At 67.7% G+C, this 55,539-nt stretch carries 59 protein-coding genes, 1 tRNA gene and 1 pseudogene (1 of these 61 only partly in view); 43 read left to right on the forward strand and 18 right to left on the reverse strand.

Going from position 1 to position 55,539, the window contains the following annotated elements; all coding sequences use genetic code 11:
* Positions 1-202: transposase (locus BM162_RS11865; RefSeq protein ID WP_143096146.1), on the reverse strand; the 202-nt coding region annotated here is incomplete at its 3' end.
* A gap of 77 nt (positions 203-279) precedes the next feature.
* Between BM162_RS11865 and BM162_RS22795 the strand changes: the two genes are divergently transcribed.
* The 3 genes from BM162_RS22795 (at position 280) to lipA (ending at position 2,609) form a co-directional block, all read left to right on the forward strand.
* Complete coding sequence (locus BM162_RS22795; protein WP_093422105.1) at positions 280-594, forward strand: hypothetical protein; 315 nt, start codon at positions 280-282, stop codon at positions 592-594.
* Positions 595-788: 194 nt separating this feature from the next.
* Positions 789-1,574 carry a CAP domain-containing protein gene (locus BM162_RS11875; protein WP_093422108.1) on the forward strand — a complete coding sequence of 262 codons (786 nt, stop codon included), beginning with the start codon at positions 789-791 and terminating at the stop codon, positions 1,572-1,574.
* 84 nt (positions 1,575-1,658) lie between these two features.
* Positions 1,659-2,609 (forward strand): lipoyl synthase, encoded by a 951-nt coding sequence (lipA, locus tag BM162_RS11880; protein ID WP_093422110.1) that lies wholly within the window; start codon positions 1,659-1,661, stop codon positions 2,607-2,609.
* A 55-nt stretch (positions 2,610-2,664) separates the two neighbouring features.
* On the opposite strand, the gene BM162_RS11885 is transcribed toward lipA, so the two are convergent.
* The 4 genes from BM162_RS11885 to hpt form a co-directional block, all read right to left on the reverse strand.
* Positions 2,665-3,561 (reverse strand): cytochrome c, encoded by an 897-nt coding sequence (locus tag BM162_RS11885; protein ID WP_093422113.1) that lies wholly within the window; start codon positions 3,559-3,561, stop codon positions 2,665-2,667.
* A gap of 19 nt (positions 3,562-3,580) precedes the next feature.
* Entirely contained in the window at positions 3,581-4,063 is a 483-nt protein-coding gene (locus tag BM162_RS11890; RefSeq protein ID WP_093422115.1) for a c-type cytochrome, read from the reverse strand.
* A gap of 123 nt (positions 4,064-4,186) precedes the next feature.
* Complete coding sequence (locus BM162_RS11895; RefSeq protein ID WP_093422117.1) at positions 4,187-4,372, reverse strand: hypothetical protein; 186 nt, start codon at positions 4,370-4,372, stop codon at positions 4,187-4,189.
* Positions 4,373-4,382: 10 nt separating this feature from the next.
* The gene (hpt, locus tag BM162_RS11900) at positions 4,383-4,919 is read right to left on the reverse strand and encodes a hypoxanthine phosphoribosyltransferase (RefSeq protein ID WP_093422119.1); all 537 of its coding nucleotides are present in this window, start codon (positions 4,917-4,919) and stop codon (positions 4,383-4,385) included.
* Between the two features lie 67 nt (positions 4,920-4,986).
* Between hpt and BM162_RS11905 the strand changes: the two genes are divergently transcribed.
* Positions 4,987-5,433 (forward strand): type II toxin-antitoxin system RatA family toxin, encoded by a 447-nt coding sequence (locus BM162_RS11905; RefSeq protein ID WP_093422122.1) that lies wholly within the window; start codon positions 4,987-4,989, stop codon positions 5,431-5,433.
* A gap of 203 nt (positions 5,434-5,636) precedes the next feature.
* On the opposite strand, the gene BM162_RS11910 is transcribed toward BM162_RS11905, so the two are convergent.
* Genes BM162_RS11910 through BM162_RS11920 form a run of 3 tightly spaced genes read right to left on the reverse strand, consistent with a single transcriptional unit; the run spans position 5,637 to position 7,725 of the window.
* The gene (locus BM162_RS11910; protein ID WP_093422124.1) at positions 5,637-6,104 is read right to left on the reverse strand and encodes a CinA family protein; all 468 of its coding nucleotides are present in this window, start codon (positions 6,102-6,104) and stop codon (positions 5,637-5,639) included.
* The gene (locus tag BM162_RS11915; RefSeq protein ID WP_093422127.1) at positions 6,101-6,595 is read right to left on the reverse strand and encodes a phosphatidylglycerophosphatase A family protein; all 495 of its coding nucleotides are present in this window, start codon (positions 6,593-6,595) and stop codon (positions 6,101-6,103) included. The genes BM162_RS11910 and BM162_RS11915 overlap by 4 nt, the downstream gene beginning before the upstream one ends.
* Positions 6,592-7,725 carry a bifunctional 2-C-methyl-D-erythritol 4-phosphate cytidylyltransferase/2-C-methyl-D-erythritol 2,4-cyclodiphosphate synthase gene (locus BM162_RS11920; RefSeq protein ID WP_093422129.1) on the reverse strand — a complete coding sequence of 378 codons (1,134 nt, stop codon included), beginning with the start codon at positions 7,723-7,725 and terminating at the stop codon, positions 6,592-6,594. Before BM162_RS11920 ends, BM162_RS11915 begins: the two co-directional genes overlap by 4 nt.
* Before the next feature lie 192 nt (positions 7,726-7,917).
* Between BM162_RS11920 and dusB the strand changes: the two genes are divergently transcribed.
* The 5 genes from dusB (at position 7,918) to ntrX (ending at position 15,112) form a co-directional block, all read left to right on the forward strand.
* Positions 7,918-8,898, forward strand: coding sequence for a tRNA dihydrouridine synthase DusB (gene dusB, locus BM162_RS11925; protein WP_093422132.1), 981 nt, complete (start codon positions 7,918-7,920; stop codon positions 8,896-8,898).
* Positions 8,895-9,968 (forward strand): two-component system sensor histidine kinase NtrB, encoded by a 1,074-nt coding sequence (locus tag BM162_RS11930; protein ID WP_093422134.1) that lies wholly within the window; start codon positions 8,895-8,897, stop codon positions 9,966-9,968. The genes dusB and BM162_RS11930 overlap by 4 nt, the downstream gene beginning before the upstream one ends.
* 28 nt (positions 9,969-9,996) lie before the next feature.
* Positions 9,997-11,364, forward strand: a complete 1,368-nt coding sequence (locus tag BM162_RS11935) for a response regulator (protein ID WP_093422137.1) — start codon at positions 9,997-9,999, stop codon at positions 11,362-11,364.
* Between the two features lie 98 nt (positions 11,365-11,462).
* On the forward strand, positions 11,463-13,697 hold the full coding sequence (locus tag BM162_RS11940) for a sensor histidine kinase NtrY-like (protein ID WP_245759248.1): 2,235 nt from the start codon (positions 11,463-11,465) through the stop codon (positions 13,695-13,697).
* 17 nt (positions 13,698-13,714) lie between these two features.
* Complete coding sequence (gene ntrX, locus BM162_RS11945; RefSeq protein WP_093422140.1) at positions 13,715-15,112, forward strand: nitrogen assimilation response regulator NtrX; 1,398 nt, start codon at positions 13,715-13,717, stop codon at positions 15,110-15,112.
* A 7-nt stretch (positions 15,113-15,119) separates the two neighbouring features.
* Here ntrX and BM162_RS11950 read toward each other — a convergent pair whose 3' ends face one another.
* Entirely contained in the window at positions 15,120-15,578 is a 459-nt protein-coding gene (locus BM162_RS11950; RefSeq protein WP_093422142.1) for a hypothetical protein, read from the reverse strand.
* A gap of 119 nt (positions 15,579-15,697) precedes the next feature.
* Between BM162_RS11950 and trkA the strand changes: the two genes are divergently transcribed.
* From trkA to hflX, 4 genes are all read left to right on the forward strand, one after another.
* Positions 15,698-17,074, forward strand: a complete 1,377-nt coding sequence (trkA, locus tag BM162_RS11955; protein WP_093422145.1) for a Trk system potassium transporter TrkA — start codon at positions 15,698-15,700, stop codon at positions 17,072-17,074.
* Positions 17,074-18,582 carry a TrkH family potassium uptake protein gene (locus tag BM162_RS11960; protein ID WP_093422148.1) on the forward strand — a complete coding sequence of 503 codons (1,509 nt, stop codon included), beginning with the start codon at positions 17,074-17,076 and terminating at the stop codon, positions 18,580-18,582. The genes trkA and BM162_RS11960 overlap by 1 nt, the downstream gene beginning before the upstream one ends.
* 120 nt (positions 18,583-18,702) lie before the next feature.
* Entirely contained in the window at positions 18,703-18,936 is a 234-nt protein-coding gene (hfq, locus tag BM162_RS11965) for an RNA chaperone Hfq (protein ID WP_093422150.1), read from the forward strand.
* Entirely contained in the window at positions 18,933-20,216 is a 1,284-nt protein-coding gene (hflX, locus tag BM162_RS11970) for a GTPase HflX (RefSeq protein ID WP_177215150.1), read from the forward strand. Before hfq ends, hflX begins: the two co-directional genes overlap by 4 nt.
* Positions 20,217-20,285: 69 nt before the next feature.
* Here hflX and BM162_RS11975 read toward each other — a convergent pair whose 3' ends face one another.
* Positions 20,286-21,041, reverse strand: a complete 756-nt coding sequence (locus tag BM162_RS11975; protein ID WP_093422474.1) for a DsbA family protein — start codon at positions 21,039-21,041, stop codon at positions 20,286-20,288.
* A gap of 144 nt (positions 21,042-21,185) precedes the next feature.
* Between BM162_RS11975 and BM162_RS11980 the strand changes: the two genes are divergently transcribed.
* A complete protein-coding gene (locus BM162_RS11980) occupies positions 21,186-22,325 on the forward strand; it encodes a pyridoxal phosphate-dependent aminotransferase (RefSeq protein ID WP_093422155.1) in 1,140 nt (379 codons plus the stop codon).
* Between the two features lie 112 nt (positions 22,326-22,437).
* Positions 22,438-23,667, forward strand: coding sequence for an N-acetylmuramoyl-L-alanine amidase (locus BM162_RS11985; RefSeq protein ID WP_093422157.1), 1,230 nt, complete (start codon positions 22,438-22,440; stop codon positions 23,665-23,667).
* Here BM162_RS11985 and BM162_RS11990 read toward each other — a convergent pair whose 3' ends face one another.
* Positions 23,668-24,264, reverse strand: a complete 597-nt coding sequence (locus tag BM162_RS11990) for a class I SAM-dependent methyltransferase (protein ID WP_093422159.1) — start codon at positions 24,262-24,264, stop codon at positions 23,668-23,670. It abuts the gene before it with no gap.
* Positions 24,265-24,406: 142 nt separating this feature from the next.
* On the opposite strand from BM162_RS11990, the gene BM162_RS11995 reads away from it, so the two are divergent.
* Together BM162_RS11995 and prfB are read left to right on the forward strand one after the other, a co-directional pair.
* A complete protein-coding gene (locus BM162_RS11995; protein ID WP_093422162.1) occupies positions 24,407-26,929 on the forward strand; it encodes a penicillin-binding protein 1A in 2,523 nt (840 codons plus the stop codon).
* Between the two features lie 73 nt (positions 26,930-27,002).
* Complete coding sequence (prfB, locus tag BM162_RS12000) at positions 27,003-28,127, forward strand: peptide chain release factor 2 (RefSeq protein ID WP_093422165.1); 1,125 nt, start codon at positions 27,003-27,005, stop codon at positions 28,125-28,127.
* A gap of 90 nt (positions 28,128-28,217) precedes the next feature.
* On the opposite strand, the gene BM162_RS12005 is transcribed toward prfB, so the two are convergent.
* The 4 genes from BM162_RS12005 to BM162_RS12020 all read right to left on the reverse strand — a co-directional run bounded on the left by BM162_RS12005 (position 28,218) and on the right by BM162_RS12020 (position 31,356).
* Positions 28,218-28,550: a DMT family transporter gene (locus BM162_RS12005; RefSeq protein WP_093422167.1), complete on the reverse strand. Its 333-nt coding sequence runs from the start codon at positions 28,548-28,550 to the stop codon at positions 28,218-28,220.
* Positions 28,551-28,606: 56 nt separating this feature from the next.
* On the reverse strand, positions 28,607-29,218 hold the full coding sequence (locus BM162_RS12010; protein ID WP_093422169.1) for a YitT family protein: 612 nt from the start codon (positions 29,216-29,218) through the stop codon (positions 28,607-28,609).
* A 106-nt stretch (positions 29,219-29,324) separates the two neighbouring features.
* Positions 29,325-30,536 carry an NADP-dependent isocitrate dehydrogenase gene (locus BM162_RS12015; protein WP_093422171.1) on the reverse strand — a complete coding sequence of 404 codons (1,212 nt, stop codon included), beginning with the start codon at positions 30,534-30,536 and terminating at the stop codon, positions 29,325-29,327.
* Positions 30,537-30,702: 166 nt separating this feature from the next.
* On the reverse strand, positions 30,703-31,356 hold the full coding sequence (locus BM162_RS12020; RefSeq protein ID WP_093422174.1) for an alpha/beta hydrolase: 654 nt from the start codon (positions 31,354-31,356) through the stop codon (positions 30,703-30,705).
* A gap of 171 nt (positions 31,357-31,527) precedes the next feature.
* Here BM162_RS12020 and iscR point away from each other — a divergent pair, with 171 nt between their 5' ends.
* The 10 genes from iscR (at position 31,528) to BM162_RS12070 (ending at position 39,716) form a co-directional block, all read left to right on the forward strand.
* Positions 31,528-31,989 (forward strand): Fe-S cluster assembly transcriptional regulator IscR, encoded by a 462-nt coding sequence (iscR, locus tag BM162_RS12025; protein WP_093422176.1) that lies wholly within the window; start codon positions 31,528-31,530, stop codon positions 31,987-31,989.
* 97 nt (positions 31,990-32,086) lie between these two features.
* Positions 32,087-33,133 carry a cysteine desulfurase family protein gene (locus BM162_RS12030; RefSeq protein ID WP_093422179.1) on the forward strand — a complete coding sequence of 349 codons (1,047 nt, stop codon included), beginning with the start codon at positions 32,087-32,089 and terminating at the stop codon, positions 33,131-33,133.
* A gap of 17 nt (positions 33,134-33,150) precedes the next feature.
* Entirely contained in the window at positions 33,151-34,677 is a 1,527-nt protein-coding gene (gene sufB, locus BM162_RS12035; RefSeq protein ID WP_093422182.1) for a Fe-S cluster assembly protein SufB, read from the forward strand.
* 48 nt (positions 34,678-34,725) lie between these two features.
* Positions 34,726-35,040 (forward strand): heavy metal-binding domain-containing protein, encoded by a 315-nt coding sequence (locus BM162_RS12040; RefSeq protein ID WP_093422477.1) that lies wholly within the window; start codon positions 34,726-34,728, stop codon positions 35,038-35,040.
* 86 nt (positions 35,041-35,126) lie between these two features.
* Positions 35,127-35,882, forward strand: coding sequence for a Fe-S cluster assembly ATPase SufC (sufC, locus tag BM162_RS12045; protein ID WP_093422184.1), 756 nt, complete (start codon positions 35,127-35,129; stop codon positions 35,880-35,882).
* A complete protein-coding gene (gene sufD / locus BM162_RS12050) occupies positions 35,882-37,168 on the forward strand; it encodes a Fe-S cluster assembly protein SufD (RefSeq protein WP_093422188.1) in 1,287 nt (428 codons plus the stop codon). The genes sufC and sufD overlap by 1 nt, the downstream gene beginning before the upstream one ends.
* 5 nt (positions 37,169-37,173) lie before the next feature.
* Positions 37,174-37,671 (forward strand): YIP1 family protein, encoded by a 498-nt coding sequence (locus BM162_RS12055; RefSeq protein WP_093422190.1) that lies wholly within the window; start codon positions 37,174-37,176, stop codon positions 37,669-37,671.
* Complete coding sequence (locus tag BM162_RS12060) at positions 37,668-38,270, forward strand: YIP1 family protein (protein WP_177215144.1); 603 nt, start codon at positions 37,668-37,670, stop codon at positions 38,268-38,270. Before BM162_RS12055 ends, BM162_RS12060 begins: the two co-directional genes overlap by 4 nt.
* Positions 38,263-39,483 carry a cysteine desulfurase gene (locus BM162_RS12065; protein WP_093422195.1) on the forward strand — a complete coding sequence of 407 codons (1,221 nt, stop codon included), beginning with the start codon at positions 38,263-38,265 and terminating at the stop codon, positions 39,481-39,483. Before BM162_RS12060 ends, BM162_RS12065 begins: the two co-directional genes overlap by 8 nt.
* A 156-nt stretch (positions 39,484-39,639) precedes the next feature.
* Positions 39,640-39,716, forward strand: a tRNA-Arg gene (locus tag BM162_RS12070).
* Positions 39,717-39,847: 131 nt separating this feature from the next.
* Here the strand turns inward: BM162_RS12070 and BM162_RS22800 are convergent.
* Both BM162_RS22800 and BM162_RS12075 read right to left on the reverse strand, forming a co-directional pair.
* Complete coding sequence (locus BM162_RS22800; RefSeq protein ID WP_177215145.1) at positions 39,848-40,024, reverse strand: hypothetical protein; 177 nt, start codon at positions 40,022-40,024, stop codon at positions 39,848-39,850.
* 252 nt (positions 40,025-40,276) lie between these two features.
* Complete coding sequence (locus BM162_RS12075) at positions 40,277-41,299, reverse strand: substrate-binding domain-containing protein (RefSeq protein ID WP_245759249.1); 1,023 nt, start codon at positions 41,297-41,299, stop codon at positions 40,277-40,279.
* A 135-nt stretch (positions 41,300-41,434) separates the two neighbouring features.
* On the opposite strand from BM162_RS12075, the gene BM162_RS12080 reads away from it, so the two are divergent.
* From BM162_RS12080 to BM162_RS12100, 5 genes are all read left to right on the forward strand, one after another.
* Positions 41,435-42,484 carry an ABC transporter substrate-binding protein gene (locus BM162_RS12080; RefSeq protein WP_093422200.1) on the forward strand — a complete coding sequence of 350 codons (1,050 nt, stop codon included), beginning with the start codon at positions 41,435-41,437 and terminating at the stop codon, positions 42,482-42,484.
* Between the two features lie 83 nt (positions 42,485-42,567).
* On the forward strand, positions 42,568-43,377 hold the full coding sequence (locus tag BM162_RS12085) for an ATP-binding cassette domain-containing protein (protein ID WP_245759250.1): 810 nt from the start codon (positions 42,568-42,570) through the stop codon (positions 43,375-43,377).
* Positions 43,374-44,609 carry a sugar ABC transporter permease gene (locus BM162_RS12090; RefSeq protein WP_093422206.1) on the forward strand — a complete coding sequence of 412 codons (1,236 nt, stop codon included), beginning with the start codon at positions 43,374-43,376 and terminating at the stop codon, positions 44,607-44,609. Before BM162_RS12085 ends, BM162_RS12090 begins: the two co-directional genes overlap by 4 nt.
* A gap of 20 nt (positions 44,610-44,629) precedes the next feature.
* Complete coding sequence (locus tag BM162_RS12095) at positions 44,630-45,352, forward strand: SDR family oxidoreductase (protein WP_093422208.1); 723 nt, start codon at positions 44,630-44,632, stop codon at positions 45,350-45,352.
* Position 45,353: 1 nt separating this feature from the next.
* On the forward strand, positions 45,354-46,991 hold the full coding sequence (locus tag BM162_RS12100) for an FGGY-family carbohydrate kinase (protein ID WP_093422211.1): 1,638 nt from the start codon (positions 45,354-45,356) through the stop codon (positions 46,989-46,991).
* Positions 46,992-47,255: 264 nt separating this feature from the next.
* Here the strand turns inward: BM162_RS12100 and BM162_RS12105 are convergent, their stop codons facing one another.
* Positions 47,256-47,513, reverse strand: a complete 258-nt coding sequence (locus tag BM162_RS12105) for a hypothetical protein (protein ID WP_093422213.1) — start codon at positions 47,511-47,513, stop codon at positions 47,256-47,258.
* 59 nt (positions 47,514-47,572) lie between these two features.
* On the opposite strand from BM162_RS12105, the gene BM162_RS12110 reads away from it, so the two are divergent.
* From BM162_RS12110 to BM162_RS23110, 11 genes and pseudogenes are all read left to right on the forward strand, one after another.
* Positions 47,573-47,842, forward strand: a complete 270-nt coding sequence (locus tag BM162_RS12110; protein WP_093422216.1) for a type 2 periplasmic-binding domain-containing protein — start codon at positions 47,573-47,575, stop codon at positions 47,840-47,842.
* Positions 47,843-47,882: 40 nt separating this feature from the next.
* Complete coding sequence (locus BM162_RS12115; RefSeq protein ID WP_093422218.1) at positions 47,883-48,605, forward strand: c-type cytochrome; 723 nt, start codon at positions 47,883-47,885, stop codon at positions 48,603-48,605.
* Positions 48,606-48,609: 4 nt separating this feature from the next.
* Entirely contained in the window at positions 48,610-49,656 is a 1,047-nt protein-coding gene (coxB, locus tag BM162_RS12120; RefSeq protein WP_218153089.1) for a cytochrome c oxidase subunit II, read from the forward strand.
* Between the two features lie 131 nt (positions 49,657-49,787).
* Positions 49,788-50,996, forward strand: a pseudogene (locus tag BM162_RS12125) (cytochrome c oxidase subunit I); the annotation flags it as partial.
* Positions 50,989-51,627 carry a cytochrome c oxidase subunit 3 gene (locus tag BM162_RS12130; protein WP_093422223.1) on the forward strand — a complete coding sequence of 213 codons (639 nt, stop codon included), beginning with the start codon at positions 50,989-50,991 and terminating at the stop codon, positions 51,625-51,627. The pseudogene BM162_RS12125 and the gene BM162_RS12130, both read left to right, overlap by 8 nt.
* Positions 51,624-52,067 carry a hypothetical protein gene (locus BM162_RS12135; RefSeq protein ID WP_093422226.1) on the forward strand — a complete coding sequence of 148 codons (444 nt, stop codon included), beginning with the start codon at positions 51,624-51,626 and terminating at the stop codon, positions 52,065-52,067. Before BM162_RS12130 ends, BM162_RS12135 begins: the two co-directional genes overlap by 4 nt.
* Entirely contained in the window at positions 52,055-52,444 is a 390-nt protein-coding gene (locus BM162_RS12140; protein ID WP_218153090.1) for a c-type cytochrome, read from the forward strand. The genes BM162_RS12135 and BM162_RS12140 overlap by 13 nt, the downstream gene beginning before the upstream one ends.
* Positions 52,410-53,075 carry a cytochrome c oxidase assembly protein gene (locus BM162_RS12145; protein ID WP_245759252.1) on the forward strand — a complete coding sequence of 222 codons (666 nt, stop codon included), beginning with the start codon at positions 52,410-52,412 and terminating at the stop codon, positions 53,073-53,075. The genes BM162_RS12140 and BM162_RS12145 overlap by 35 nt, the downstream gene beginning before the upstream one ends.
* Positions 53,076-53,109: 34 nt before the next feature.
* The gene (locus BM162_RS12150) at positions 53,110-54,369 is read left to right on the forward strand and encodes an SMP-30/gluconolactonase/LRE family protein (protein WP_093422231.1); all 1,260 of its coding nucleotides are present in this window, start codon (positions 53,110-53,112) and stop codon (positions 54,367-54,369) included.
* 383 nt (positions 54,370-54,752) lie between these two features.
* Positions 54,753-55,283 (forward strand): c-type cytochrome, encoded by a 531-nt coding sequence (locus BM162_RS12155; protein WP_143096147.1) that lies wholly within the window; start codon positions 54,753-54,755, stop codon positions 55,281-55,283.
* A protein-coding gene (locus tag BM162_RS23110) for a hypothetical protein (protein ID WP_218153091.1) crosses the window boundary here: on the forward strand, positions 55,280-55,539 show its 5' portion. Its footprint extends 40 nt past the window's final position; only the first 260 of its 300 coding nucleotides appear in the window; it begins with the start codon at positions 55,280-55,282; its stop codon lies beyond the right edge, outside the window. The genes BM162_RS12155 and BM162_RS23110 overlap by 4 nt, the downstream gene beginning before the upstream one ends.

The raw sequence follows: 55,539 nt of genomic DNA on the forward strand, positions 1-55,539 counted from the left end.
CCTTCTCGGCGGCCTTCACCTCGGCCTTTCCCGAGAAAATCCCCGACATGCCCTCGAGCGCCTGCCGCTTCCAAGAGTTGATCAGGGTCTGGTGCACCCCGTGTTTCGCCACCAGTTCGGCGACCGTCATCTCACCTCGGATGGCCTCGAGCGCCACCTTCGCCTTGAACTCGGCACCGTAGTTCTTCCGTTTGCCAGCCACGCTGTTCGTCCTTGTCATCGTTGGCGGCAAGCTTAGCCGAGCGTCCGGTTTTTGGGGACCACCTCACCGACGAGGCGGTGCAGGCGATCGACGCGGGCGAGGCCCCCGCGATCGCCGCGCAGGACGAGGCCGGGGAGGCTGCCGAGATCACCGGATCGGTCGGTGCCGCCTCGCCGGACTTGAACGACGAGGCCATGCTGACTGTCCTGTCGCCCGAGGGCTACGACCCCGAGCGCGTGCGCCTGCTGGTCGAGCAGCGGGCCGAGATCGAGGATGTCGAGCGGGCGCTGATCCTTCAGGAGCTGGCCGAGGCGCAGGACGATCCCGCCGAACTGGCCGCCATCCTCGAACGCATCCGCGTCATCCTCGGCGTGAACGACGCGGGGGAGTGACGTGAGCCCGGCGGCTTTTCGCCGTCGCCGGGCGGGACGTCGATGCGAAGTCTGATCAGGCGGCGTCCCGCCAATCCTGACGCAGGGGCGATGGCAGCGCGGCGCCGATCCGGCCGCATCTCGGCCAGCCGTCTTCAATGCAGTGCCGCGGCGCGGCACCTCCGGCTCTGCAAAGGTCAGAGACGGAGACGACCATGGCAATCGCCAACGACTTCGAGCGCCAGATGCTCGACCTCATGAACGAAGAGCGGCGCGAGGCAGGTGTCGCGCCGCTGCAACTGGAAACGCGGCTGAACGCTTCGGCCGAGACCCACAGCGACTGGATGCTCGACGCGGACGTGTTCTCGCACACTGGTGAAGGGGGCTCATCCGCCGGGGACCGTATGGGTGCGGCGGGCTTCGAGTTCGACGGAAGCTGGGGCTGGGGCGAAAACGTCGCGTGGCAGAGCGAACGGGGCGATCCCGGCATCTCGGACGATGTGGCCGACCTGCATGAGAGCCTGATGAACAGCCCGGGCCACCGCGCCAACATCCTGAACCCCGACTTCGACTACGTGGGGATCGGCGTCGCCGAAGGCGACTTCGAAGGCTGGGACGCGGTCATGGTCACGCAGAACTTCGCACGGACCGACGGGACCGTGGCTCTGGATACCGGCAAAGAACCGGCCGCGCCGGTGGTGGCCGAGACCGACACCCAGCCCGCGCCCGAGCCGCAGCAGCCGGAGGCCCGCCCGTGGCAGGACCGCTTCGCGCAGGCAAGCAGGGACGATGAAGTGAACAACGAGCCCGACGAGATCGTCTTCAACGAGGCGCCCGTCGCCGAAGTCGAGGAGCCGGCCGAGGTGGTCGAGGCGCAGCCCGTGGACGCGGACGAACCTGCATGGGGCCACGAGGCGGACACGGCTTTCGATAATCCGTGGTTCGTCTGGCTCGACCTGCTGGGCGGCTCGAACGACGACGTCTGGTCCGCCTTCGTCTGAAAACCATGTGCGCGGCGGCCTGCGTCGCCGCGCACATGGACAATCGCGGCGGATGCCCCTAGGTAGGGGCAAAGCGAGGATATCATGCCGCGAGACCTGAAGATTCCCGGTCAGCGCCACCCCGAGAAGGCGCACCGCCCCGACAACGCCCAGCCCAAGAAGCCGTCTTGGATCCGCGTCAAGGCGCCCTCGGGCAAGGGATACATCGAGACGCGCAACATCATGCGCGAGCACCGGCTTTCGACGGTGTGCGAAGAGGCGGGCTGCCCGAATGTCGGCGAGTGCTGGAGCCAGGGCCACGCCACCATGATGATCATGGGCGAGATCTGCACCCGCGGCTGTACCTTCTGCAACGTGGCGACCGGCCGGCCGGACGCGCTCGACGTGTTCGAGCCGGGGCGCGTGGCCGACGCGGTCAAGAAGCTGGGCCTGAACCACGTCGTGATCACGAGCGTCGACCGCGACGATGTCGAGGATGGCGGGGCCGAGCATTTCGCCCAGACCATCCGCGCCGTGCGGCGACAGTCGCCGGGCACAACGATCGAGATCCTGACGCCGGACTTCCTGAAGTGCGATCCTTCGGTGCTTGAGACCGTGGTCGCCGCCAAGCCCGACGTGTTCAACCACAATCTCGAAACGGTGCCGGGGCTCTATCCGTCCGTCCGGCCCGGCGCGCGGTACTTCCACTCGCTGCGGCTTCTCCAGCGGGTGAAGGAAATCGACCCCGCGATGTTCACCAAGTCCGGCATCATGGTGGGCCTGGGCGAGACGGGCGAGCAGGTGCGCCAGGTGATGGACGACATGCGCGCGGCCGACGTGGATTTCCTGACCATCGGCCAGTACCTCCAGCCGACGCCGAAGCACCACGCGGTGGACCGCTTCGTGACGCCCGACGAGTTCGCGGCGTACGAGAAGTCCGCCTATGGCAAGGGCTTCCTGATGGTCTCGGCCACGCCGCTGACCCGCTCGTCCTATCACGCCGGCGACGACTTCGCGCGCCTGCGCGAGGCACGGCTGAAGCGCCTCGGCGCCTGAGATCGAGGGACACGACCTATTCCTGAACGGTCGTGTCTCCGTACTCTCCGCGCGGTCACTCCACCGGCGATACGGCCTTGAGGTAGGCGGCGATGGCCTGCCGGTCGGCCTCGGGCAACTGCGACAGATTCTCGATCACCGCCACCATCTCGCCCCCCGCCGTGTCGTACTCGGGCGTGAACCCGGTGGTGAGGTAGGCGACGATGTCACTTTCCGACCAGTCCAGCCCGCCCGGCGTGATGTTGGGGATCCGGCCCTCTCCGGCCGGGTTCGGTCCGCCCGCCAGCCAGCGATCGGTGTCGAGCCCGCCCAGCACGTTGCGCGGCGTATGGCACTCGCCGCAATGGGCCAGCGCCTCGGCCAGATAGCGGCCCCGGGCCGCCTCGGGAGTGCGCGCGGCGTCGACCACCCAGCCCTCGGGTACGAAGAGCCGTTTCCACAGCCCCAGCCCGCGCCGAATGTTGAAGGGAAAGCCCACCTCGTGCGGCTGGCTCGGCACGTCGCTTTCCGGCAGCGTGCGGAGGTAGGCGATGAGCGACAGGATGTCTTCAGGCTCGGCCCTGCCATAGGCGGCGTACGGGAAGGCGGGGTAATAGTGCGCGCCGTCAGGCGAGACGCCGTGCATGATCGCCGTCACCAGCTCGGCGTCGCTCCAGCCGCCCACGCCGTGCACTGGGTGGGGCGAAATGTTGGGCGCGAGGAAAGTGCCGAAGGGCGAGGCAAAGCGTTGTCCGCCCGACAGGACGCGCGGCGCGCCATCCTCGGCCTCCGCCTCCGGCGCCACGTGGCACGATGCGCAGCCGGCGGCGAGGAAGACCTGCTCGCCGTGGGCCACGTCGGCCGACACACCATCGAGCGCGGCGGCCTCGAAGCCTTGCGGCCGGGTGAGAAGCCACCCGGCGGCAATCCCGAGGACGGCGAGCGCAAGGGTCCAGCGCAGGATCGGCGGCATGGGCGTGGACGCGGCGCGCTCAGTCGTCCGACTGGCGGTAATCCTCGTGGCAGCCGCCGCAGGCGCGGCCGACTTCGGCCAGCGCCCCCCGCAGCGGGTCCAGCCCTTCGCCCGCCGCCCCTTCGAGCGTCGCGGCCGCCTTGACCAGCGTGTCCACGTGGGTCATGACCTCGGACCCTTCGGTCCAGATCGCGGTCAGGGCGCGCGTGTTCTCGATGTCGTCGATGCTGGAGCCCTCGGGCCAGTAACGCCCCTGGTTCATCCCCGCCAGCCGGGCGAGGTTGGAGGCGGCCGAGGACGCGGTGTCGGCGTCGTACTCGATTTCGCCCTTTGCCATGCCGCCCAGCAGCCCGAGGTTGAAGGAATAGAGCGTCATGTGCGCCTGCCGTGCCTTCACCGCAGCCTCGATGGCCGGATCTATGTGGCTTTCGGCGAGGCTGGCGTTGGCGGCGATGGCGGCGGCAAGACCTCCGGCCGCGGCGAGAAGACGCGTGTTCAGCATGGCTGGCTCCCTGTCGTCACGTTGGACCTGTTGCTGACGTCAGGATAACGTGGCGTCAGCGTTTGGCCATCCCGCATTTGCGGGGAGTGAACGACGACGGTGCGGCCGAGGCGCGCGCGGGGCTCAGCGAAGCGGAACGCCGCGCGAGGGGCCGTTGACGGTCAGCCAGTCGGGCCAGCCCACCAACCGCTCGATCGCGAAAAGCGCGACGCAGACCGCGATGACCCCGACGACCAGTTTCACCCGCTTCGCCGAGGGCGGATTGCGCGCCCATCTCGACGCCCGCAAGAGCCAGGCGATGTTCAGCACGGCAGCGGCCTCAGGTGAACCGCACCTTGCCGATGAAGGGCAGGTTGCGATTGCGCTGCGCGTAATCGATGCCGTAGCCGACGACAAACTCGTCAGGGATCTGGAAACCGGTCCAGGTGGCCTTGATGTCGACCTCGCGGCGCGACGGCTTGTCGAGCAGCGCGATGGTTTCCAGCCGCTTGGGCTTGCGCGAGCGCAGAAGGCCCACGACATGGTGCAGCGTGAAGCCGGTGTCGACGATATCCTCGACCACCAGCACGTCGCGTCCGTTGATCTCGCCCCGCAGGTCCTTGAGGATGCGCACCTCGCGCGAGCTTTCCATCGCGTCGCCGTAGGACGATGCCTCGAGGAAGTCGACCTCGACGTTCAGGTCGAGCTCGCGCACGAGGTCGGCGATGAACACGAACGAGCCCCGCAGAAGGCCCACGACGACCAGCTTTTCCGTGCCGGCGAAGGCGGTCTCGATCTCCTTGGCGAGGTCCTCGATCCGGGCGGCGATGGTCTTGGCCGAGATCATCTCGTCGATGACATAGGGCGGCTGCGTCATGGGTTCCCCTTGATTTCACGGCCCCTATGGCCGACATGGCAGCGAACGTTCGCAGCTCAGATACGCCATGACGACACACGCCGAAACCCGCAAACTGCCGTATACCGCCCAGCAGATGTACGATCTGGTGGCGGATGTGGAGAAATATCCCGAGTTCCTGCCCTGGACCGCGGCGGCGCGGGTGCGCTCGGTCCGGCCCGTGGACGATCACGAGGTGATGGAGGCGGACCTGGTGATATCGTTCAAGGTGTTCCGCGAACGCTTCGGCAGCCGCGTGACGCTGTGGCCCGAGGACATGAAGATCGACACCGAGTACCTGGAGGGCCCGTTCCACCACATGGTGTCGAAATGGGGCTTTCGCGATCTGCCAGAGGGCGGGTGCGAGGTCGACTTCTTCGTCGACTTCGAATTCAAGAACCGCATCCTGCAAGGGGCGGCGGGGATGTTCTTCTACGACGCCATGCAGCGCATCGTGCGCGCCTTCGAACGGCGTGCGGCCGAGCTTTACGGCTAACGGTTGCGGGTGTAACCGTTGCAGGTGCAACTTTCTGCGCTGCAATTGCCAAACAGTTGCAGGTGTAACTAACGTGTCGGACGTCCTGCCGACCAAGACGCACGATCAGGGAAGGGCCCGCCCTGGTGGGCGCGAAAGTGCCCGCCGTGGGGAGGGCGGGCGCTGCCCGGTCCGCTGGCCCGCGCAATCGTCCGACCCGTCAGTCAGGTCAGCGCGTCGATCAGCATCCGCAAGGCGTGCTCGACACTCTTCTCTCGCACCACTGCGCGGCCGAGCGCGCCGAACTCCACCGTCTGTGTCCGCGTCGGCGCTCCATCCTGCGCCAACCCGAAGCACACCCGGCCCTCGGGCTTGAACTCGGACCCGCCGGGCCCGGCGATGCCGGTGACCGAGACCGAGAGGGTCGCGCCCGCGCGCCGGGCGCCCTCGGCCATCTCGCGCGCGATCTCTTCGCTCACCGCGCCGTGGGCGGCGAGGGTGTCGGCCGAGACGCCCAGCATTTCGATCTTGGCCTCGTTGGAATAGGTGATGTAGCCCCGGTCGAAGATCGCCGAGGACCCCGCCACGTCGGTGATCGCCGCGCCGATCATGCCGCCGGTGCAGCTTTCGGCGGTGGCGACGGTCGCGCCCTTGGCCTTGGCGCGCGCAAGCACGGTTTCGGCCAGCGTCATTGCATCAGCACCCCGTGCGATACGGCGGCCGCTGCTGCCACGACCACGGCGGCGAAGACGCCCGCAATCACGTCGTCCAGCATCAGCCCCCAGATGTCGCCTCGCCGGTCGGCGCGGCCCACGAGCCACGGCTTGTAGATGTCGAATAGCCGGAACATCACGAAGCCGCCGACCCAGCCGGGCCAGGGGAAGACGTATCCCGCCACGCCCGCGTGCCAGAGCCCGGCCGAAAGAGGCCAGAGCGCAATCCACATGCCCACGACCTCGTCGATGACGATCTCGGAGGGGTCGTGCACGCCCAGCCGCGCACTTTCGGCCTTGGCCGAGTAGGTGCCGAGCGCGAAGACCAGCACGGTGGCGAGCGCAAGCAAGGGAAATCCGCCGGCCCAGTGCAAAAGCCACGCCACCGGGATCGCGGCGGCAGAGCCCCAGGTGCCGGGGCCGGGCTTCAGCAGGCCGGTATAGAAGAAGGTGGCGATCAGGCGGTTCATGGCTTCACCAGCGTAGCGGTCGCGATGGCGGCGATGCCTTCCTCGCGCCCGGTGAAACCCAGCCGCTCGGACGTGGTCGCCTTCACGCTGACGCGGTCCGGCTCGATCAGCAGGATGCGCGCCATCTCTTCGATCATCGCGGGGGCGTGCGGGCCGACCTTGGGCCGCTCGCAGATCATCGTGCAGTCGACGTTGGTGATGCGGTAGCCGCGGGACGCCGCCAGTTCGACCGCGTGTGACAGGAAGATGTGCGAGGCGGCGGCCTTCCATTGCGGGTCGGACGGCGGAAAGTGGCGGCCGATGTCGCCCTCGGCCAGCGCGCCGTAGATGGCGTCGGTGACGGCGTGCATGCCCACGTCGGCGTCCGAATGGCCCTTGAGCGCGCGGTCGTGCGGCACGCGCACGCCGCAGAGCATGACGTGGTCGCCGTCCTCGAACGCGTGCACGTCGAAGCCGTTGCCGGTGCGGATGTCCATAGGCTCCTCCATGAGCGCTTCGGCGCGGGCGAAGTCGCCCTCGGTGGTGATCTTCAGGTTGCGCTCGTCGCCCTTGACGATGGCGACGGGCAGTCCCGCGGCGCGCGCCACCGCGACATCGTCCGCCGCGTCGCCGAGATGGGCGCGGTGGGCGGCGAGGATGGCGTCATAGCGGAAGCCCTGCGGGGTCTGCGCCCGGAACAGGCCCGAGCGGTCGCGGGTTCCGGTGACGATATCGTCCTCGCCGGTCCAGAGCGCGTCGGTGACGGGTAGGGCAGGGGCTGCGCCGTCGTGGGTGTCGAGCGCCTTCACCACGCGCGCCACCACCACGGCCGGCACCAGCGGGCGCGCGACGTCGTGGATCAGGACACGGGTGACGCCTTCGCCCTCCAGCGCCTCGAGCCCCGCACGCACGCTGGCGGCGCGTGTGGCGCCGCCCGGCACGGCGGTGAGGCCGGAGAGGTCGAATTCGGTGGCGCGGTGCATCTCGCTCGCATGCAGGACCAGCACCATGCGGTCGATCCCGGCGGCGCGCAGCGCGTCGAGCGTGCGCGCGACGATGGTGCGGCCGCGCAGGATGCGCCACTGCTTTGGAACCGGTCCGCCCACGCGGGTGCCGCGCCCGGCTGCGACGATCACGGCGGCTGTGGTCACGGCGAGTCCCCTTGTCAAACCTGCCTTTCTGTATGACCTGAGGCGCGGCGTGACAATGCGGGGCCTGAAAGCCCGTCAGAGCGCCTATATTTTAGGCAATGCATGTTTTTCGCGACATCCGCCGCCCCATGAAATTGCCTCGCTCCGGCACGCTTGATAGCCGGTAAGGCATATGCACAAGGATTAGGCATCTTGGTCCTGACGCTTGACGACCGCAGCATCGACCCTCCCGTCCTCCTCGCGCCCATGGCGGGGATCACCGACCTGCCGTTCCGCCGGCTCGTCGCGTCCTTCGGCGCGGGGCTGGTGGTGAGCGAGATGGTCGCGAGCCAGGAGATGGTGCAGGCAAAGCCCGGCGTACGCGAACGCGCCGAGTTGGGCTTCGGACTTCAGAACACGGCGGTGCAGCTTGCCGGCCGCGAGCCCGGCTGGATGGCCGAGGCCGCGCGCATGGTCGAAGCGAACGGCGCGCGGATCATCGACATCAACATGGGCTGCCCGGCCAAGAAGGTGACGGGCGGCATGTCGGGCTCGGCGCTCTTACGCACGCCCGACCACGCGCTGCGCCTGATCGAGGCGGTGGTCGGCGCGGTCACTGTCCCGGTGACGCTGAAGACGCGGCTGGGCTGGGACGACGACTGCCTGAACGCGCCCGACGTGGCGCGTCGGGCGGAAGAGGCGGGCGTGCGGATGGTCGCCATTCACGGGCGCACACGCTGCCAGTTCTACAAGGGCCGCGCCGACTGGGCGGCAATCGCCCGCGTGAAGCAGGCGGTGACGATCCCGGTGGTGGCCAATGGCGACATCTGCTCGGCCGCCGACGCGCGGGCGGCGCTGACGGCCTCGGGCGGGGACGGGGTGATGATCGGGCGCGGCGTGCAGGGGCGGCCGTGGCTGCTGGCGCAGGTGGCGGCCGAGTTGCACGGGCTGCCGCGCCCGCGCGTGCCGCACGGGGATGCGTTCGCCGACATGGTGTCGGCGCATTACGAGGATTCGCTGTCCTTCTATGGACAGGAGCTGGGGGCGAAGGTGATCCGGAAACATCTGGGCTGGTACATGGACCGGGCGGGCACGCCCGCCGCCGCGCGCAAGGCGGTGCTGACCGAGCGCGACCCGAAGCGGGTGCTGCGGCTTCTGCCGCGGGCGCTGACGGCAGAGGCGGTGGCGGCATGAACGCGATGTCCGATACGCTCTGGGCCTCCTTGCCGGTCCCGGCCTTCCTGCTGGATCCCGGCGACATCATCTCCGAGATCAACCCGGCGGCCGAGCAGTTCCTGAACGCCTCGGCCCGCGCGCTGCGGGGGTCGCCCGTCTTCGACAAGCTGGCCATCGACGCGCCGCTCGATGATGCCTTCGGCCGGGTGCGCAACGACCACTCGGCGCTGTTCATCAACAACGTGGACGTGTCGGGCGGCAACCGCGCGCCGGTCGAGTGCAACATGCAGATCGCCCCGATGATCGGGATGCCGGGCTTCGTGCTGGTGCTGATGGAGCCGCGCGAACTGGCCGACCGGCTGGGCCGGGCGCAGCAGGTGAAGTCTTCGGCCCGCTCGGCCATCGGCATGGCCGAGATGCTGGCGCACGAGATCAAGAACCCGCTGGCGGGAATCACCGGCGCGGCGCAGCTTCTGAGCATGAACCTGAGCGAGGAGGACCTGGAGCTCACGGACCTCATCGTGGCCGAGAGCCGGCGCATCGTAGCGCTGCTGGAGCAGGTCGAGCAGTTCGGCAACCTTCGCCCGCCCAAGCGCAAGTCGATCAATGTGCACGACCTGCTGGACCGGGCGCGCAAGACAGCCGCGGTGGGCTTCGCCGCCAACATGAAGTTCATAGAGGAATTCGACCCTTCGCTTCCGCCCACCCATGTCGACGGCGACCAGATGCTTCAGGTGTTCCTGAACCTTCTGCGCAACGCGACCGAGGCGGCGGGCAAGGACGGCGGCACCATCCGGCTGCGCACCTTCTACGACCTGTCCCTGCGGCTGCGGCGCAAGGACGGCAGTGGCGCGGCGCTGCCGCTGCAGGTCGAGATCATAGACGACGGCCCGGGCCTGCCGCCCGACATCGAGGCCGACATCTTCGAGCCCTTCGTCTCGGGCCGGGACAACGGCACCGGGCTGGGGCTGTCGCTGGTGTCCAAGATCATCTCCGAACACGAGGGCTGGATCTCGGTCGATTCGGTGCCGGGGCGCACGGCGTTCCGCATCTCGTTGCCGGTGGCCCCGAAGGAGCCGGAGGCATGAGGCATTTCATTTTCGAGGAGTTGCGCTGATGGACGGCACGGTACTGGTCGCCGACGACGACCGCACGATCCGCACGGTGCTCACGCAGGCGCTGACGCGGGCGGGCTGCAAGGTCCACGCCACGTCGAGCCTGGTGACGCTGATGCGCTGGGTCGAGGAAGGCAAGGGCGATCTGGTCATCTCGGACGTGATGATGCCCGACGGGAACGGGCTGGACGCGCTGCCCAGGATCGGCGAGCAGCGGCCGGGGCTGCCCGTGATCGTGATCTCGGCGCAGAACACGATCATGACGGCGATCCAGGCGGCCGAGAAAGAGGCCTATGACTACCTGCCCAAGCCGTTCGACCTGCCGGACCTGATGAAGCGGGCCGCGCGCGCGCTCGAGGTGAAGCGCCGTGCGCCTGCGCCCCGGCGCGAGGCGTCCGAGCTGCCCTCGGACGACCTGCCGCTGGTGGGGCGCACGCCGGCGATGCAGGCGCTTTACCGGCTGGTGGCACGGGTGATGAACACCGACCTGCCGGTGCTGGTGACGGGCGAGTCCGGCACCGGCAAGTCGCTGATCGCGCGGGCCATTCACGACTTCTCGGACCGGCGTACGCTGCCCTTCGTGGTGGTGGGGGCGGCGGATCTGGCGACGATGGAGGGGCCGTCGACCATCCTGAGCCGGGCGCGCAACGGCTCGATCCTGTTCGACGAGGTGGGCGATCTGGACGACGATGCGCAGGCGCGGATCGTGCGGATGCTCGACAGTTTCACGGATACCGCGCCGCGCGTGATGGCCACGAGCCAGGCCAACCTGGCGGCGAAGATGGAGGCGGGCGCCTTCCGGCAAGACCTGTTCTATCGCCTCGGCGGCGTGACGATCACGGTGCCGTCGCTGCGCGAGCGCGTGGACGACATCCCGCTTCTGGCCGAACATTTCCTGGCGCGGGCCGAGCGGGACGGGCTGCCCGCCCGCCGGTTCGGCGACGACGCGCTGGACCTGATCCGCGCGTATTCCTGGCCCGGGAATGTCAGGCAATTAGAGAACACGGTGCGCCGGCTTGTCGTCACCGGCGGCGAGGAGGACATCAGCCGGGCGGAGGCCGAACTGGTGCTGGGCAACCAGCCGGCGATGGAGCCGCTTGTGGGCGGGGGCGAGGGTGAGAAATTGTCGGCTTCGGTCGGCAAGCACCTGCGTCGTTACTTCGACCTGCACGGCGGAGTTCTGCCGCCGCCGGGCCTTTACCAGCGAATTCTGCGCGAGGTCGAGGCGCCGTTGATCGAGATCGCGCTGGACGCAACCGCCGGAAATCAGGCGAAATGTGCCGACCTTCTTGGAATCAATCGCAATACGCTGCGCAAGAAGATCACCGACCTCGATATTCACGTGACACGGCGTCGCAAGTTGATGTAAAACCGCAACATAACAGTGGCCCCGGGGCGTCATCCCGCGCGGGGCCACAACATTGAGCGGTAGCCGCGTAAAGCGGCACATCGATTGGGGGTGACGCTGTGACAGTCCCGTTGCGGGCGGCCACATGGGAACGGCTGGCGCGCCTCAGGCGCCGACGCCGGGTGCAGAACGCGGCGACGCTGGGACTGGTCATGCTGGGCCCGGTCCTGACGCTTGCCACCTTTGCCGTGCTCGGCCCGATGCTGGGCGGTGCGTCGACGCTGTCGCTGCGGCTCGTCCTGCTGGCCGACCTGGTCTACGTGCTGGTGCTGGCGACGCTGGTCCTGGGCACGATCGCCCGGATGATCGCGGCGCGCCGGGCACAATCCGCGGGCTCGCGCCTGCACCTGCGGCTGACCGGGGTCTTTGCGCTGATCGCGCTTCTACCCACTGTCACCGTCGCCGTTTTTGCCGCCATCACCATCAATGTCGGGCTCGAAGGCTGGTTCTCGGACAGGGTGCGCAACGTGGTGGGGGCCTCGCTCGCCGCCGCCGAGGCGTACGAGGACGAGCAGCGCCAGGATCTGGAGACCGACGCCGAGGCGCTGGCGGCGTTCCTGTATGCGGCGACCGGCGGCAGTTTCTTCACCACCGACGGCGAGATGCGCCAGATACTCGCGCAGGGGCAGGCGCAGGTGCAGCGGGGCCTGCGCGAGGCCTATGTCATCGACGGGTCGGGCGAGATCCGGGCGCGCGGCGAAAGGTCTTACCTTTTCGATTACGAGGAACCGACGCAGGACCAGCTTCAAAGCGCCCGCGCGGGCGAGACGGTCGTCATCGAGGACTGGGACCTCAACGAGTTCCGCGCGCTCGTCGGGCTGCGCGGTGTCGGCGACCGGTATCTCTATGTCACCCGCGCGGTGGACGGAGAAATCCTGTCGCTGCTCGACGATACCCAGCAGACCGTGCGGCTGTACCAGCAGCTCGAGAACGAGCGGGGCCGCATCCTGTTCGAGTTCGGGCTGTTGTACCTGGGCTTCGCGGTGATCCTGATCCTCGCCTCGATCTGGCTGGGCCTGTGGTTCGCCGAGCGGCTGTCGCAACCGGTGGGCCGGCTGGCGGGCGCGGCGCAGCGGGTCGGTGCTGGTGACCTGGACGTGCGTGTGCGGGAAGAGGACGGCGACGACGAGATCGCCATGCTGGGCCGATTGTTCAACCAGATGACCCGGCAGCTCAAGGCGCAGCGGGACACGCTCATGGCGAACACGGCGCAGATCGAACGGCGTCGGCGGCTGTTCGATTCGGTGCTGTCGTCGGTGACGGCGGGGGTCGTGGGGCTCGATGCCAAGGGGCGGGTGACCTTCGTGAACCGCTCGGCCGAGCGATTGTTGCGCCTCGACCGCGGGCAGGGGCAGAGCACGCCGCTGTCGGTGGCGGTGCCCGAGTTCGGCAAGCTGTTCGAGCGCCTGCGTTCGACCAAGGCCGAGGTGGCGCAGGAAGAGATCCGCGTCACCCGCGAGGGCAAGCTGGAAAGCCTGCTAGTTCGGATGGCCACGCGGCGGGCCGAGGACGGCAAGCTCGAGGGCTACGTCGTGGCTTTCGACGACGTCACCGACCTGGTCGCGGCGCAGCGGATGGCGGCCTGGGGCGACGTGGCGCGGCGCATCGCGCACGAGATCAAGAACCCGCTCACGCCGATCCAGCTATCGGCCGAGCGCATCCAGCGCAAGTTCCGAAAGGTGGCGGGCGACGACGCCGGGGCGCTGGAGCAGATGACCGGCGTGATCGTGAGGCAGACCAACGACTTGCGGCGCATCGTTGACGAGTTCTCGAAATTCGCGCGGATGCCCGAGCCCGAGCGGCGGCGGCACGATCTGACCGCGCTGGTCCGCGACGCGGTGACGCTTCAGCAGGCGGGACGCGAGGACGTGAGCATCACCGCGGACCTGCCGGAGGAGGGTACTCCGGCCGACCTGGACGCGACGATGATCGGGCAGGCGTTGACGAACCTGATCAAGAACGCGGCAGAAGCCACGGATTCGCTTCAGGAAAAGGGTGCGCCGGAGGATTACCGGCCCGAGGTCCGGGTGTGTATGGAGACGGGCGAGGGCCAAGCGCTGATCACCGTCTCGGACAACGGCGTCGGCCTGCCCGAGGACCGGGCGCGGCTGTTCGAGCCGTATGTCACCACGCGCGACAAGGGCACCGGCCTTGGCCTGCCCATCGTCAAGAAGATCATCGAGGAACACGGCGGCACGCTGGTGCTGACCGATGCCGAGCCGTTCGGCGAGGGTCAGCATCGCGGCGCACGGGCGGAGATCCGTCTGCCGGTGGCGGAACCAACAGGGAATTGAGGCGAGAGGACAGACAGATGGGCGACATTCTTATCGTGGATGACGAACGGGACATCCGGGAGCTGATCTCGGACATCCTGGGCGACGAGGGCTTCGCCACCCGCGTCGCCGCCAATTCCGAGGAGTGCATGGCCGAGCTCAACACCGAGCCGCCGGCGCTGATGATCCTCGATATCTGGCTGAAGGACAGCCAGATGGACGGCATCGACATCATGAAGAAGGTGAAGCGGGACAACCCGGATATCCCGATCATCATCATCTCGGGCCACGGCAACATCGAGATCGCGGTCGCGGCCATCAAGCAGGGCGCGTACGACTTCATCGAGAAGCCGTTCAACATCGACCAGCTGATGGTCGTGATCCAGCGCGCGATGGAAACGTCGCGGCTGCGGCGCGAAAACTCGGCACTGAAGCGGCGCGACGGCAATCCGGCCGAAATGGTGGGATCAAGCGCGGCCTTCAAGGCATTGAGTTCGCAGCTTGAAAAGGTGACGAAGTCGAACGGCCGCGTGATGCTCAGCGGACCCTCGGGCTGCGGCAAGGAGGTCGCCGCGCGCTACATCCACGCCCACTCGAACCGGGCGGACAAGCCCTTCGTCGTCGTCAGCTCGGCCTCGGTCGAGCCCGACCGGATGGAAGAGGTGCTGTTCGGCCGCGAAAGCGCAGAGCGGGGCGTCGAGCCCGGCCTTCTGGAGCAGGCGCATGGCGGCGTGCTGTTCTTCGACGAGGTGGCGGACATGCCGCCGGGCACGCAGTCGAAGATCCTGCGCGTGCTCGTCGACCAGCAGTTCCAGCGCGCCGGCGGCAACGACAAGGTGCGCGTCGACGTGCGCGTGATCTCGTCGACGACGCGGGACCTGGACGCCGAGATCGAGGCGGGGCGCTTCCGGCAGGAGCTCTATCACCGGCTCGCCGTCGTGCCGATCGCGGTGCCCGGCCTCGAGGACCGGCGCGAGGACATTCCGGAACTAGCGCAGCACTTCATCGAGCAGTTCAACAAGACGCAAGGGCTGCCGCTTCGCCCGCTGGGCGAGGAAGCGGTCGCGCGCCTTCAGACGATGGTCTGGCCCGGAAATGTCAGGCAGTTGAAGAACGTGATCGAACGGGTGCTGATCCTTGGCCCCGAGAAGGGCGAGATCACGGCAGCGGAGCTTCCCGACGACTCGGCGGCGCCCGAGGAGGACGGGCGCGTTGTATTGTCGGGCAGCCTGGCGACCCTGCCGCTGCGCGAGGCACGCGAGCTGTTCGAACGGGAATACCTGCTGACGCAGATCAACCGGTTCGGCGGCAACATCAGCCGCACCGCGACGTTCGTTGGCATGGAACGCTCGGCGCTGCATCGCAAGCTGAAGTCGCTCAACGTGGTGACGGCCAGCAAGACCGGCAGCCGCGTCGCGCGGGTCGAGGACGCCTGAGACGGTCTCAGCCGCCGTCGTTGACGAAGGCGACGCCGCCGCCCGCCGTCCGGACCGCGCAGGTGGCGGGCGTCAGGGCGGGCAGGCGCGCCGGCACCAGCGGCGGCGCGTCTCCCGCGCAATAGGGCAGTTCCACCCGCCGGTACCCACGCGCGGCCATGCACTGGTTCAGCACGCGCGTGCGCAGCCCGGCATTCGCGTCGTAGGAATAGGTGTTCCCGCCCGTGACCTCGCCGCCGGTGGTGACGCAGGTACCGTCGTCGTTGCACCGGGTGACGACCGGCGTGCGGCTGATCGGTGTGGTCCGGATCTGCGTGTTGGGCGGCACCCGCTGCACGGCCGAGACACGGCACTCCAGCAGGTCGGCGTCAAGCTGCGCGACCGGCGCGCCTTCGCGGTAATAGCCGTCATAGGCAGCGCAGCCGCCGAGCAGGGTGCAGGCCGTCAGCACGATTCCGATGCGCATCGTTCCACCTCCAAGCGATCCTGGGACCAGATGACAGGGCCGGCGCCCCGCGCGCAAGGAGGATTGAACCCTCGCCCGCCGCGTGCCAAGAGAAGCCTCGCGGCCGCAAGGGGAGCGCCATGAAGGTCATCATCTGCGGGGCTGGCCAGGTCGGCTGGCAGATCGCCCGCCACCTTTCGGGCGAGCGCAACGACGTGACGGTGGTGGACAACAACCCGGACCTGGTGCGCCGGGCGACGGACACGCTTGACGTGCAGGGCATCGCGGGTTTCGCCAGTTACCCGGATGTGCTGGAAAGCGCCGGGGCGCGCGACGCCGACATGATCATCGCCGCGACGCACTCGGACGAGGTCAACATGGTCACCTGCCAGGTCGCCCATTCGGTCTTCGCCATCCCGCGCAAGATCGCGCGGCTCAGGGCGCAGTCGTATCTCACGGCGATCTACTCCGACCTCTACCGGCGCGAGCACATGCCCATCGACGTGGTCATCAGCCCCGAGCGCGAGGTGGCCGAGGCCGCGCTGCGCCGGCTGGCCGCGCCGGTGGCCTTCGACACGCAGAGCTTCATGGAGGGGCGGGCGCAGCTTCTGGGCATCGCGCTGGACGAGGATTGCCCGGTCCTGAACACGCCGCTGCGGCAGCTCACGGACCTGTTCTCGACCCTGCGGGCGCTGGTCGTGGGCATCCGCCGCCGCAACCGGCTTTTCGCGCCCGAGCCGGGCGACCAGCTTTTTGCGGGCGACCAGATCTACGTGATCGCCGACCGGCAGGACGTGAGCCGCACGCTCGAGATCTTCGGGAAAGAGGTCGTCCAGCAGCGCCGGGTGGTCATCGTGGGCGGCGGCAACGTTGGCCTCGCCGTGGCCCGCGCGCTCGAGACCCGGACCGAGCGGGTGCGCGCCAAGGTGATCGAGAAGGACCGCCGCTGCGCCGAACGCGCCGCCGACGAGCTGGAGCGCACAATCGTGCTGCACGGCGACGGGCTGAGCATGGAGCTTCTGGCCGAGGCGAACGTCTCGAAGGCCGACGCGATCCTTGCGGTGACGGACGACGACAAGACGAATCTCCTGGCTTCGGTCCGCGCCAAGTCCGCCGGGTGCGCCATGGCTATCGCGCTGGTCAACGACCCGTCGCTCCAGACGCTGATGGCGCCGCTCGACATCGACGCCTACATCAACCCGCGCGCCACGACGGTCAGCTCGATCCTGCGGCACATCCGCCACGGGCGGGTGCGCGGCGTCTATTCCATCGGGGACGCCGAGGCCGAGGTGATCGAGGCGCAGGTGTTGTCGACCTCGCCCATCGCGGGGCAGTACATCCGCGACATCGACTTTCCCGAGGGCGTGCTGGTGGGCGCGGTGCTCAAGGGCGAGAAGGTTGTGCGGCCGGTGGGCGGCACGCGGATCGACGAGGGCGACGTGATCGTCGTCTTCGCCATGGCCGCCGACGTGCCCGAGGTCGAGCGGCTGTTCCAGGTTTCCATCGACTTCTTCTGATGCGCCGGCTGTTCAGCAGACTGCCCTTCGCGGTCATCCTGATCGCGTTGGGCGCGGTGGCGATGCTGCCGCCGGCGATCCACGCCTTCAGCTTGCGCGACTACGACACGGCGCGGGCGTTCTTCTATTCGGCGATCCTGTTCCTGCTGCTGTTTGCGCTGCTGTCGGTGGCCTTCGGCGGGCGCTTCCCGCAGAAACGCGTGCGCAGCCACCTGGTGACGCTGGCGGCGGCCTATGTGCTGCTGCCGGTGATGCTGGCAGTGCCGTTCCATGAATCCGTGCCGGCGACGCGCTTCTTTGGCGTCTGGTTCGAGATGGCGTCGTGCCTGACCACGACCGGGGCCACCCTGTTCGCGCCCGAGCGGCTGCCCGAGGCGGTGCACCTGTGGCGTGCGATCGTCGGCTGGCTGGGCGGCTTCCTGACCTGGGTGACGGCCATCGCCATCCTCGCGCCGCTGAACCTGGGCGGGTTCGAGGTCGTCTCGGGGGAAGAGGTGGGCGAGGGCGCGGCGACCGTGACGCAGATCACCCGCGTCGCCGACGGGTCCGAGCGGCTGCTGCGGTTTTCATGGCACCTTGCGCCGGTCTATTTCGGGCTCACGCTGGCGCTGTGGATCGGGCTGATCATGGCGGGGGCCGAGCCGCTGAACGCGGTCATCCACGCGATGTCGACCCTCGCCACCAGCGGTATCTCTCCGGGCGAGGGGCCGGAATCGGGGCTCGTGGGCGAGGCGTTGATCTTCGGCTTCCTGATTTTCGCCGTCTCGCGCATGACGTTCTCGGGCGACGTGGCCGGGCGCGGGCCGCGGCGGCTGCGCAAGGACCCAGAGATGCAGATGGGCGCGATCATCGTGGCGCTCGTCCCGCTTTTCCTGTTCCTGCGCCACTGGGCGGGCGCCTATGACGTGGCCGATGAAAGCAACATCGCGGCGGGGCTGGGCGCGCTCTGGGGCGCGGTGTTCACGACGCTCTCCTTCCTGACAACCACCGGCTTCGTGAGCGAGGCATGGGACACCGCGCGCGACTGGTCGGGTCTTCCGACGCCGGGGCTGGTGCTGATGGGGCTGTCGCTGATCGGCGGGGGCGTGGCGACCACGGCGGGTGGCGTGAAGCTTCTGCGCATCTACGCGCTTTACAAGCACGGCGTGCGCGAAATGGAGCGCCTGGTGCACCCGAACTCGGTCGGCGGCGCGGGCACGGCGGCCCGGCGCATCCGGCGCAAGGGCGCGTACGTGGCGTGGATCTTCTTTATGCTCTTCGCCATCTCGATCGCGCTGTCGATGGGGGCCTTCGCGCTGACGGGGCTGAGCTTCGAAGCCTCGACCGTGCTGACCATCGCGGCGCTGTCGACCACGGGCCCGCTGGCCGAGGTCGCGGCCGCCGCGCCCATCGTGTACGCCGACCTGACGGACGCGGCGCTGGCCATCTTCGCGGCCGGCATGGTGCTGGGGCGGCTCGAGACGCTGGCGCTGATCGCGCTATTCAACCCGGACCTCTGGCGCAGCTGAGGGGGCAGCGCGTTGATTTGGGGTAGAAACCCGCCTCTGGCCGCTTCATAGTGGAGGGGCGAAAGACAATCATGCCTGCCACAAAGGGCGGTGCCAAGAACATAAGGTGTGGACAGTAAGATGGCTGCCGACAAGCAGAATTTGCAGGACGCATTTCTGAATCATATCCGGAAGACGAAGGTTCCGGTGACCATTTTCCTCATCAACGGCGTCAAGCTTCAGGGCGTCATCACGTGGTTCGACAATTTCTGCGTATTGCTGCGCCGCGACGGCCAGTCGCAGCTCGTGTACAAGCACGCGATCTCGACCATAATGCCGTCCTCGCCCATCAACCTTTACGACGGTGACGACTGATCTTGGACACTGATACCGGCGCGGTCGCGACCCGCGCCTACGTGCTCCACCCCGACCTGACCTCGGACCGCGAACGCCGCGATCCCGAGCCCGCGCTGGCCGAAGCCATCGCGCTGGCCGAGGCGTTGCCGGATCTCGAGGTTCTGGGCGGCGAGGTGGTGCGCCTGCGCAAGCCCGATGCCGGCGCGCTGTTCGGGTCGGGCAAGCTGGACGAGCTCATGGCGAAGCTTTCGGCGCAGGAGGTCGGGCTTGTGTTGGTCGACGGGCCGGTGAGCCCGGTGCAGCAGCGCAACCTCGAGAAGGCTTGGGGCGTGAAGGTGCTGGACCGCACGGGCCTGATCCTCGAGATCTTCTCGGACCGGGCGGCGACGCGGGAAGGCGTGCTTCAGGTCGAGATGGCGGCGCTGTCCTACCAGCGCACGCGTCTTGTGCGGGCCTGGACCCACCTAGAGCGGCAGCGCGGCGGGCTTGGCTTCGTCGGCGGCCCCGGTGAAACCCAGATCGAGGCCGACCGCCGCGCCATCGACGAGCAACTCACCCGCCTGCGCCGCCAGCTCGACAAGGTCGCCAAGACCCGCGAGCTGCACCGTGCCAGCCGCGCCAAGGTGCCGTTCCCGGTCGTGGCGCTGGTGGGCTACACCAATGCCGGCAAGTCGACGCTGTTCAACCGGCTGACCGGGGCCGAGGTAATGGCGAAAGACATGCTGTTCGCGACGCTCGACCCCACGATGCGCGGCGTCACGCTGCCCACGGGCATGAAGGTGATCCTGTCGGACACGGTCGGCTTCATCAGCGACCTGCCCACGCAACTCGTGGCGGCCTTCCGCGCCACGCTGGAAGAGGTGCTGTCGGCGGACCTGATCCTGCACGTCCGCGACATCACCCACCCCGAGACCGAGGGGCAGAAAGAGGACGTTATGTCGATCCTCCACGACCTCGGCGTGGCCGAGGACGTGCCGATGATCGAGGTCTGGAACAAGGTCGACGTCGCCGATCCCGAGCGGCGCGCGGTGTTGCAGACTGTGGCGGACCGAACCGAAAACGTGCGCCCGCTTTCCGCGGTCACGGGCGAGGGGCTGGACGGGTTGATCGAGGCGATCACCCACGCGCTGGACGATGCGCGCACCGTGCGCGAAATCGAGCTGCCGTTCGAGGAGGGGCGCAAGCGCGCCTGGCTGCACGAGCAGGGCGTGGTGATGGACGAGAGCCAGACCGAGACCGGTTTCCGCCTGACCGTGGCGATGACGGCGCGGCAGGAGAAACGTTTCCGGGAACTCTGACCGGCGCCGCCGGGGCCAAGACCTTTCGAAAAGGTCTTGGCAAATTCCTTCAGAAGGAATTCGGGCGCGTCAGCCCTCGCTCTCGCGCTCCTGGGCGACGATCTGCTGCATCGCGTCGAGCGGGACGTAGCCGCGCACCATCTGCTCGCCGAAGACGAAACTGGGCGTGCCGCTGATCCGAAGCTTCTGCGCCAGGGCCCGGTTCTCGGCGATGATCTCGTCGACGTCGGGGTGCGACATGCCCTCCATCACGGCCTCTTCGTCGAGGTCGAGCTCGGCCGCGATCTGGCGCAGCGCGGGTTCGGTCACGTCGCCGCGCAGGGTCATCAGGATGTCGTGCACCTGTTCGTAGGCGTCGTCGCCGGCCTCGTTCAGCACCGAGATGGCGAAGCGCGACGCCAGCTCCGACTGTTCGCCCAGGATTGGGAATTCCTTGACGATGAAGCGGATGTCTCCGTCGGACTGGATCAGCTCCTTCACCTCGGGGAAGGCGCGGCGGCAGTAGCCGCAGCGGTAGTCGAGGAACTCGACCACCGTGACGTCTCCGTCCGGATTGCCGCCGACCCAGGAATGGCCGTCGTCGAAGATCGCATCGGCGTTGGCGGCGACAAGGTCGACGTCGCCCTGCGCCTGCGCCGCGGCCTGCCGCTCCTCTAGGATGGCAATGGCCTCCATCAGCACCTCGGGGTTCTCCAGCAGGTAGGCGCGCACCTGCTCGCCGAAGGCCGCGCGTTCGGCCTCGGTCATGTCGCCGATGTCGGTGGCTTGGGCCGGTGCGGAATGAAGCGCGGCGGTGGCGGCGGCGGCGAAGGCGAGTGCTTTCATGTCGGTCCCGTGGATCGTGTTGCGCATTGGCGTGCGGGTGAGCATCGCAGAGTGACGGACGGTGGCAAGGCGAAAGCCCGTGGTTGACTTGACCTCGCGCCCCGCAGGCGGCACCCCCGGTGCGAACCATTCAGGAGCATGCGGATGCGAGTGTCGAGACGCGGGGACGTCGATCCCTTCATCGTGATGGACGTGATGGAGGCCGCCCGCGCGGCCGAGGCGGAGGGCCGCCGGATCATTCACATGGAGGTCGGCCAGCCCGGCACGCCCGCACCCGCGGGCGCCCGCGCCGCCGTGGCCCGCGCGATGGAGGAGGGCAGCCTGGGCTATACCGTCGCACTGGGGCTGCCGGAACTGCGCCAGCGCATCACGGCGCTTTACGCCGACTGGTACGGGGTCGAGCTGGACCCGGCGCGGGTGGTGGTGACGGCCGGGGCGTCGGGTGCGTTCCTGCTGGCGTTCTCGGCCTTGTTCGATGCGGGCGACAAGGTGGGGCTGGGGCTGCCCTGCTATCCGTCCTACCGCCAGATCCTGAAGGCGATGAGCCTGGACGCCGTCGGCTTCCGAACGTCCGAGGCGAACGGTTACCAGCCGGTGCCCGAGGATCTGCCGTGGAACCTGCAGGGGCTGATCGTGGCCTCGCCCGCGAATCCCACCGGTGCCATGCTGGACCGGGGACAGATCGCGGCGCTGGTGGCGGCGGCCGAGGCGCGGGGCGCGGCGTTCATCTCGGACGAGATTTATCACGGCATCGACTACGACAAGCGCGCAGTGACGGCGCTTGAGGTCACCGACGACGTCTTCGTGATCAACTCGTTCTCGAAGTACTTCTCGATGACCGGCTGGCGCTTGGGCTGGATGGTCGTGCCGCCGAGCCACGTGCGCACGGTCGAGCGGCTGGCGCAGAACATGTTCATCTGTCCGACCCATGCCAGCCAGGTCGCGGCGCTGGCCGCGATGGAGTGCGACGAGGAGTGCAAGGCCAACCTTGCCGTCTATGCGAAGAACCGCCAGCTAATGCTCGAAGGATTGCCGAAGGCGGGCTTCACCCGCATCGCGCCGCCCGATGGCGCCTTCTACGTCTATGCCGATGTGTCCGACATGACCGATGACTCGCTCGCCTTTGCCCGGCGCATCCTGGACGAGGCGGGCGTCGCGGTGACGCCGGGGCTGGATTTCGACCCCGAGCAGGGACATCGCTACCTGCGGTTTTCGTACGCGCGGGCGACCGATGACATCGCCGAGGGGCTGGAGCGGCTGGCCGCGTTCACGAAGGCGGGATGAGGCCGGTTGCCGCTGCGGAAAGCTGGTTCCGCTCGGCGGATTTCCGCGCTATCGTGTGATCAATAATCCGGCATCAGACCGGTTCGGGCAGGCACGGCTGATCGGGCAGGACATGGGACGCTTGCGCTTCGCGCTTATCATCATCGCCGCGCTGACGGCGGCGGCACCGCTCCGTGCGGACGCCCCCCTGACCGCGCTCGCGCGGCCGGAGCCGGCGCGCTCCGAGATCATCGACTTCGGCAACAACATCCAGATCACGCTGGCCCTGAGCCAGCCGGTGATGTGGCGGGTCTTCACGCTCGACGGACCGGCGCGGCTGGTCTTCGACTTCTCCGAGGTCGCGTTCGAAGGGTTCAATCCCCATGAGATCGTGGACTCCGACCGCATCCCCGAAGTGGCCGCCGGACCGGTGCGCGAAGGCTGGTCGCGGATGGTTCTGGCTCTCGACGAACCCATGCTGATCGAGACTGCGGGGCTGGTGACAGCGACCGAGGACGGCACCGCGGTGCTCAAGGCCCAGCTCGCCCCGACCGACGCCAAGACCTTCGCCGCCAAGTCCGGCGCGCCCGAGACCGAGGGTTTCGTGCTGCCCGAGCCCGCCGAGGTCCCGCCGCCGCGGCCGCGCTGGCGCGGCGACCGCCCGCTGGTCGTGGCCCTCGACCCAGGGCACGGCGGCATCGACCCTGGCGCCGAGGGCGGCGGCGTGGCCGAGGCCGACCTGATGCTGAGCTTCGCCGGGGAACTGCGCGACGTGCTCGAAGCGACCGGCCGGATCGAGGTCGCGATGACGCGCAACGCCGACCTGTTCGTCCCGCTCGAGACGCGCGTGACCAAGGCGCGCGCCGCCGGAGCGGACCTGTTCCTGTCGCTGCACGCCGACGCGCTGGAGACCGGCCGCGCCTCGGGGGCGACGATCTATACTCTCGCGGCCGATGCCTCGGACGAGGCGTCGCAGAAGCTCGCCGAACGCCACGACCGAGACGACCTGCTGGCCGGGCTGGACCTGACGCATCAGGACGACCAGGTGGCGGGCGTTCTGATGGACCTCGCCCGGGTCGAGACGCAGCCGCGCTCGGACGCGCTGGCCGACGCGATCGTTCATGGCATCGCCGAGAGCACGGGCGACCTGCACAAGCGTCCGCGCCTGTCGGCCGCATTCTCGGTACTCAAGGCGCCGGACATCCCGTCGGTGCTGATCGAGCTGGGCTTCCTGTCGTCCCGCCGCGACCGCGCGAACCTGACGTCCGAGGCATGGCGTCTGCAGGCGGCCGAGGGCATCCGCGACGCGGTGCTCGACTGGGCGGAGGCGGACGCGGCGCAGACCGACCTTCTGCGCCAGTAGTCACGGCTGGCGGCGGGCGAGCCAGACGGAGTGCCCGCCGCAATCCGGGTCCTCGGGCCGGAAATCCAGCACGTCGAAGCCGCAAGCACCGAGATGGGCCCGGTACTCGGCGGGGGACAGGCTGGCATGGTAGACGGGGTGGCCCGCAACGCGGCCGATCCGCTCGCTCTGCTCGGGGCCGCTGGTGAAAAGAAGTGCGGCTCCGGGCGCCGCATGGTCCGAGAAGATGGGGAACATCGCGCGCTGGTCGGCGGGCGAGAGGTGGAAGAAGCTGTTCCAAGCCAGGATCGCGTCGAAGCGCCGCCCCAGCGCGAGGGTGCGCATGTCGGCGTGGACCGCCTCCACTCCCGGCGTGCATTCCGCAAGGATTTCGATCATTGCCGCGGCACCGTCCACGCCCGTGACGCGGAGGCCACGTGAGACGAGGTCGTCCGCGATGGGCCGGCCCGAGCCGCAGCCGAGGTCGAGCACGCGTGGCCCCGGCGCGGCGGCGATCATCCGGTCCAGCCAGCGACGCTCGAACAGCGCGGTATTTCGCGTGCGGTGCCAGTCGTGGGCGACCGTGTCGTAGGTCGGCAGGATGTCCTCGGGGCGCATCCGAGCACCTTGCGCGCCGGACCCAACGGCGGCAAGCGCTCGCGCGAACGTGACGGCGGCGGCCCGCCCACCGAGGGCGTATGGCTTTTGACCCAGGGACGCCCGAAGCCTATAGACGGGGAACCTCTTACAGGACGTCGCGATGCTCAGGTTCGTATTCTCTTTCTTCGGCGCCATCTTCAGCGCCCTGACCATCGGCGCGATGTTCGTCGCGCTGACCATCGGGGCGATCTTCTGGATGTACGGGCGCGACCTGCCGAACCACGAGCAGCTGGCGCGGTACACCCCGCCGACGATCAGCCGCATCTACTCGGGCGAAGGCCAGATCATCGACGAGTTCGCGCAGGAGCGCCGGCTTTACGCGCCCGCCGACGAGATCCCGGATCTGGTGAAGCACGCCTTCATCTCGGCCGAGGACAAGAACTTTTACAACCACCAGGGCTACGACGTGCGCGGCATGGTGGCCGCCGCCGTCGATGCGGCGCGGGGCGCGCGGCTGCGCGGCGCCTCGACCATCCCGCAGCAGGTCGTGAAGAACTTCCTCTTGTCCTCGGACCGGTCGGCCGAGCGGAAGGTCAAGGAGCTGATCCTGTCGGTCCGGCTGGAGAATTCCCTGCCGAAGGGGAAGATCCTCGAGCTGTACCTGAACGAGATCTACCTGGGCCAGAATACCTATGGCGTGGCGGCCGCCGCGCAGACGTACTTCAACAAGACGCTGGGCGAGCTGACGGTGGCCGAGGCCGCGTACCTGGGCGCGTTGCCGCAGAAACCCGCCGCGCTGCACCCGGTGCGGGACAGGGAGGCGGCAATCCAGCGGCGCAACTACGTGCTGCGCGAGATGTTCGAGAACGGCTACATCACAGAGGAGGAGTACCGCGAGGCGCGCGTTTCGCCGCTGTTGTCGGTGCAGAACGGCGATTACGACAGCTTCAAGTCGAAGCTCCCGCCGCGCGATTACTTCACCGACGAGATCCGGCGCCAGCTGTCGCGCGACTTCGGCGAGGGCGAGTTCTTCTCGGGCGGCCTGACGGTGCGCGCGACGGTGGACCCCGAGCTTCAGGAGGAAGCCGCGCGCGCCCTGCGCGAGGGGCTCGAGAAATACGACCGCTCGATCGGGCGCTGGCGCGGCACGGGCAAGACCATCCCGGCCGAACAGCTGGGCTCCGAGGAGGACTGGCGCGCGGCGCTGGCCGAGGTGGATGTCGCACGCGACATCTTCCTCGAGCACGAGTGGCACCCGGCTGTGGTGCTCGACGTGTCGAACGCGCAAGCGCGGCTCGGGATCGAGGGCGTGGGCGAGGACGCGCCCGAGCCCGTCGTGCCGGGCGAGGATGTGGGCTGGACCGGGCAATCCCTGACCGAGATGCTCGAGGTCGGCGACGTCGTCCATGTGCGTCGCATGACGCGCGACGACGACGGGTCGTTCATCCGCTGGACCCTGCGGCAGGTGCCCGAGGTCGAGGGCGGCTTCATGGCCATGGACGTGCATAACGGGCGCGTTCTGGCGATGCAGGGCGGCTTTTCCTACCAGCACTCGGTCTTCAACCGTGCCACGCAGGCGACGCGGCAGCCGGGGTCGTCCTTCAAGCCCTTCGTCTATGCCGCCGCGCTCGACAGCGGGTTCAGCCCGGCCACCATCATCGTCGACGCTCCGATCGAGGTCGAGGTCGGTGGCGGCCAGGTCTGGCGGCCCAAGAACGCCTCGAACCGGTATTACGGGCCCACGCCGCTTCGGACCGGGATCGAGCGGTCGCGGAACCTGATGACCGTGCGCCTGGCGCAGGAAATCGGGATGGAGACCGTCGCGCGATATGCCGAGAAGTTCGGCGTCTATGACGGGATGGGCCGATACCTGGCCAACGCGCTGGGGTCCGAGGAGACGACGCTTTACCGCATGGTCGCCGCCTACGCGATGTTCGCCAACGGGGGCGAGCGGGTCGAGCCGACGCTGGTCGACCGGGTCCAGGACCGCTATGGCGACACCGTCTACAACCACGACCAGCGCCGGTGCATCGACTGCGACAAGGCCAGCCTGGAGCCCGGGCGCGCCCCGCAGGTCGTCAGCGACCGCGAGCGGGTGATGGATGCCATCACCGCCTACCAATTGACCTCGATGATGCGCGGCGTTGTCGAGCGCGGCACGGCGAGCGGTGCGGTGAACCTGCCGGTGCCCACTGCGGGCAAGACCGGCACCACCAACGACGCCAAGGACGTGTGGTTCGTCGGCTTCACCTCGAACATCGTGGCGGGCTGCTATATCGGCCACGACCAACCACGGTCGCTGGGGCGCGGCGCCTCGGGTGGCGGCATGTGCGGCCCGGTGTTCAACACGTTCATGCAGAAGGCGGTCGAGAAGTACGGCGGCGGGCCGTTCGACGTGCCGCCGGGCGGCCAGTTCATCAAGATCGACCGCTACACCGGCGCCCGCCTGTCCGACGCGGCCTCGGGCGAGAACGTGGTGGCCGAGTATTTCCGCCTGGGTGAAGAGCCGGTCTTCGGCGTTGCCTTCGACGGCGGCTTCGCCATGGGAGCGAACCTGCCGCTCTTCGCGCCGGGCGAGGGCGACAGCGAGGCGGTGAGCGTCACCACCTCGACCGGGTCGCAGGCGACGATCTCGAAGAAGAAGGCCGATTTCGGATCGCTGTCGTCGGGCGGGCTCTACTAGGCGCGCCCGCTTGCCGGCCCGCCCGCGGGTTGGTATCAGCGGGGGCCGATCAGCTGGAAAAGACGGGAAGACGATGCGCGCAGAGGCACAGAACCGGGTCGAGGCCATCGAGAAGTCGCTCGCGCTGCTGCGCCAGCGGATGGACTGGGAAACGGTGCCCCACCGGATCGAGGAGTTCAACGCCATGGCGGAGGACCCCGACCTGTGGAACGATCCCGATCGCGCGCAGAAGCTGATGCGCGAGCGCCAGGCGTTGGTCGACGCCGCGGACCGCTACAAGGGGATGGAGCAGGAGCTGTCCGACAACGTCGAGCTCATCGAGATGGGCGAGTTGGAGGATGACCAGGAGGTGGTGGCCGAGGCCGAGGGCGCGCTGAAATCGCTCGAGCAGCGGGCCGCCGCCGCCGAGCTCGAGGCGCTACTGAACGGAGAGGCGGACGGCAACGACACTTTCCTCGAAATCAACGCTGGCGCGGGCGGCACCGAGGCCTGCGACTGGGCGCAGATGCTGCAACGCATGTACGTCCGCTGGGCCGAGAAACGCGGCTACACGGTCGAGCTTCAGTCCGAGGAACCGGGCGCCGAGGCGGGGATCAAATCGGTGTCCTACAAGATTTCCGGGCCCAATGCCTATGGCTGGCTCAAGACCGAAAGCGGCGTTCACCGGCTCGTGCGCATCTCGCCCTTCGGCAAGGGCACGCGCGAGACCTCGTTCGCGAGCGTCTGGGTCTATCCGGTCGTCGACGACAACATCGAGATCGAGGTGAACCCGGCCGACATCCGCGTGGACACCTATCGGTCGTCCGGCGCGGGCGGGCAGCACGTCAACACCACCGACTCGGCGGTGCGGATCACCCACGCCCCCACGGGCATCGTGGTGACGAGTTCCGAGAAGTCGCAGCACCAGAACCGCGACATCGCCATGAAGGCGCTGAAATCGCGGCTTTACCAGATGGAGTTGGACCGCCGGAACGCGGCGATCAACGAGGCGCACGAGAACAAGGGCTCGGCCGGCTGGGGCAACCAGATCCGGTCCTACGTGCTGCAGCCTTACCAGATGGTGAAGGACCTGCGCACAGGGGTCGAGACGTCGGACACGCAGGGCGTGCTCGACGGCGCGCTCGACCAATTCATGGCCGCGACGCTGGCGCTGGACGTGTCGGGCAAGAGCCGGGCCGAGGCTGCGGCGGAAGAGTGATCCTGCGGAGCGCGCTGTCGCGCGCACTGTCATCCTGAGGGCGGGGGCTCTGCCCCCGCGTCCCCCGGGATATTTCCAGACCGAAGATGATTAGTGCGGGGTCGACTTCGAGAAGACGTTGATCACCACGATGCCGGTCAGGATTAGGGCCATGCCCAGCACCGCGGGCAGATCGAGGCGCTGGCCGAAGACCAGGAACCCGATCATCGCGATGAACACGATGCCCAGCCCGGACCACATGGCATAGGCGATGCCGACGGGCAGCGTGCGCAGTACCATCGACAGCATGTAGAACGAGATCGCGTAAGCCACCGCCACCACTAGCGTGGGCAAGGGCCGGGTAAGCTGGTGGCTCGCCTGAAGCGCGGTGGTGCCGATGGTTTCGGCGGCGACGGCGAGGATGAGCAGGATGTAGGTCTGCATGGACGGCACTCCTTTCGCCCCCTCGTATCCGTGCCGCACGGGCGACGAAAGGGGCGTCAGGTGGCGATATAGCGGTCCCGACGGTGGTTTATCGCAATCACGAGGTTGAGCACCACGGCGCCCAGCAGCGACCAGGCCACGACCTCCCACGGAAACAGAAACAGCGCAACCGTGAAGATGATCGCATCGGCGATCAGCTGGACATAGCCCGCGCGGAAGCCGGTGGTGTCCTGGACCAGCAGCGCGATCACGCCTAGACCGCCGAGCGAGCCGTTGTGGCGGAACATGGCCAGAAGGCCCAGACCCACCAGGCTGCCGAAGGTCAGGGCGCCGATGGCGACGTTGACCTTGCCCAGCTCGAACCCGAGCGGCAGGAAGTCGGTGACCAGCGACAAGAGCGTGACCGAGATCAGCGACTTGACGGTGAATTCGAGCCCCAGCCGCCGGTAGGCGACGAGGTAGAAGGGCAGGTTGATGGCGAAGAACACCGTGCCGAAGGAAAATCCGCTGAGATACGAGATGATCACGGCCAGTCCCGCCGTCTGCCCGGTGATCAGGCCGACATGGGTCAGCACGTGGATGCCCAGCCCGCACAGGAAGATGCCCAGCGACAAGCCCTGCACGTCCTCGAGCGGCGTGTGTTTCACGGGTTCACGAACGTCTGTCATGGGCCGAGACTAGCGGCGGGGCCGCGCCTGTGCAGTGGGAACACGAAAAAAGGGGCCGGAACGTGCCGGCCCCCGAAGAATTTTCAGCCGCGTGCGGCGGAAATGCTCAGCTGAGCGCCTTGTTCAGGTTCTCGTCGATCTTGTCGAGGAAGCCCTGCGTGGTCAGCCACTTCTGGTCGGGGCCGACGAGCAGCGCGAGGTCCTTGGTCATGGAGCCGGACTCGACCGTCTCGACCACCACGCGCTCGAGCGTCTCGGCGAAGCCCAGGAGCTGCTCGTTGCCGTCGAGCTTGGCGCGGTGCTTCAGGCCGCCGGTCCAGGCATAGATCGACGCGATCGAGTTGGTCGAGGTCTGCTCGCCGCGCTGGTGCTGGCGGAAGTGACGGGTGACGGTGCCGTGGGCGGCCTCGGCCTCGACGATCTTGCCGTCCGGCGTCATCAGCTGCGAGGTCATCAGGCCCAGCGAGCCGAAGCCCTGCGCCACGGTGTCGGACTGCACGTCGCCGTCGTAGTTCTTGCAGGCCCAGACAAAGCCGCCCGACCATTTGAGCGCGGCCGCGACCATGTCGTCGATCAGGCGGTGCTCGTAGGTGATGCCCTTGGCGGCGAACTTCTCTTCGAACTCCTGCTCGTAGACCTCCTGGAAGATGTCCTTGAAGCGGCCATCATAGACTTTCATGATGGTGTTCTTCGTCGACAGGTAAACCGGCCAGCCGAGGTCGAGGCCATAGTTCATCGAGGCGCGCGCAAAGTCGCGGATCGAGTCGTCGAGGTTGTACATGCCCATGTAGACGCCGGCCGACGGCGCGTCATAGACCTTTTTCTCGATCACCTCGCCATTCTCGCCCTGCCACTTCAGCGTCAGCTCGCCGGCGCCCGGGAACTTGATGTCGGTGGCCCGGTACTGGTCGCCGAAGGCGTGACGGCCGATGACGATCGGTTTGGTCCAGCCGGGAACAAGGCGCGGCACGTTGCGGCAGATGATCGGGGCGCGGAAGACGACGCCGCCCAGGATGTTGCGGATCGTGCCGTTGGGCGAGCGGTACATGCGCTTGAGGTTGAACTCGTCCATGCGCGCCTCGTCGGGCGTGATGGTGGCGCATTTCACGCCGACGCCGATTTCCTTGATCTTCTCGGCGGCATCCACCGTGATCTGGTCGTCGGTGCGGTCACGCTCTTCGATGCCCAGATCGTAGTAGAGCAGGTCGATGTCGAGATAGGGCAGGATGAGCTTCTGCTTGATGAAGTCCCAGATGATCCGGGTCATCTCGTCGCCGTCGAGCTCGACGACCGGGTTTTCCACCTTGATCTTGGACATGGGCGATTCCCTCGCATGTTGGCTTGAGTCGGGTCGCCGCCTCATACCCCAAAGCGCAGACGGGTGAAAGACGGTATGCGGCTGTATACCGTCATCGGACCCGGGTCGGGCAAAGAAAAACCGGCGCCAGCGGACGCCGGTTTTCCCAAAGCCGCCGCGCTGGCGATCAGCGCGTGTTTTCGGTCAGCCGGCGCTTCACATAGTCGCTGACGGTGCCGATCATCTTCTCCATGTGCGGATCCTCGAAGAAGTGCCCCGCGCTCTCGACCTGTTCGTGGGTGACGGTGATGCCCTTCTGCTCCTGCAGCTTACCCACCAGCGTCTGCGTGTCCTTCGGTGGCGCCACACGGTCGGCGGTGCCGTTCACGACAAGGCCCGACGAGGGGCAGGGGGCGAGGAACGAAAAGTCGTACATGTTCGCCGGGGGCGAGACGCTGACGAACCCCGTGATCTCGGGCCGGCGCATCAGAAGCTGCATTCCGATCCACGCGCCGAAGCTGAAGCCGGCGACCCAGCAATGCTTGGCGTTCTGGTTCATCGACTGCAGGTAGTCGAGCGCGCTGGCCGCGTCCGACAACTCGCCCACGCCCTGGTCGTACTCGCCCTGGCTGCGGCCCACGCCGCGGAAGTTGAACCGCAGGACGTTGAAGCCGAGCTCGTGGAACGCGTAGTGCAGGTTGTAGACGACGCGGTTGTTCATCGTCCCGCCGAATTGCGGGTGCGGGTGCAGGATGATCGCGATCGGAGCATCCTTGGTCCGCTGCGGATGGTAACGGCCTTCCAGACGGCCCTCGGGGCCGGGAAAAATCACTTCGGGCATACGCGCGCCTGTCCTTCGTCGTCGTGCCGCCGCCGGTGAAGCTTGACGGGTCTTCGTGCAGACTTTAGAATCTTTCTAAAGTCCGGCGAGCTGCGGGTTTGCGGATCGTCAAAGCAGGTAAGCGCCCGGCCGGACGGCGTCAACTGAAAGCATGCGGGGAAGGGCCGGCCGGTGAAACTGAGCACCAAGGGACGCTACGCCATGGTCGCCCTTTGCGACCTGGCGCTCGAGGAAGCGAACGGGCTGGTGTCGCTGGGCGAACTCGCGCGGCGGCAGAACATTTCGCTTCCCTATCTGGAACAGCTCTTCGTCAAGCTGCGGCGGGCGGGGCTGGTCACGTCCGTCCGGGGGCCGGGCGGCGGCTACAAGCTGGCGCGTCCGGCCGCCGAGATCCGCGTGGCCGACGTTCTGGGCGCCGTGGACGAGACGGTGAGCGCGATGCACAAGGGCGCGGGCGCCCATGGGGGCGTGTCGGGCACCAAGGCGCAATCGCTGGCCAACCGGTTGTGGGAGGGGTTGTCGGCGCATGTCTACGTCTTCCTCCACCAGACGCGGCTGTCGGATGTCGTGAGCAACGAACTGACCCCGTGCCCGGCCGTGCCGACGCTGTTCGCGGTGGTGGACGAGGAATGAAAGGTGCGGCGCGCCTGCGGCGCGATGTTTCCGTGAAAGTGGGGGCTCTGCCCCCACGCCCCCGGGATATTTCGAGACCGAAGATGGAGCCAGCCGCTTGAAGGATCGGGTCTACCTGGACTGGAACGCCACGGCGCCTTTGCGGCCGGAGGCGCGGGACGCCATGGTCGCGGCGATCGATGTCGTCGGCAACCCGTCGTCGGTGCATGCCGAGGGACGCGCCGCCAAGGGGCTCCTCGAACGGGCGCGGGCGCAGGTCGCGGCGGCCTTCGGGGCGGATGGCGCCGACGTCGTCTTCACCTCGGGCGCGACCGAGGCCGCGGCGCTGGCGTGCGCGGGGCGCGGGCTGACCTGCGCCGGGATCGAGCATGACGCGGTTACGGCGTGGTGCGACGCGTCGCTGCCGGTGGACCGGGATGGCCGGGTGACGGTGAGCGATCCCGCGCGCACGGCGCTTCAGGCGGCCAATTCCGAGACCGGCGTGGTGCAGGACTTGCCCCATGGACTGGCCGTCGTGGATGCGACGCAGGCGTTCGGCAAGCTGCCTGTGGCATTCAACTGGATGGGCGCCGAGATGGCATTCGTCTCGGCGCACAAGCTGGGCGGGCCGAAGGGCGTGGGCGCGCTGGTGATGCGGCAAGGCACGGACATCGTGGCACGAATCCGCGGCGGCGGGCAGGAGATGGGCCGCCGTTCAGGCACCGAGAACCTGATCGGGATCGCGGGCTTCGCCGCGGCGGCCGAGGCGGCCTCACGCGAACTTGCGGACGGGATCTGGGAACCGGTTGCGGAACTTAGAAATATTCTAGAAATAGCTCTGGCGTCCGAAGCGAAAGAGACTATTTTTGTCGGGAAAGCCGCGCCGCGGCTGCCCAACACGTCCTGCATCGTCGTGCCCGGCTGGAAGGGCGAAACACAGGTGATGCAGATGGATCTGGCGGGCATCGCGATCTCGGCGGGGTCCGCCTGTTCCAGCGGCAAGGTGCGCGAAAGCCGCGTGCTGCGCGCCATGGGGTATGGCGCGGGCGAGGCGGCGTCGGCCATCCGGGTGTCGCTGGGGCCGAGCACCACGAGGGACGAGATCGAGCGCTTCGCCGAAACCTGGGCGAAGGCCTTCAGAAGATACCGGGCGCGTGCCGCCTGAGAGAAGAGAGAGTGAACATGGCTGCATTGGACACCACGGACGTCAAGGAAGGCGTCGACCAGGAAACCGTCGATCAGGTCAAGGCGCTGTCGGGGGCCTACAAGTACGGCTGGGAAACCGAGATCGAGATGGAGTTCGCGCCCAAGGGCCTGAACGAGGACATCGTGCGTCTGATCTCGGACAAGAACGGCGAGCCCGAGTGGATGACCGAATGGCGTCTGAAGGCGTTCGCCCGCTGGAAACAGATGGACGAGCCCGAGTGGGCGATGGTCCATTACCCACCGATCGACTACCAGGAGCAGTATTACTACGCCAAGCCCAAGAGCATGGCGGAGAAGCCCAAGTCGCTGGAAGAGGTCGATCCCAAGCTGCTGGAGACCTATCAGAAGCTCGGCATTCCGCTGAAGGAACAGAAGATCCTCGCCGGCGTCGAAGGCGCCGAGGACGAGGCTCCGGCCGAGGGCCGTCGCGTGGCGGTGGACGCCGTTTTCGACTCCGTCTCGGTTGGCACGACCTTCCAGAAGGAGCTTGAGAAGGCGGGCGTCATCTTCTGCTCGATCTCGGAGGCGATCAAGAACCACCCCGAGCTGGTGAAGAAGTACCTGGGCTCGGTCGTTCCGATCTCGGACAACTTCTTCGCGACGCTGAACTCGGCCGTGTTTTCGGACGGGTCCTTCGTCTACGTGCCGCCGGGCGTGAAGTGCCCGATGGAGCTGTCGACCTATTTCCGGATCAACGCCGAGAATACCGGCCAGTTCGAGCGGACGCTGATCATCGCGGACAAGGGGTCCTATGTCAGCTACCTTGAAGGCTGCACCGCACCGCAGCGCGACACGCACCAGCTTCACGCGGCGGTCGTCGAGATCATCGCCGAGGAGGACGCCGAGGTTAAGTACTCGACCGTTCAGAACTGGTTCCCGGGCGACGAGAACGGCAAGGGCGGCATCTACAACTTCGTCACCAAGCGCGCGGATTGCCGCGGCGACCGGTCGAAGGTGATGTGGACGCAGGTCGAAACCGGCTCGGCCGTGACCTGGAAGTATCCGTCCTGCATCCTGCGCGGCGACGACAGCCAAGGCGAGTTCTACTCGATCGCGATCACCAACAACTATCAGCAGGCCGACACCGGAACGAAGATGGTGCACCTGGGCAAGCGCACGAAGTCGCGCATCGTGTCCAAGGGCATCAGCGCGGGCAAGGCGCAGAACACCTATCGCGGGCTGGTGTCGATGCACCCGAAGGCGAAGGAGAGCCGCAACTATACCCAGTGCGACTCGCTTCTGATCGGGTCGGAATGCGGCGCGCACACGGTTCCGTATATCGAGGTGAAGAACAACTCGAGCCGGGTGGAACACGAGGCGACGACGTCCAAGGTGGACGACGACCAGATGTTCTATTGCCAGCAGCGGGGCCTGGACGAGGAAGAGGCGGTTGCGCTGATCGTCAACGGATTCTGCAAGGACGTGCTGCAGGCCCTGCCGATGGAGTTCGCGATGGAAGCGCAACAGCTTGTCGCCATCAGCCTGGAAGGATCGGTCGGCTAAGGCCGACCCGTACGGAGGCCCGCCATGAAGCCGTGGGAGAAGAAAGCGATGATCGTGACGACGACGCCCTCGGTCGAGGGCAAGCGGATCACGGCCTACAAGGGCGTGGTCGTGGGCGAGGCCATCCTCGGCGCGAACGTTTTCCGCGATCTCTTCGCCGGGATCACGGACATCATTGGCGGGCGTTCCTCGGCCTACGAGGCGTCGCTGGGCGAGGCGCGCACGACGGCGCTGCGCGAGCTTGAACAGCGCGCGTCGGCCGCGGGCGGCAATGCCGTGGTGGGCGTGGACCTGGATTACGAGGTCATCAACAACATGCTGATGGTCTCGGCCTCGGGCACCGCGGTCGTCGTCGAGGATTGACCTGAAACGTTACCGGCGGGGCGCGGTCCCGCCGTCCGCAAGAACACGGCGGCGCCCGGCGCCGCGAGAGACGAAGGACGAGAATAATGCTGGAAATCAAGAACCTGCACGTGAAGCTTGAAGAAGAGGATAAGCAGATCCTCAAGGGCGTGGACCTGACGGTCGAGGCCGGCAAGGTGCACGCGATCATGGGTCCGAACGGGTCGGGCAAGTCGACGCTGTCTTACGTCCTGTCGGGCCGCGACGGCTATGAGGTCACCGACGGCACCGCCACGCTGAACGGCGAGGACATCCTGGACATGGAGCCGGAAGAGCGCGCTGCCGCTGGCGTGTTCCTGGCGTTCCAGTACCCGGTCGAGATCCCGGGCGTGGGCAACATGACCTTCATGCGCACCGCCGTGAACGCTCAGCGCAAGGCGCGAGGGCAGGACGAGCTGAGCGCCGCCGACTTCCTGAAGGTCGTGCGCGAGCGCGCCAAGGAGCTGAAGATCGACGCCGACATGCTCAAGCGTCCGGTCAACGTCGGCTTCTCGGGCGGTGAGAAGAAGCGCAACGAGATCCTTCAGATGGCGATGCTCGAGCCCAAGATGTGCATCCTCGACGAGACGGACTCGGGCCTCGACGTGGATGCGATGAAGCTGGTGGCCGACGGCGTGAATGCGCTGCGGGCGCCGGATCGCGGGTTCCTCGTCATCACACACTACCAGCGTCTGCTCGACCACATCGTGCCGGACGTCGTGCACATCATGTCGAACGGCCGCATCGTGAAGACCGGCGGCCCCGAACTCGCGCTCGAGGTCGAGAAGAATGGCTATGCCGATCTGGTCGAGGAGGTGGCGTAATGGCGCTGCCGAAGGTCAAGGAAGACACCACCGAGGCGCGGCTGTCGTCGCTGTCGCTGCCCGAGGGTGGCGGCTGGGCGCGCGCTGCCCGCGAGGACGCGGTGCAGCGTCTGCGTATCTCGGGCCTGCCGCATCGTCGCGACGAATACTGGAAGTACACCGACCCGAAGACGCTGACCCAGGCCGAGCCGCAGCCGGCGGCGCTGTTCGAGACCGGTGAGGCGTCGCTTTTCGACCGGCACGACCGGCTGAAGATCGTGTTCGTCGACGGCGTGTTCGACCCGGACCAGTCCGACGACCTGTCGCTGGAAGGGCTCGAGATCGAGCGTCTGGCCGAGGCTGCGGCCAAGGATATCCATTGGGTGCGCGACCATTACGGCGTGCTGGAATCCCGGGGCCAGACCCCGGTGGCCCGGCCGCTTGCGACGCTGAACACCGCCTTCGCCGAGGACGGCGTGGTGATCCGCGTGACGGGCAAGGTGTCGAAGCCTCTAAGCCTGATTTACGTCCACAATTCCGAGACCTCCGACGCGATGTTGCATCACGTCGTGAAGGTCGAGGAAGGGGCGGAGGTCACGGTGCTCGAAAACGGACCCGCCGCCGCGCGCTTCAACACGGTGATGGAAGTCGACGTGGCCAGGACCGGCGCGTTCCACCATGTCCGCGCGCAGGGACGTGATCACGAGCGGCGCGCCGCGACGCACATCTTTGCGCATCTGAGCGAAGAGAGCACCTTCAAGTCGTTCACCCTGTCGGTCAACGGCCAGCTCACCCGCAACGAGGTCGTGGTCGAGTTCAGCGGCGACGACGCGGTCGCCCACGTGGCCGGCGCCGCCGTGGGCGACGGCGACTTCCACCACGACGACACCGTGTTCATCACCCACGACGCCGAGCGCTGCGAAAGTCGGCAGGTGTTCAAAAAGGTGCTGCGCAACGGGGCCGTAGGCGTGTTCCAGGGCAAGATCCTGGTGAAGGAAGGCGCGCAGAAGACCGACGGCTACCAGATCAGCCAGTCGCTGCTGCTGGACGAGGACAGCCAGTTCCTCGCCAAGCCGGAACTCGAAATCTATGCCGACGACGTGGCCTGCTCGCACGGCTCGACCTCGGGCGCGATTGACGAGACGGCGCTGTTCTACCTGCGCTCGCGAGGGGTGCCGGAGCAGGACGCGAAGGACCTCCTGGTGCTCGCCTTCCTGGCCGAGGCGATCGAGGAGATCGAGAACCGCGACGTTGCCGAGGACCTTGTGGAGCGGCTCGAGGGCTGGCTTTCGCGGCGCCGGGGCTGACGCCCGTGGCGCTGACGACGGACATCGTGGCAAGCTACCGCGACCCCGCCGGCGTGCTCAGACGCCGGATGGGGCCGGACAAGCGCGAGGACCGCGCGCTGGTGACGCTGGTCGTGGCCTGCGGGCTCATCTTCGTGTCCCAGTGGCCGCGGCTCTCGCGGGAGGCATATTTCGAACCCTCCATCGGCTTCGATGCCCGCTTCGGCGGCGCCTTGCTGGGCTGGATCTTCATCGCGCCGCTGCTGTTCTACGGCATGGCGGGGCTGTCGCACGCCGTCGCCCGCCTGTTTGGCGGGCGCGGCAGCTATTACGGCGCACGCATGGCGCTGTTCTGGGCGCTGCTGGCCGCGTCGCCCCTGTGGCTGCTCAACGGCCTGGTCGCCGGGCTCGTCGGCCCAGGCCCGGCCCTGAGCGCCGTGGGGCTGGTGGCGCTGGCGGCGTTCCTTGGTATATGGCTCGTGGGCCTGCGGGCCGTGGAAAAGGGGCAGGGGGTCGACGCGTGAACCTCACACTTTCGAACCTGATCCCCCACGCGCTGTTCACCGTGCGCGACCCGCAGGAGGCCGCGCGCCGGCTCATGGCGCTCGACCTGCCGCGCGACGTGCTCTGGCAGCTTCTTTTCCTGGTGGTCGTCGTCTCGGTCCTGCTGGCCGAGGTGTCGAACGGGCTGCTGGCGCTGGCCACGGGCATGCCGAGCCAGGGTCTTTTCTTGTCACCCTTCGCCATGGGCGCGGTGCAGCTGACCCTGCTCATCCTCGCCGTTTTCGCCATTCATGGCGTCGGCCGCGCCATGGGCGGCGACGGGCGTTTCGAGGACGCGCTTCTGCTGACGGCCTGGCTTCAGTTCATCATGGCGTGCCTGCAGGTGCTGCAGGTGCTGGCGCTTCTGGTGCTGCCCGCCATCGCCTGGTTGATCGGCGTCGCGGGGCTGATCCTTTTCATGTGGCTGCTGATGCATTTCGTGGCCGTCATCCACGGCTTCCGGTCGCTGGGCCGGGTGTTCGCCATGATCGTGGTGACGATGTTCGGCGCGGCGGTGGTCCTTTCCCTCCTGATGGCCCTGTTCGGGGTCCAGATACCCGAGGTGACGCAAAGTGTATGACGTGAACGCCGTGCGCCGCGACTTCCCGATCCTGTCGCGCGAGGTCAACGGCAAGCCGCTGGTCTATCTCGACAACGGCGCCTCGGCGCAGAAGCCGCAGGTGGTGATCGACGCGATCACGCAGGCCTACGCGATGGAATACTCCAACGTGCACCGTGGTTTGCACTATCTTTCGAACCTCGCGACCGAGCATTACGAGGCCGTTCGAGGCAAGATCGCGAGCTTCCTGCGCGCCCCGTCCGAGCGCGAGATCGTCATGACCTCGGGCACGACCGAGGGCATCAACCTCGTTGCCTATGGCTGGGCCATGCCGCGGATGGAGCCGGGGGACGAGATCGTGCTGTCGGTGATGGAGCACCACGCCAACATCGTGCCCTGGCACTTCCTGCGGGAACGGCAGGGCGTGACGCTGAAATGGGTGGACAGCGACGCCGACGGCGGGCTCGACCCGCAGGCGGTGATCGACGCGATCGGGCCGAAGACCAAGCTGGTCGCGATCACACACCTGTCAAACGTGCTGGGCACCAAGGTCGACGTGAAGGCGATCTGCCACGCCGCGCGCGAACGCGGCGTGCCGGTGCTGGTCGACGGCTCGCAGGCGGCGGTGCACCTGCCGGTGGACGTGGCCGACATCGGCTGCGACTTCTACGCCGTCACGGGCCACAAGCTCTATGGCCCCAGCGGGTCGGGCGGCATCTTCATCCGGCAGGAGCGGATGGACGAGATGCGCCCCTTCCTCGGCGGCGGCGACATGATCCGCGAGGTCCACAAGGACACCGTCACCTGGACCGACCCGCCGATGAAGTTCGAGGCCGGCACGCCGGGCATCGTGCAGCAGATCGGCCTTGGCGTGGCGCTCGACTACATGCAGTCGCTGGGGATGGAGAACATCGCCGCGCACGAGGAGAGCCTGCGGGATTACGCGACCGAGCGTCTGTCGGGCCTCAACTGGCTGAACCTGCAGGGGACCGCGGCGGACAAGGCGGCGATTTTCTCGTTCACGCTCGAGGGGGCGGCGCACGCCCACGACATCTCGACCGTGCTCGACAAGAAGGGCGTGGCGGTGCGCGCCGGCCACCACTGTGCCGGGCCTCTGATGGACCATCTGGGCCTCACGGCGACCTGCCGGGCTTCCTTCGGGCTCTACAACACGCGAGAAGAGGTCGACGTGCTGGTGGATGCGCTGGAGCTGTGTCACGAGCTTTTCGCGTGAGGCTTGCGCTCGGCTGATGAGCGCCGGTGGCGCACGCCCTTTCGTGCGCCCTGCGGGCGGCCGGGGCTCTGCCCCGGACCCCGGGATATTTCCGGACCGAAGATGGGGCAGATCCCGGTTGCGGCGTCCGGACCGCACGGTTATAGAGCGCGGCAGGCACCCGTAGCTCAGCTGGATAGAGCGCTGCCCTCCGAAGGCAGAGGCCATAGGTTCGAATCCTATCGGGTGCGCCAATAAAATAACGAGCTTGGCCCGCCACTCAAGCAGCACCGAAATCCCTCCGCACAGATATCCGCACAGAAATGGCGTTGGGTGGTAGGTTTCTGGGCGGGCTGATGGTCTCGCGAATCGTATCGGTCTCGCGTCAAATCCCGATCTCGATCGACCCGGCTGTCAGCGTGGAATGCGGATCTCCTCTGGGGATCGCGGTCTCCAGAATGTCGAAGCTGCGACCGCCGTCGTCACAGTCGTCGTACGTGCCCACGATCTCATCGGCTCGGGCCCAGTCGCTCCACTGGGCCCGCGAGTCTTGCGAGACCATGCCCTGTGCCGAGGCAGAGTATCGAACGGCTGGCTGAAGGTGCTCGAGGATGGAAGTCTCCTGCGGTGCGGTCGCGCTGCCGAGCCGTAGATTTTCCCGATGAGATCGTCGATGAAGGACAGTAGAGCCTCGCTCCTGCCGGGCAGGAAAAGCGGGAAAAGCCGCCGAGATCGGCCGGGGACAGGCATACCCCGACATAGAGAATTTCACAGGCGCGAGCTTGCTGGCGTGGAGAGGCTCGGAAACGGATCTTCAGCTCGCGCCGTCGCCGTCAGTTTCGCCCGGGTGGCAGAGGATGCAGGGCACCCTTACTTCCTCCCGATCGTCGAGCGGCGTGTCCAGGCGGTCGAAGATGGCTGAAACCATCGCCGAGACGTCCTGGCGGACCATTCCGACGTTGTCTTCCAGCAGGGCGGCGAAGGGGTCCCAGTCGAAGCAGCCGAACAAGGTCCGACGCTTGTTCGCGCGCAGCCACCTGACGACCCCCTCGAGCGAAATTGTGGAGTTGACGAAAAGCGCGCCCGGCAGCTCGAAGTCAAGGTCGTCGAGCGCCTTCCGTGCCTTTTCCGAGGCGTAGCCGCAGGTCAGCACGTGGCTGTCGGGCAGTTCGATCCCTCGCTCCGCGTGTTCGTCGCGGAAGCCCCGGATGCGCGCGCCGGTATTGTGGTCGGCGGCGCGGCCGCCCACGAACAGCAGCGGGCCGTTGTCGGTGCCGACACGGTCGAGGATGAGCGCGGTCAGCTCGCGCGCGCCGGCGTAGTTGTCGGAGATGACGGAGGGCGCCTCTCGCCCCGGCAGGTCGAGGTTCAGCGTGCGCACCCCCGCCGCGGCGCAGGTCCGCGCGATGCGGTCAGGATCCGTGGCGCCGGTGGCAATGACATGCTCGACGCGATAGCCGATCATCTCGCGCGCCGCCTCGACCTCAAGGTCCGGATCGCGCTCGGTGCAGGTGATGATGGGGAACAGGCCGCGCTGGCGCGCGCGGGCCTCGAACTGCTCGGCGATCGCCCCAAAGTAGCGGTTGTCGTATTTCGGCATGATCATACCGATCACGTTCGACCGCTCCCGGCGCAGCGCGCTGGCCTGAAGGTTGCGCGCGTAGCCCTCGCGTTCGGCTATCTCGATCACCCGTTCGGCAGTCGCCTTCGCGATGCGCCGTTTCTTCCAGCTCCCGTTGAGGATCGCACTGACGGCGCTCGGCGACGCGCTCGACAACTGCGCAATGTCGTAGATCGTCGTCCGGCGGTTCTCGGCGTTTCTGTTCGTGCCCGTCACACGGTCCTCCCGCCTGCTATATCGATTGAGCATTGACATGTATCACGATTCGCCGCAACGTGCTACATCGATTGTGCACCCGATGTGCAATCGATATAGCGGTGGAGGAGCCGCAAGTTTCGGAGGAGGACACTCATGACACGCAGAACACGTGCGCTTGCCGTCACGACGGCGCTTTCCGCAGGGCTTCTGGCCGGATCGGCGACCGCCCAGCAGGCCACCGTCGGTTTCCTGATGCCCGACCAGGCCTCGACCCGCTACGAGGAGCGGGATTATCCCGGCTTCCGCGACGCGATGGCCGAACTTTGCGCCGATTGCGAGGTCGTCTACCAGAACGCCAACGCCGACGCGCAGCTTCAGCAGCAGCAGTTCAACTCGCTGATCGCGCAGGGCGCTTCGGTGATCGTGCTCGACCCGGTGGACAGCTCCGCCGCGGCGTCGCTGGTGAACCAGGCGCGGGCGCAGGACGTGAAGGTGATCGCATATGACCGTCCGATCCCGGACGTGCCGGCGGATTTCTACGTCTCGTTCGACAATGTCGGCATCGGCCGTGCCATCGCGCAGTCGCTGGTCGATCATCTGCAAGCCAAGGGGGTCCCCGAGGGCGCGGGCGTGTTGCAGGTCAACGGCTCGCCCACTGACGCGGCCGCCGGACTGATCCGCGACGGCATCGACGAGGCGCTCGACGGATCGGTCTACGAGACGCTCGCGGAGTTCGACACGCCGAACTGGGCGCCGCCCGAGGCGCAGAAATGGGTCGCGGGCCAAATCCAGCGCTTCGGCGAGGACATCGAGGGCGTCGTGGCCGCGAATGACGGCACCGCCGGCGGCACCATTGCGGCCTTCAGCGCGGCGGGCGTCGAGCCGATCCCGCCGGTGACCGGGAATGACGCGACTATCGCGGCGCTTCAGCGCATCATCGCCGGCACGCAGTACAACACCATCTCGAAGCCTTCGGAGATCGTGGCCGAGGCCGCGGCTGACGTCGCCTATACCTTCATCAACGGCGAGACGCCCGAGGCCGAGACCACGCTGTACGAGACGCCTTCGCAGCTTTTCGTGCCCGAGGTCGTGACCCGCGAGAACATCAAGGAAGTGATCTTCGACGGGGGCATCAATGCCGCTGACGAGGTTTGTACCGAAGAGTTCGTCGCGGGCTGCCGCGAACTCGGCATCGTCGAGTAACCTTGCAGCGCACCGGTCCGCCGCCCCCGATATGCGGCGCCGGACCGGGAAACGTCCGCATGGGGCAGGGGAGGATGAGAGACATGACTGCCGCAGATGACGCGACTCCGATCCTCAGGCTGAGGGGCGTGACCAAGAGGTTCGGCGCGGTGACGGCGCTGGACAGCATCGACCTGGACGTGCACCGCGGCGAGGTCGTGGCGCTGGTCGGCGACAACGGCGCGGGCAAATCGACGCTCGTGAAGATCCTGTCGGGCGTCCACGCGAAGACCGAGGGCTCGATCGAGTTCATGGGCGAGGAGGTGCAGATCGACACGCCGAGCCGTGCCATCGAACTGGGCATCTCGACCGTCTTCCAAGACCTCGCGCTGTGCGAGAACCTGGACGTGGTCGCGAACCTGTTCCTCGGGCAGGAGGTCAACCCCTGGCGGCTGAACGAGATCGAGATGGAGGTGCGGGCCTGGAAGCTTCTCGGTGAGCTGGCAGCGCGCATCCCGTCGGTCCGCGAGCCGATCGCCTCCCTGTCCGGCGGACAGCGGCAGACGGTGGCGATCTGCCGGTCGTTGCTGCTGGAGCCCGAGATCATCATGCTGGACGAACCGACCGCCGCGCTCGGCGTGGCGCAGACGGCCGAGGTGCTGAACCTCGTCGAGCGGGTGCGTGACCGCGGGCACGGGGTGATCCTGATTTCTCACAACATGGACGACGTGCGGGCGGTGGCCGACCGGATCGTGGTGCTCAGGCTGGGCCGCAACAACGGAACCTTCGGGCCCGAGGCCACCCACGAGGAACTGGTCGCGGCGATCACCGGCGGTGCGGACAACTCGGTCTCGCGCCGTGCAAGAAAGTCCGAGGCCGTACCGGCCAGCGCCGAGGGAGGAGAGGGCGCATGAGCGACATCCAGAAATTCGACCGCGCGGACACCCGCGTGCGGGCCGACGAGGGCCTCGGCGGCGCCGTCCGCGGCTTCGTGGACCGGATGCGATCCGGCGATCTGGGCGTGCTGCCCGTGCTGCTGGGCCTGATCCTGATCGCGATCGTGTTCAGTTCGCTGAATCCGGTCTTCATGCGGCCCGCGAACCTGACCAACCTGCTGTTCGACGCCGCCGCCGTTGGGCTGATCTCGCTCGGGGTGGTCTTCGTTCTGCTGCTGGGAGAGATCGACCTGTCGATCGGGTCGATGTCGGGCGTCGCCTCGGCGATCCTGGGGGTTCTTTGGGTCAATGCCGGGGTGCCGTGGCCGCTGGCCCTTCTGGCCGCGCTGGCGGCGGGGGCGGTGACCGGCTTCGTCTATGCCTCGCTGCTCAACAGGTTCGGGATGCCGAGCTTCGTCTCGACGCTGGCGGGCTTGCTCGCGCTGTTGGGACTGCAACTCTATCTTCTGGGCAACAGCGGCTCGATCAACCTGCCGTTCCAGTCCTTCCCGATCCGGTTCGGGCAGACGATGGTGATGCCCGGATGGCTGTCCTACCTGCTTGCGGTGATACCGGGCGCTGCGATCTTTGCTTTCGGGCTCCAGACCCGGACGCTTCGGGCGCAGGCAAACCTGTCGGTGCCGTCGATGAGCGTGCTGATCGTCAAGGCCGCGGGCCTAAACGCCATCATCCTGCTGGCCGTCTGGTACCTGAACCAGGGACGCGGCGTGCCGGCCATGTTCGTGTTCTTTGTGGTGATCGTCACGGGCATGGAGTACGTGCTGACCCGCACCCAGTTCGGCCGCTCGATCCTGGCCGTGGGTGGTAACCGCGAAGCGGCGCGCCGCGCGGGCATCAACGTCAAGCACATCCGCATCTACTGCTTCATGATGTGTTCGGCGTTCGCCGCCTTCGGCGGGGTGCTGGCGGCCTCGCGCCTCGCCTCGGCAAGCAGGCAAGCCGGCACCGGCGACGTTAACCTCAACGCCATCGCCGCGGCGGTGATCGGCGGCACCTCGCTCTTCGGCGGGCGGGGCTCGGCCTGGTCGGCGCTTCTGGGGGTGCTGGTGATCCAGGCGATCTCGAACGGGCTTACGCTGCTCAATCTCAGCTCGTCGCTGCGATACATGATCCTTGGCGCGGTGCTCGCGATCGCGGTCATCGTCGACAGCCTTGCGCGGCAATCCCGCGCCAGCCATGGCCGCGCCTGACCTGCGAGGGGAGAAAGACGATGCAACTGGACGGAAAGACCGCCGCGATCACCGGCGCGGCCTCGGGGATCGGCCTGGAATGCGCGAAGATCCTGCTGGAGAACGGGACGCGCGTGGTGCTGGTGGATCGCGATGCCGCGAAGCTCGCCGCGCTGACCGAGGAGCTGGGGCCGAACGCCCTGGCGCTCGAGCTCGACCTGCTCGACCCGGCCCAGGTGTCGGACATGGGCCGCCGGATCGAGGAGATCGCCGGTCCGCTCGACATCTTCCACGCCAATGCCGGGGCCTATGTCGGCGGCGAGGTGGCTGAGGGCGACCCGGACGTCTGGGACCGGGTGCTGAACCTCAATGTCAACGCCGCCTTCCGCTCGGTCCACGCGGTGCTGCCGCGGATGATCGAGCGCGGCACCGGCGACATCCTCTTCACTTCGTCGGTCGCGGGGGTGATCCCGGTGACGTGGGAGCCGATCTACACCGCATCGAAATACGCGGTGCAGGCGTTCCTGCACACCACGCGCCAGCAGGTGTCCCGGCACGGCATCCGCATGGGCGCGGTGCTGCCGGGCCCGGTGGTGACGGCGCTAATCGACAGTTGGCCCGAGGCGAAGAAGGAAGAGGCGCTGGCGAACGGGTCGCTCATGCAGCCGCGCGAGGTGGCGGAATGCGTGCTCTTCATGCTGACTCGGCCGCGCGGGGTCGTCGTGCGCGACCTGGTGATCCTGCCGAACTCGGTGGAGCTGTGAGATGACCGAGGCGCGGCATAGCATCGGCGTGGACGTGGGCACGGGCAGTGCGCGGGCGGGCGTGTTCGACATGCGCGGCCGGCAGCTTGCGACCGCCAGTGCCGAAATCGGCATCCACCGCGCGCCCGGCGGTATCGTCGAGCAGTCGAGCGCCGACATCTGGGCGGCCTGCTGCAAGGCGGTGCGCGAGGCAGTCTCTGCCGCCGGTGTGGCGCCGGAGACGGTGGCGGGGCTGGGCTTCGACGCGACCTGTTCTCTCGTGGTGCTGGGGCAGGGGGGGCGTCCGCTGCCGGTCGGCGACCCGGACGCGTCCGAGCGGGACGTGATCGTCTGGATGGACCACCGCGCCACCGAGCAGGCGGCGCGGATCAACGCGGGCGGTTACGCGGTTCTGGACTACGTGGGCGGCCGTATCTCGCCCGAGATGCAGACGCCAAAGCTGCTGTGGCTGCGGGAGAACCGATCGCCGACGTTCGATGCGGCGTGGCAGTTCTTCGACCTCACCGATTTTCTGGGCTGGCGCGCCACTGGCGCGACCGAACGGTCGAGCTGCACGGTCACATGCAAGTGGACGTACCTCGCCCACGAAGACCGCTGGGACCCGGATTATTTCCACGCCATCGGCCTGGGCGTCCTGGCCGACGAGGACTTCGCCCGGATCGGCGTGCACGTGGTTCGGCCCGGCACCGCACTGGGGCACGGCCTGACAGAGGCGGCGGCGGCGGAGCTGGGCCTGTCGCCGGGAATCGCCGTGGGCGCGGGACTGATCGATGCCCATGCCGGCGGGGTCGGAACGGTCGGCCCTGCCGAGGGACCGGAAGCGAACCTCGCCTACGTGTTCGGAACCTCGTCCTGCACAATGACATCGACCAGCGAGCCAGTTTTCGTTCCGGGCGTCTGGGGGCCGTATTTCGAGGCGATGGTGCCCGGGCTCTGGCTGAACGAAGGCGGGCAGTCGGCGGCCGGTGCCGCGATCGCGCACCTGATCCGCCACCATCCACATGCCCCCGCCGCCGAGGGCGAGGCGCGTGCGGCCGGGCTGTCGCTGCCGGCGTGGCTGGCGGCCGAAGCGGAGCGCCGGTGCGCGAGCCTGTCCGCGGCGGCAGAGCTTGCGGCCGGTGTTCACGTGGTGCCGGAATTTCTTGGCAACCGCGCCCCGTTCGCCGACCCCGAAACCCGTGCGGTCGTTTCGGGTCTGGGGATGGACGACGGGCTGGACAGCTTGCTCGCGCTCTACATCGCGGGGATCTGCGGCATCGGCTACGGGCTGCGGCAGATCATCGAGGCGCAGGCGAAGAAGGGCATCCGGGTCTCTCGGGTCGTCCTGTCTGGAGGCGCCGGGCGGCATCCCCTGGTGCGCCAACTGCTTGCCGACTCGGCAGATATCGAGATCGCCGTTCCCGCGGCCGAAGAGCCCGTCCTTTTGGGCTCTGCCATCCTTGGGGGCGTGGCTGGAGGCGCCTTCGCGACGATCCCGGACGCCATGTCCGCGATGACGGTGTTCGCCGAGCACCTCACACCCGATCCGGCGCAGGCGGCACACCACGACCAACGGTTCGAGTTGTTCTCCCGATTCCAGTCCGTAGCGCGGGATGCGGCGCATGTCTCGGTGCCACACGAAGACTACGCCTCTGCTTGATCGGAAGTGCCTCTGCTGAGACGGGGAAATCGGGAAAGCGCGCCGAAATCGGCCGGGGACAGACACACCCGGACATAGAGTACTTCAGACTGTGTGCGGGTGTGTCTGTCCAGGTCCGGGCTGGACGGACCTCGCCCGGAAGATCCGGACAGCGCGCCGAAATCGGTTATTCGGAGGTTCGTAAGCCGGCGCCGGGCGGCGGGGCAGGGGCCTCACGGGGCCCAGAAGCCTGCACCGACTGAGGCCGGTGCAGGCTGACGGCCGCTACCGCATGGCGCGCACCGCGCGCGGCGCCGCCATGCAGTCGTCGACGGTATGGGACGCCGCGACCGCTTCGGCGAGCAGAGCGCGCGGCGTCTCCACGCTATTGTCGCGGCCGTGATGGACGAGCCAGCCGTCGAGCGCGGCCAGCGCCTCGGTGGCCAGATCGCGGAAGACCGGCTCGAAGATCGCGCGATCCTCGAGATTCCGGCGCAGCTTGTCGAAGACCGGCCGGGCGGTGCGAGCGGCCTCGGGGGGCATATCCTCCAGCGCGGCGAGGACGCGCCGTGCCGCCTCGGCAGGACTCGCCGCCGCTGCGAATGCTCGATGCCGTGGCCGCGGGGGACATCGACCTCGCCGCCGCCTGGGGGCCGAGGGCGGGGTGGTACGCGAAGCGGGCGGAGGTGCCGCTGCGCGTCGAGCCGATCACCGACACGTGGGAGTACCTGCCGCAGGTCTTCCAGTTCGCCATCGCCATGGGTGTGCGCAAGGGCGACGACGACACGAAGGCCAGGCTAGACGAGGTGATCGTCGAGCGGCGGGACGAGATCGACGCGCTGCTCGAGGAGTACGGCGTGCCGATCTTTTGACCGCCGCCCGCGGAGCGCGAGAACGAGAAGGAGGGCTGTCATGGCCAGAGGCAGAACGAACGTCCCCGCGGTCACCGCACTCGGTGTAGCGTTGGTCCTGGTGCTGCCTGCGTCCGCACAAGAGGATGTCGAGGAGCCGGTCGAGCGCACGGTGATCGACGCGCCACTGACGCCCGACCAGGAGGATGTCGGGGTCGATGGGGCCGGGCAGGACGAGCAGCCCGTGCAACTGGGAACGCAGGTGCGCCCGAACGAGCTGGTGCATGTCCTCGTCACCGGCATCTATCCCGGCGCTGTGCGGCCGCAGGTCGAGATCGACGTGCCGGACCTGACCGACGAGGAGCGGCTCTCGCGCGGCAAGAAGTACTTCGCGCAGTTCAACTGCATCGGCTGCCATGGGCCGCACGGGGGCGGGGGCATGGGGCCGTCGCTGTCGAACACGACATTCCTCTTCGGGCAGGAGCCCGAGAACATCTATCTCACCATCCTGCAGGGCCGCCCGCTGGGCATGCCGGTCTACGGGGGCCTGCTGCCCGATCACGTGATCTGGGACCTCGTCGCCTATGTCCGCTCGCTCGCGAAGGACGAAGGGGCGTGGGGGCGCACGACCTCGCTCGACGCCTTCACGGTCGAACAAGTGCCCTCGCACTACACCGACACGATCCGTCCTTGGGAGCACACGCAGCCCTTCAGCTTCGGCCAGCCCCCGTTCGAGAAGGTGGACGAGCCGCAGAAGACCGAGGCCGCGCAGGAGGGCGAGTGACGCCATGAGGCGCACGATCCGGCATATCCCGCTTCTCGGCACCGCCCTCGCGCCGGCGGCGGCGCAGGCGCAGGGCGAGAACCGGCCGATGTGGTACCTCGAAACCTTCGGCTCGCCCGGCAACGAGATCACGCCGATTCTCTGGGGGCTGCTCTGGCTGGCCATCGGGGTCGTGGTCATCATCGCGGCGCTGGTGCTTGCGGGTGTATTCCTCAAGACCCAGCGCGGCGTCGACATGCGGCGCGACCAGGAAGCTGTGTCGCCACCGCATGACCACAGCGCGCTTCGCTGGATGTACGGCGGTCTGTTCGCCACGCTCGCGGCGCTGTCCGTCTTCGTCGTCTGGACGATGATGACGATGGCCGACATTCGCCAGCCGGACGGAGAAGCGCCCATCACTATCGCCATCACCGGCCACCAGTGGTGGTGGCAGGTGACGTATCTGAGCGAGGACGAGAGCCGCATCTTCGAGACTGCCAACGAGATTCATGTTCCCGTCGGCGTGCCGGTGAAGTTCCGCCTGACCTCGGCCGACGTGATCCACTCGTTCTGGGTGCCCGCCATCGCCAGCAAGACCGACCTGATCCCGGGGCAGGAGAACACGGCCTGGTTCCGCGCCGACACGCCCGGTGTCTATCGCGGCCAATGCGCCGAGTATTGTGGAAAGCAGCACGCCAACATGGCGTTGCGCGTGGTGGCCGAGAGCCCCGAGGACTTCGACGCGTGGTGGGACATGCAGCTCGAACCGGTCGAGATGCCCGAGACCGAGGTCGCGAAAATGGGAATGGAGCTGTTCCGCCTGAACTGCGCCGCCTGTCACAACATCCGCGGTGCGATGGCCGGCGGCGAGATGGGGCCGGACCTGTCCCACCTGATGGAGCGCACCACCCTGGCCTCGGGCATGCTGCCGAACACGCCGGGCCACCTGTCGGGCTGGATCGCCAATCCCGACGTCATCAAGCCCGGGACCCTGATGCCGCGCACCGATCTTTCGGGCCCGGAGCTCGACGCGATCCGCGCCTTTCTCTTGACCCTGGACCAAGGAGCCTGACGTGAGCGACGCCCGTTACACCACCCAGCCGAAGGTGGGGCCGGACACCCAGGCACTGCGCGACCGGCTTCAGGAGATCTGGGAGACCAAACCGGGGCTGTTCGGGTGGCTGGGCACGGTTCGGCACCAACTTCTACGAGACGGCGGGGGGCGGCAAGCCGCTGTTGTGGCAGCACCTGTTCTGGATCTTCGCGCATCCGTGGGTCTACATCATCGTGCTGCCGGCCATGGGCATGGTGTCGGACGCGCTGCCGGTGTTCTGCCGCCAGCCACTGGTGGGCTACACGCTGGTCGTGATCGCCACGATCACCACGATGATCCTGGGCTTCGGCGTCTGGGTGCACCACATGTTCGCGACGGGCATCCCGTTCATGTCGCTGTCGTTCTTCTCGGGCGCATCGTTCATCATCACGATACCCAGCGCCGTGTCGGTCTTCGCCTGGATCCTGACGATCTGGTACGGCAAGCCGGTGGTGAAGGTGCCGTTCCTCTACTTCGCCTCGTTCATCGTGATGTTCACCATCGGCGGCGTCTCGGGCGTGATGACGGCGAGCGTGCCGGCGGACTTCCAGCTTCACGGCACCTACTTCGTTGTGGCGCATATCCACTACGTGCTGATCGGCATCAACCTGTTCGGCGTGCTGGGCGCTCTGTACTTCTGGTTCCCCAAGATGAGCGGCCGGATGATGAGCGAGCGGCTCGGCACCTGGGCCTTCGCGTTCATCTTCGGCGGCTTCAACCTGGCCTTCCTGCCGATGCACTGGACCGGGCTGATGGGAATGCCGCGCCGCGTCTACACTTACCCCGAGGGCGCGGGCTGGGGCTGGGTCAACATGACGACCACCGTGGGCAGCTTCCTGCTGGCCTTCGGAATACTGCTGGTGCTGGTCAACGTCTGGCACGGCCTGCGCCGGGGCAAGCCCGCCGGCGACAATCCGTGGGACGCGCCGACGCTGGAATGGGCGGTGTCGTCCCCGCCGCCGCCGTACAACTTCGCGACTGCGCCGGTGCTCGCCAGCCGCCACCCGCTGTGGGAGGACCGCTTGCCCGAGGGCAGCGGACGCTCGTCCCTGCATCACGGCCCGCTGCTGGACGACGGAAAGGAGGCGATGCTGACCACCGTGCTCGACGCCGAGCCCGACCTGGTCGTGAAGATGCCGGACGACACGCTGTGGCCGTTCCTGACCACGGTGGCGATGACGGTCTTCTTCGGCGCGTTGCTACTTCACCTGTGGACATGGGCCGCCGCCGGCCTCGGCGCGATCCTTCTGTGCATGCTCGGCTGGCTCTGGCCCCGCGACGACCTGGCCCAGACCTCGAAGGAGGCGCATCATGGCTGAGACGAGCGGCACGATCATGGACGAGCGCGGCAACGAGGTGCTGACCTTCGGCCGCCAGGGCTTCGGCAGCATCGACGGCCGGTCGAACGGCTGGTGGGGGACGATGACACTGTTGGCGACCGAGGCCGCGCTCTTCGTCTACCTGCTGTTCAGCTACTATTACATGGCCTTCCACTACGGACGGACGTGGCTTCCGGCCGAGTTGCCGTCGTTCACACTGTCGGGCCCCTCGACCGTCATCCTGATCACCAGCAGCCTGACGGCGTGGATGGGTGAGAGATCGGTGAAGAAAGACAGCCGCGGCGGCGCCGTGCTGTGGCTGGTGGCGAGCCTGCTTCTTGGCGCGGTGTTCATGGGCATCCAGCTCAAGGAGTGGAGCGACAAGCCCTTCATGATCGACACCGACAGCTACGGCTCGCTCTACTTCACCGTTACGGGCTTCCACATGGCGCACGTCGCCGTCGGGCTTCTGGTCCTGCTGGCGCTGACCGTCTGGACCGCGGTGGGCAAGTTCGACAGCCGCCGCCGCGACCCCGTGTCGATCGGCGTGATCTATTGGCACTTCGTCGACGCGGTCTGGCTGACCGTGTTCTTCACCTTCTACGTCACAACGCACCTGTTTCAGCCATGAGCGACGATGGACGCACATATCACATCGGCCATCCGGCCCCCGGACGCGCCCATACGAAGGACCGCTGGCTCTGGTTCGGCTTCCTGGGCGGCCCGGTGGCCTGGAGCCTGCAACTCGCCATCAACGGCTCGCTCGCCGGGCTGGCGTGCCTGGGCGATGCGGCCACGCCGGACGTGGAGATGGCGGGATGGACGCAGCCCGCTGTCATCGTGGTCAACCTTGCCGCGCTGGCGGTGGCGGCGGTGGCGCTGATCGTCTCGGTCGTCAACCTGCGCCAGACGTGGGAGGCCGAGACGGGCGAGGGGCGCGGCGTGATGGGCGCGGGCGAAGGGCGTACCCGCTACATGAGCGTCTGGGGCATCTGGACGAGCCTGCTGTTCCTCTGCGCCATCGCCTTCAACACGATCTCGGTTTTCTGGAGCGGCCTATGCCTGGACTGAATGCCGTGGCCGGTCTGTTCGCCCTCGCCGGGTTGACGCTGTTCAGCCTCGCCGGGGACGAGGACGAGACCGCCCGCGTGGAACGCGCCACCGCCATAGGCGATCCGGCCGTGGGAGCGGAACTCATCGACCGGGCGGGGTGCGGAAGCTGCCACATGATCCCGGGCATCGACCGGGCCGAGGTGCTGGTGGGTCCACCGCTGATCCACTGGAGCCGGCGGAGGTACATCGCGGGCCTCCTGCGCAACACGCCGTCGAACATGATCACTTGGCTGATGGCCCCGCAGGAGGTAGTGCCCGGCAATGCGATGCCCGATCTGGGCCTGACAGAGGAGCAGGCGCGTGACATCACCGCCTATCTCTACACTCTCGAGTGAGCCGGCGCTGAGCCTACGCCGGGTCTGGCCGCTCGGGTCCGCCATGATCGTTCTGGCGGCGCTGTGGGGCGGGCCGCTGCCGCGCCTGGCGCAGGTGTCGTTCACCGCGCACATGGCGCTGCACCTTGCGCTGATCGGCATCGCCGCGCCGCTGGCCGCGCTGGGGCTGGCGCGGGCGGGCGCGCGGGGCACCCCGCCGGGCGGCTGGGTGCTGTGGGGGGTGCTGTTCGCGGGTTTCGAGATGATGGTCGTCTGGGGGTGGCACGTGCCGGCCCTGCACGAGGCGGCTGCGCTGGTGCCGTGGATCTTCGCCGCGCAGCAGGCGAGCTTCCTGCTCGCCGGGCTCTTCGTCTGGCTGCCGGGCTTCGCCGCATCCGGACAGGCTTCGGCCGGGGCGGCGACGGTCGCGCTGGCGCTGAGCTTCATGCACATGTCGATGCTGGGCGTCCTGCTGACGACGGCGCCCGGGCTGCTTTATCCCGCCGGGCTCTGCGGCGGGGCGTTCGGGCTGGACCCGCTTACCGACCAGAGGCTGGGCGGCGTGATGATGGCCGTCTTCGGCGGCCTTCCCTACCTCGCCGGGGCCGTGGCGTTTGCTCACCGGCTGCTGACGGAGGGACCAGGCCGCTGAAGGACCAGCCCCCGATAACCGACGGAGGCGCGATATGACACGAACGATGCTGAAGGTGGTGGTGCTGCTGCTGACGACGGCGACGGCCGCCGATGCGCAGGGTCTGACGATCAAGACCCGGATCAGTGCGCAGGAGGGGCCGTACATCGTCGAGGGCGCCGGGCGCACGCTCTATTCCTTTTCGGCGGACACGCGGGGCAAGGGCGAGGCGAAAGCCGAAAGCGCCTGCACCGGCCCGTGCACGCATGCATATCCGCCGGTGCTGGCCGAGGAAATGCCGGAAATAGCAGAAGGGGCGGACGCGGGTTTCCTCGATACCCTTGAGCGTCCGGACGGCAGTACGCAGGTCACCTATTACGGCTGGCCTCTCTATCGTTACACGGGCGACCAGGGCCAGGGCGCCGCCGCCGCGGCCGGCATGAGCACCTTCGGCGGCACGTGGCACCGAGTCCCGCCCGAGCCGGACATCCAGCCGCCGGCGCATGCCGGGCTGTTCGACGGGCTGGACCTCCAGGCGCCCGAATGCGTCCGTTACGACGAGGCGCACGACCGTTGGCTGGTGTCGAACATCAACGGCGAGATGCTCGAGGGCGACGACAACGGCTTCATCACGGCCGTGACCGGCGAAGGGCTGGCGGAGCTCAAGTGGATCGACGGCGCCTCCGAAGGGATCACCCTGAACGCACCGAAGGGGATGCAGATCGCCGGCGATCTGCTCTATGTCGCCGACATCGACCACCTGCGGGTCTTCGACCTGTCGACCGGGCAGCCGGTCGAGTCGATCGCGATAGAGGGGGCAAAGTTCCTTAACGGCATCGCCATTGCCGAGAACGGCACGGTCTTCGTCACCGACACCGGGACCGACCCGGCCTCGAGCGCCATCCACCGCGTCGGCCCAAACGGCACCGCGACGACCATCGCCTCGGGCCGCCACCTGCAACGCCCCAACGGCATCGACTTCGGGCCGCAGGGCAACCTCGTCGTCGCCACCTACGCCGCCGCCGAAGTGATGCTGCTGTCGCGCGAGGGCGAGATGCTCCAGTCCCGCACGCTCGACCGCGGTCAGCTCGACGGGCTGGTGGTGCGCTCCGACGCGTCGGTGCTGGTGTCGAGCTGGAAGGGCCGCCACGTCGCCCGGATCGGTCCCGACGGCGAGATCGAGGTGCTGGTCACCGGCCTGACCCAGCCTGCCTGTTTTGATTGGGAGCCGGACGAGCAATTGCTGCTGATCCCGCAGGTGAAAGCAAACGCCGTGGCCGTGGTGGGTCTTGCGGGTGTCGAGGGGGTGCAATGAGCCACATTCGAGTCGTAGCCGCAGCAGCAGGAAGCCTGCGGAAGGCGAGCCGTTGGGCGAGCTGAAGCTTGGAAAGGACGAGTGTCCTGCGTTCTTCTCCGGTCATCCGTGCTCTTATTGCCGCCCTGACCGTCTCCGCCGCGCTTCCAGCGGCCGCACAGGAGGGGCGTGTGGAGGAGCCGCCGTCGAAGACCCTCTTCCAAGGGTCGAGCGCTCCGCCAGGCAATCCGGACCCCGGCCGCGGCGCATCAATCGCTCTTGAGGGGCAGGGTTGCGACGCGGATGGCGGCGAGTGCTCTCCCTGCTTCACCTGCCACGGGCGCGACGGGGCGGGAGACCCGGTCGCCGGCATCCCACGGCTGCACGGGCAAAGCTGGCTCTACATGTACGGCGCGCTGCAGGACTTTGCATCGGGCGAGCGGCCGCACCCGACGATGACCGACGTGGCGCAGAGCCTGTCGCTCAACGCGATGCGCGACGTGGCCGCGTACTACGCCATGCAGGATCTCGACACGCCGTACGAATCCGCCGCCGCCGATGCGCGGCTCGAGCCCGGCTACGAGCAGATCGTGCGCGGCGGCGTGCTTGCCAGCGTCGGCGATGCGTCGCGCGGGATACAAGCCTGCGTGAATTGCCATGGGCCGAACGGCCGCGGACTGCCGCCGGTCTATCCGTATCTCGCCGGCCAATACCGCGATTATCTGGAGATGCAGCTCAAGGCCTTCGCCAAGGGCGAGCGCGGGGGAGGGAGGCTCGGCATCATGCAGGACATCGCGCAGCGCATGACCACGAGCGAGATCGAGGATGTGGCGGCCTACTTCGCCTCGGTCCGGCCGGTCGAACATCCACGCCAATCCATCGCGGCCGACGCTCCCCCCGACGCCGGTCCCGTTCAGCAGGAGGCCCGGCAATGAGAGCGTTCGCCTTGACCTTCGCCGCCCTGCTGTGCGCTGCGCCCGCCGCCGCGCAGCAGAACCGCGCCGCCGCCGCGCCCGACGGCGGCTTGGAGGGGCCACCGTCGCAGATCGCGCAGGTGGGGGCGGGCGTCACCAACGGGTCGACGACAGGTTACAGCGGGCCAGACACGGGCGGCGGGGGCGAGCCGCCGCCGCCGAGTCCGGAGCTGTGCGAAGGCTACGGCGAGACGGCACGGACCTGGTGCCTGTCCGT

Origin of the sequence: Tranquillimonas alkanivorans, from assembly GCF_900115595.1 — a bacterium.
GTDB lineage: Bacteria > Pseudomonadota > Alphaproteobacteria > Rhodobacterales > Rhodobacteraceae > Tranquillimonas > Tranquillimonas alkanivorans.

Coding starts and splice junctions, on each gene's coding strand:
- BM162_RS11875 (WP_093422108.1), top strand. CDS start 789: ATGGCAATCGCCAACGACTTCGAGCGCCAGATGCTCGACCTCATGAAC.
- lipA (WP_093422110.1), top strand. CDS start 1,659: ATGCCGCGAGACCTGAAGATTCCCGGTCAGCGCCACCCCGAGAAGGCG.
- BM162_RS11885 (WP_093422113.1), bottom strand. CDS start 3,561: ATGCCGCCGATCCTGCGCTGGACCCTTGCGCTCGCCGTCCTCGGGATT.
- BM162_RS11890 (WP_093422115.1), bottom strand. CDS start 4,063: ATGCTGAACACGCGTCTTCTCGCCGCGGCCGGAGGTCTTGCCGCCGCC.
- hpt (WP_093422119.1), bottom strand. CDS start 4,919: ATGACGCAGCCGCCCTATGTCATCGACGAGATGATCTCGGCCAAGACC.
- BM162_RS11905 (WP_093422122.1), top strand. CDS start 4,987: ATGACGACACACGCCGAAACCCGCAAACTGCCGTATACCGCCCAGCAG.
- BM162_RS11910 (WP_093422124.1), bottom strand. CDS start 6,104: ATGACGCTGGCCGAAACCGTGCTTGCGCGCGCCAAGGCCAAGGGCGCG.
- BM162_RS11915 (WP_093422127.1), bottom strand. CDS start 6,595: ATGAACCGCCTGATCGCCACCTTCTTCTATACCGGCCTGCTGAAGCCC.
- BM162_RS11930 (WP_093422134.1), top strand. CDS start 8,895: ATGAACGCGATGTCCGATACGCTCTGGGCCTCCTTGCCGGTCCCGGCC.
- BM162_RS11935 (WP_093422137.1), top strand. CDS start 9,997: ATGGACGGCACGGTACTGGTCGCCGACGACGACCGCACGATCCGCACG.
- ntrX (WP_093422140.1), top strand. CDS start 13,715: ATGGGCGACATTCTTATCGTGGATGACGAACGGGACATCCGGGAGCTG.
- BM162_RS11950 (WP_093422142.1), bottom strand. CDS start 15,578: ATGCGCATCGGAATCGTGCTGACGGCCTGCACCCTGCTCGGCGGCTGC.
- trkA (WP_093422145.1), top strand. CDS start 15,698: ATGAAGGTCATCATCTGCGGGGCTGGCCAGGTCGGCTGGCAGATCGCC.
- BM162_RS11960 (WP_093422148.1), top strand. CDS start 17,074: ATGCGCCGGCTGTTCAGCAGACTGCCCTTCGCGGTCATCCTGATCGCG.
- hfq (WP_093422150.1), top strand. CDS start 18,703: ATGGCTGCCGACAAGCAGAATTTGCAGGACGCATTTCTGAATCATATC.
- BM162_RS11975 (WP_093422474.1), bottom strand. CDS start 21,041: ATGAAAGCACTCGCCTTCGCCGCCGCCGCCACCGCCGCGCTTCATTCC.
- BM162_RS11980 (WP_093422155.1), top strand. CDS start 21,186: ATGCGAGTGTCGAGACGCGGGGACGTCGATCCCTTCATCGTGATGGAC.
- BM162_RS11985 (WP_093422157.1), top strand. CDS start 22,438: ATGGGACGCTTGCGCTTCGCGCTTATCATCATCGCCGCGCTGACGGCG.
- BM162_RS11990 (WP_093422159.1), bottom strand. CDS start 24,264: ATGCGCCCCGAGGACATCCTGCCGACCTACGACACGGTCGCCCACGAC.
- BM162_RS11995 (WP_093422162.1), top strand. CDS start 24,407: ATGCTCAGGTTCGTATTCTCTTTCTTCGGCGCCATCTTCAGCGCCCTG.
- prfB (WP_093422165.1), top strand. CDS start 27,003: ATGCGCGCAGAGGCACAGAACCGGGTCGAGGCCATCGAGAAGTCGCTC.
- BM162_RS12005 (WP_093422167.1), bottom strand. CDS start 28,550: ATGCAGACCTACATCCTGCTCATCCTCGCCGTCGCCGCCGAAACCATC.
- BM162_RS12010 (WP_093422169.1), bottom strand. CDS start 29,218: ATGACAGACGTTCGTGAACCCGTGAAACACACGCCGCTCGAGGACGTG.
- BM162_RS12015 (WP_093422171.1), bottom strand. CDS start 30,536: ATGTCCAAGATCAAGGTGGAAAACCCGGTCGTCGAGCTCGACGGCGAC.
- BM162_RS12020 (WP_093422174.1), bottom strand. CDS start 31,356: ATGCCCGAAGTGATTTTTCCCGGCCCCGAGGGCCGTCTGGAAGGCCGT.
- sufB (WP_093422182.1), top strand. CDS start 33,151: ATGGCTGCATTGGACACCACGGACGTCAAGGAAGGCGTCGACCAGGAA.
- BM162_RS12040 (WP_093422477.1), top strand. CDS start 34,726: ATGATCGTGACGACGACGCCCTCGGTCGAGGGCAAGCGGATCACGGCC.
- sufC (WP_093422184.1), top strand. CDS start 35,127: ATGCTGGAAATCAAGAACCTGCACGTGAAGCTTGAAGAAGAGGATAAG.
- sufD (WP_093422188.1), top strand. CDS start 35,882: ATGGCGCTGCCGAAGGTCAAGGAAGACACCACCGAGGCGCGGCTGTCG.
- BM162_RS22800 (WP_177215145.1), bottom strand. CDS start 40,024: ATGGTCTCGCAAGACTCGCGGGCCCAGTGGAGCGACTGGGCCCGAGCC.
- BM162_RS12080 (WP_093422200.1), top strand. CDS start 41,435: ATGACACGCAGAACACGTGCGCTTGCCGTCACGACGGCGCTTTCCGCA.
- BM162_RS12085 (WP_245759250.1), top strand. CDS start 42,568: ATGACTGCCGCAGATGACGCGACTCCGATCCTCAGGCTGAGGGGCGTG.
- BM162_RS12090 (WP_093422206.1), top strand. CDS start 43,374: ATGAGCGACATCCAGAAATTCGACCGCGCGGACACCCGCGTGCGGGCC.
- BM162_RS12095 (WP_093422208.1), top strand. CDS start 44,630: ATGCAACTGGACGGAAAGACCGCCGCGATCACCGGCGCGGCCTCGGGG.
- BM162_RS12100 (WP_093422211.1), top strand. CDS start 45,354: ATGACCGAGGCGCGGCATAGCATCGGCGTGGACGTGGGCACGGGCAGT.
- BM162_RS12105 (WP_093422213.1), bottom strand. CDS start 47,513: ATGCCCCCCGAGGCCGCTCGCACCGCCCGGCCGGTCTTCGACAAGCTG.
- BM162_RS12110 (WP_093422216.1), top strand. CDS start 47,573: ATGCTCGATGCCGTGGCCGCGGGGGACATCGACCTCGCCGCCGCCTGG.
- BM162_RS12115 (WP_093422218.1), top strand. CDS start 47,883: ATGGCCAGAGGCAGAACGAACGTCCCCGCGGTCACCGCACTCGGTGTA.
- coxB (WP_218153089.1), top strand. CDS start 48,610: ATGAGGCGCACGATCCGGCATATCCCGCTTCTCGGCACCGCCCTCGCG.
- BM162_RS12130 (WP_093422223.1), top strand. CDS start 50,989: ATGGCTGAGACGAGCGGCACGATCATGGACGAGCGCGGCAACGAGGTG.
- BM162_RS12135 (WP_093422226.1), top strand. CDS start 51,624: ATGAGCGACGATGGACGCACATATCACATCGGCCATCCGGCCCCCGGA.
- BM162_RS12140 (WP_218153090.1), top strand. CDS start 52,055: ATGCCTGGACTGAATGCCGTGGCCGGTCTGTTCGCCCTCGCCGGGTTG.
- BM162_RS12150 (WP_093422231.1), top strand. CDS start 53,110: ATGACACGAACGATGCTGAAGGTGGTGGTGCTGCTGCTGACGACGGCG.
- BM162_RS12155 (WP_143096147.1), top strand. CDS start 54,753: ATGTACGGCGCGCTGCAGGACTTTGCATCGGGCGAGCGGCCGCACCCG.